Consider the following 57671-nt stretch of genomic DNA (forward strand, 5'->3'; position numbering starts at 1 on the left):
TCGGCCATCATCTCGACGGCGTCGACGAAGACAAGCTGCCGGTTCTTCGCGAGCTCGGCGAGGCCGGGCGTGTCGGGCGGGACGGCGAAGCCGGTCTCCAGCCAGGTCTGCGGCGAGGCATAAGCAGTGCAGTCGACGGACTCCAGGACGGACACCCGGTCCACCCGGCGGCACACCGCGGTGGCCATCAGGCCGAGGGCGTTGGCGTAGCCGGGGTTGATGCCGGTGCCGTACAGCGACACCCCGCCGCGTTTCGCGGCGTCGTCGAGGCGGCGCATGGCCTCGTCGCCGTAGGAACGGCCGGTGATGAAGTTCGCGGTCGAGACGACGTTGATACCGGCCTCCAGCAGCCGGACCATCTCGTCCACCTGCCAGTGCAGCGGCATGTAGAGGACGACGTCCGGCCGCAGGCCGAGGATCTCCTCGACGCTGTCGGTGGCCACCACCCCGACGGGGTCGATACCGCAGAGCTCACCGACGTCCGTTCCTGCCTTGTCGGCGCTCCAGGAGAAGCACCCGACGAGATCGAGGTCCGGGTGGGCCAGGACCGTGCGCACCGCGCTGCGACCGACGATGCCCGTGGTCCACTGAACGACTCGTATCGGCAACATCGCACCTTTCATCGGAGGGTTGTTCTCAGAGGTTCTGCCCTGCTGGTTGAGCCGCCTCACCGGGCGAGAGCGGGCATGACCTGCTCGTCGACGACCTTCAGGTACCGCCACGCGATCTCCGGCGGAAGTCCGCCGATGAGCGGGTGCAGCCCGAGCGGCGCGCCGGTCCGGACATGCTCGATGGCCTCGGGCACCGACAGGATCCGGTGGCTGCGGTTCTCCCTACGGAGCTCCTCGGCCGTTTCGACGAACGACAGGCTGGCGGTGTCGGTGTTGCCCTCGTTCCACGCGGCGTAGCTGCGCACGTCGTGCATGAGGTATGGGCCGAGCTCCTCCCAGGCGGCGTCGACGTCCTCGGCGACGAACATCGTCGTCGTGGCGTCGTCCGGCGTCAGCACGCACATGCCGGGCTCGTGACCGGCGGCGCGGGCGGCCTCCTCGTAGGCGACCCGAAGCTCGGGGTCGCCCTTCTGCGCGAAGAACCCGATGCCGTTGCGGCCGGCCCGCCGGGCCGCGGCGATGCTGCCGCCGCCCCAGGAAACCATCGGCCCGCCTGGCGTCACCGGCGCGGGAGTGACCTGGATCCGGCGGCCCTGGTATTCGAAGGCCTCGCCGGTCTTGGCCCGCAGAAGCACTTCGATCTTCTCATCGGCGATCTTGCCGCGGCGATGGTAGTCGACGCCGTACATCTCGTATTCGGCAGGGCGGTACCCGATGGCCATGACGTGCATGACACGGCCCTTGCTGATGATGTCGAGGACCGCCAGCTCCTCGGCGAGCTGAACCGGGTCGTGCAACGGGAGGATGACGATCGCGATCATGATCGTCAGTGTGCTGGTGCGGGCGGCCATCGCGCTGGCCAGTGTCAGGGGAGCGGGCAGATAGCCGTCACTGGCCATGTGGTGCTCACAGAGGAGCGCTGACAGGCAGCCACGGGACTCCGCCCAGGAAGCCATCTCCAGGGCAGCGGCGTATAACTCGGTGGCAGGGGCGCCGGTCTCCGGGGCCCGCATGTCGAAGCGCAGGGTGAACACGCCAGAAACCTCCAGAAGCAGTTGATACCGAGGTGTCGAACTCAGGCACTGGGATGCACAGCGATCCGGAGGGCGCCTGACCCCGGCGCACGAGTTCCAGGGCATGCAGGTCGCCAGGGGGGCCGAGCCGTCCGCGCCGGAATGTGCCAGACGGCCCCGGTGAGGCGGCGGACGAACACTGCGCTGGCCACGAACGCCGCCATCCATGGCTTCTCCCCCAGCGCGTCGGGTTTCGCCGCCGCATGGCGCGGAGTAAGCCGGTGGCGTACCTTCCAACGGTTAACCGGGACCGCGCCACTACGGCCTTCAGAAGCAGGCCATGGGCGATGCAGACTGCCTCAGAAATCCGTTCAGGTACTTGGGGACCACGATCTCAAGCTGTCCGCTGCCGAGCCTGCGGAAAGGAGTTTGCCGTGTCGACTCGACGCGGCTCGACGCTCAGGCGCCGGCGGTGGCAGCGAGCCAACGGTCCTGATTGGCGACCGCGGCCGCGATGATAGGCTTCCAGCGTTCAGCGGTCTGGTCAAGGATTCTGTTGTCGAAGCTCGTTGACGTACGGAATTCCAGTACCTCAACACCCTCGTCACCTGCGGTGTACGCGTACGGGGCGTCAGCCTTGATGAAGAACCCGTCTCCGGCCTTCAGCACCCTGCTGCCCATCAGGATCTCGCCGGAGAGGACGTAGTAGAGGCAGTCCGCGGAGTGGCTGTGCCGGGGTAGCCGGAAGCCGGCGCCGAACCACGAGTAGACGAGACTGAAGCCATCTGGCCCCTCTCCCTTGAAGAGAACCCTGACGCGCTGGCCGTGCACGATGGGGGTGAGATCGAGCTGCTCATACACGGCCTCGTCGATCGTGGGAGGCGACATAATGCCGTCATCGTCGATCGGCGTGGCGTCCTCGGATCGAAAGAACACCATCTTGGCGGACCTGGCGTCCTGAGTCATCGGATGTCTCCTTTGTGTCGGGGCGCAAATCCCACGCATGCCGGCCAGATATCGTGAAGGGGTCCTTGCACCGCCGGCAAGCGTAAGCGTCGCTCGGTGAATCAGCGGCGCCAGCGCGCGGAATTCGTAGGCCGCGGGACTCTGGGGCTGGTAGGCACATCGGCGCCGGCAAATGTGCGCGAGATCGGCTTTGCGGTCGACACAGGCTTCTCCTCGGGCGGCACCGGCAGCTCAGCAAGCTTCCTGCGGTCATGGGCCGAAGCTGGCGCGCCTAGTCTTACAGGGATGCAATCGCCAAATCAACGGTCGCATTATGCAGACGATGGGGACTGGGTCGGCTGAAGTCCGGGACATCGTGCGCCCACCCGCCGCCAGGGGCGCTCGGCGCAGCCAGGCTCCCGGGCGGGCGACCAGGAGCCTGACAAGGTCGAAGGTCCTCCGCCGCTCGCGCACGTCCGGTTCGGGTCAGGGTGTCGAGACCGACGGGTTGTCTGGCGGGAGGCGGCAGCCCCAGCGCTGGCCACCTCGCCACCGTGATCAGATAATGGATACATTATGCACTCAATGATCCTTGCGTGCAAGCCGCCACGGCCATGATCGCGCACGGCCGGACGCGACAGGCCTGGCTACTCCCTCACGCCGACATGTTCCGGCGGTCAGTCATGCCGCTTTGACCCGGCCTTGACCGGCTCCCTCGGCAGCTGCGTCCGCGGCTGCCGCCCCGGCCGCCCGTTACCGTGCCTGCGCGGTCAACGCCCCGGTGTTCGACGCCGAGGGCAAGGTTGTTCTCGTGCTCTGCCTACTCCCGACACCCGGCCACAGCGGAGTGCCGGCCCGTACCGGAGCCGAGCTGCTCACACTGGGAGACCGAATACAGGCCGCCTGCTCACCGACACGATCGCCACGGGCAGGACGACGCTCTGAGGCCGGACCCCCGGTCAGGATGCCTTGGCGATGGCGCCGCACTGCAGTCCGGGCGCGCTCCAGGTTCCATTGGTGAGATGTGCCAGTGTCCCGCAGGGCGAGGGTGCGACGTGGTTGAGGGGCCAGCGGGTCTCCGGGACCGCGCCAGGGACGTAGTTGGTGTAGTTGGTGTTGAGGGTCTTCAGGAAGCTGTCGACAGTGAGGTTCTCGCCGGTCTTCTGGAGGGCCTTGACCAGCATGTCCGCAGCCCAGTAGCCGGCTGTCGCCGTGAGGCTCAGGGCGGTGCCGGGAGAGTACTTCCTGAAGTCCGCGACCATCTGCGCGACGGCCGGAACGTCGGTGGCGAAGCCGCCCTGCCACCCCAGCAGGGCATATGTGCCTTCGAGTTCGGGCACGGTCGAGACCCGGGGGTCGTAGAGCGGTGAGACGATCATGCCCTTGTAGCCGGCTGCTTTCAGAGAACCGGAGAGCTTCACCGCGTCACCGAACTGGGCGACGAAGAAGACGACGGCCGGGGGCTTGCCCGAGTCGGCCCGCATGATGTCGTTGACGATCGAGGTGGCGTCCTTCAGCCCGGAGATCGGGATGGGCGACTCCTCGTAGACGATCTTGAAGCCGCCCGCCTGCATGCCCTGGCCGACGGTGATGATGCCCTGTCGGGCCGAGTCGTTGTCGAGACCGATCAGCGCCGCCGTCCTGGCGGTGCCCGCGGGCAGCGCGTTGGCCATGGTCAGCGCGCCGCCCGTGTCGTAGGCGCGTGGGTCGCCGGTCTTCGGGGTCGCGCATCCGGTGATCCCGAAGCCGATGGCGTTGCCGCAGAACCCCGAGTTGCCGCCCCAGCCGAAGAACGGCATCTCCGCAGAGCAGAACGCGTCGATGTAGTTGGCGTCGATTGTCTGGACGAATGCGGCGAAGGGCTGGTCCTTCTCGACGAGGGCCTCGGCCTGGCCGCCGTTCCGGCCGGCGTCGCCTGTGTCATCGCGGGTACCGAGCAGGTCGATCGTCCGGCCGTTGACACCGCCCGCGGTGTTCGCCGCGTCGATGCGGACCTTCGCACCGGTGGGGAAGTCGCCGAAGGCGACGCCTCCCGGGCTGGTCGCCGTCGCGAGCAACCCGATCCTGACCGAGGTCGCGGTGACACCACGGTTCGGGTTCGACGCTGGCGCGCTGCACGCCAGGCTGTTCGCACCAACGGTGACGTTCGTCTGGCTCCACCCGTGGTCCGGGCCGAGCTTGCTGAGCGCCGGGTTCACGGTGACCGTCCCGGCACTACTCCCCTTCGAGCCGGCCGAGCAGCCGGCGACGCCGACGGCGCAGGCCACGGATAAGACCAGGGCGACCCGACCATAATGTCGCATTGCGAGTGCTCCTTCTCTGAAAGATCGCGAGGGCAGACGGATCCGACCTACCAGAAGGCGAATAACTGGAAAGGGATCCGCCGGGTGAACGTCGTGGAGATTCTCGCCGCCGCGGGTTGCGGCCTCTCCTACGGGCCTGCATCAACAACGCACACCCCTGCATATAAAACGAGCAATATTATTCATGGCCGACCGACGAGGTGACCACAATGGCCGAGATCACCGACGTCGGCGGGGGCGCGTCGCATGTGACGACACGGGTGCCGGGAAGGCACCGCATGGTCATGTCCTATTTGCGAGGGCCGATCGAGGCGGTGAAACTCCGCCAGAAATCGACCGGCTCCGCAACCGCCGCGACGGACGCGGAACCGGGGTCACACAGTCTACGGGGCCCTGTCGACCGGATTCTGGTGAGCCGGACCGGTGTCAGCCCATCCGGCGGTGGCGGTCGAGAAACCTACGCATCTCGGCGTACATCTCGAGATCCTCCGGGCTGGTGCCGCCGAATCCGCCATGGGGCATCGCCTCGAAGACGTGTAGTTCCGCCTCGACGCCGGCGGACCGTAGTCGGCGATGCATGCGGACCGTGTTGGACAGGAACAGATCCCGGGTGCCGGACTGCAGGAAGGTCGGCGGGAATCCGACGAGGTCGGCGAACAGCGGGGACAGGTGCGGATCGGACAGGTCATGGCCGTCGGCGTAGAGCAGGTTCACGTCGTGGAGGCTTCCGAGGACGTTGTCGAACAGCCTGTTGGTGAAGAAGGTGTCGCCTGACTCGGTGAGATCGGCCTCGGGGCTGAGCAGCACCAGAGCGGCGGGCATCGGCAGACCTTCCTCCTTCGCCCGCACGAGCAGTGCCGCCGCGAGGTTCCCACCCGCGGAGCCTCCGCCGACGAAGATGTCCGAAGGTTCGCGTTTCTCAAGAAGTGCCCGGTAGACGGCGACACAGTCATCGAGCGCGGCCGGATAGGGATGGGACGGCGGCATCCGGTAGTCCACACCCCACGTGATCATTCCGTTGATCATCGCGGTGGCCGAACTGATCAGACGGCACACCTCTCCACCGCCCGTGATCAGTGCCCCTCCGTGGACGTCGAGGTAGATCGGAGTCTCCTCGGTTGACATACCTTGCAAATTCAGGACAAAGGTGCGCACCCCCCCGATCTTCGTGTCCTGCACGTCCACCGGGAAATCGAAGCCGGAAAATCGCTCCCGGAGGGCTGAATCGGCGATGTCGATGAGTCGCGACCACGCCGGGGCGTCGGCCAGAGCCGGATAGGTGGCCCGGTCAGGCGCGGGAGCTGCCAGGAACTGGCGTGCGACCTCACTGACACTCGTCGGAACGTGCACGCCGGTCTGGTCGCTCATGCTGCTCCGTCTCTTCCTCAGGCAGCCGAGGTGGCGGAGTGCCTCGGCATGACGAGTCCCCGCGATTCTGGCCGCTCGCCGGGGCCGCCGATAGCCGCCAACCGACGGGCGCGGCCCGCCGAATGGCGTGTGGATCACCGTCACCGGCTCGGCCAGGTGCGTGAGTCCCGCGGCAGGTCGCACGTCCGAGATCTACGGCCACTGGCCGGCGTGCGCGGCAGGGGGCGATTATGAGCCGATGAGGGAGCTCGCGGTGCGGCTGGCGGACCTGGACGAGGAGGCGGCCGTCGCGATTCGTGTGATCGCCCATTTCGATCTGCTGGTGGCGAGCCGGGCCAATCTGCCGGCGATCGTGGCAAGTGCCGCGGAGCTTGCCGCCTGCCCGGTGCGGCTGGCTGACCCGATCGGGCGGCACGCCGTGCGCGTGCTGCCCGACGGCACCCCGCAGTCGCCGTCATCCGCCCCTGATCCGACCTGGCCTACGGCCGCGGTCAACGCGGTCGGCGCGGCGCTGTGGTTGGAAGCGCGCCGGCCGGTTCCAACCCTCCAGGCCGTCGTGCTCGAACGTGCGGCGGCCGCGGTCCGGGCGGCCTTGGAGAGGACCGCCGGCCAGGCTCACCTCGACGAGTCCGCCTCGCTCGAACTGGTCCTCGATGCCCGGGTCTCCAAGAGCGACCGGCTCGCGGCGGTACGTCGGCTGCGGCTGCCCGCACGCGTCCGGGCCATCGCGTTGGAGGACGGAACCGCGCTCGTGCTGGCCCATGACGCCAGGCGGATCCAGAAGCAGCGCGCCGGGATCGGCCCGGCGGTCGAGCCCGCCGACCTTCCGGCCTCGTGGGACGCGGCCCGACTGGCACTGCGGCTCACCGCTGACGGCACCGAGGCCGACCCGGGCCCTCGGGTCGTGCACGCCGATGAGCTCGGCGTCCTCGCCCTTCTGATCCCGGCGGTCGACTCGTGCCCGCGGGCGGTGCCTGACATCCAGGCGCTCCACCGGACCGCGGCGACAGCTCCCTGGATGCTCGCCACGCTCGACGCGGTCGCGAGTACTGGCAGCCTTCGTGACGCGGCGAGAACGCTGAACGTGCACCACTCCACGCTTCAGGGCCGGCTCGCGCACGCCGAGGTTGTCCTTGGATGGCCGCTGAAGGAACCGGCGGGCCGGTTAAGGCTGCAGCTCGCCCTCGCGTCACGGCGGATCCTGCGCTCAGCGACGGCCTGATGAGGCGGGGTGGCCATTCCATCCAGACGGCCATCTCAAGATTATGTTCCGCGCGGGTCACCTCGCGGGTCGTCGACCGGCCGCAGTAGAGGTCGACGTAGGACTCACGGCCAACCTCCGCCAGTCCGTCGGCGCCTCGACGGGCGGCGTCCCGGGCCCCGGGCCGCCTGCTTACCGCGCCAGAGCAGCCGGCGCTTCCGCGAAGGCAACGGCGTCCTCCAGGCCGTTCGCCAACCTGACGCACCCCGTGATCTTCCGCTGCCGCTCCCACGCCTCGACCGGCGCCCACTGCGTCGATCCGGCTAAGACCGACCTTTCGACTTTACGCCCAATGTTACAGGTGTTACAGTGCCCTGGTCGGCAGCAGCCATTATTGCTCTGGAGGGTACATGGAGGCCGAATCCGCGACGGCCGAAGAGCCGGTGGTCATAGTGTCGGCAGACTGCCACGCCGGTGCGCCTTTACTCGGCTATCGCGACTATCTTCCGCGGACATGGCACGACGATTTCGACAGCTGGTCGCGCGATTTTGTGAATCCCTGGAGCGATCTCGACGAGGTGCGTGCGGACCGCAACTGGAACAGCACGAAACGCCTGGGTCACCTCGACGAGGACGGCATCGTCGCCGAGGTGATCTTCCCGAACACGAATCCGCCGTTCTGCCCGCAGACCGCGCTCGTCGCCGGTCCCCCGACTGCGGCTGACTACCCGCGCCGCTGGGCCGGGTTGAAAGCACACAACCGCTGGCTCGCCGACTTCTGCCGCGAAGTGCCCGGCCGGCGGGCCGGGATCGCGCAGGTGCTGTTCAACGAGCCGGACGAGGCGGTCAGAGAGCTCACCTGGGCCCGCGACAACGGGCTGACCGGAGGCATCCTGCTGCCGCCGATCCCGCCGGGCGCGCCGATCCCGCCGATCTGGGACGAGAGCTACGAACCGATCTGGGCGGCGTGCGCCGACCTCGACATCCCGATCAACCACCACGGCGGCAGCGGGTCGCCGGACTACGGCGGCAAGCCGGGCATGGCCCGGCTCGTGTACCTCCAGGAGTTCACCTTCTACTCGCACCGCAACCTGTGGCTGCTGATCTGGTCCGGCCTTTTCGAGCGGCATCCGACTCTGCGCTACGTGGTCACCGAGCAGAGCTTCGACGGCGTACTCAACGACGCACTGACGCACGACGGCCTGCACTCCGTCCTCGCCGGCAAGGTGGAGTACGACACCGGCGACGCCATGCGCGAGCTGGTGGGTCCGAAGTTCATCGAAGGCCTGGGGCAGGCGCCGAGCGAGTTCCTGCGGGAGAACATCTGGTTCGGAGTGAGCTTCATGCGGGCCGCTGATGCCGGCCGCCGGCACGAGGCCGGCGTCGAACGCATGATGTGGGGCAGCGACTACCCGCACACCGAGGGCACCTGGCCCGACAGCCGAGGTTCCATCGCAGCCGCCGTCGCCGGAGTGCCGCCGGCGGAGGCGCGGCGCATCCTCGGCCTCAACGCGATCGACTTCTACCGTTTCGACGCCGAGCTGCTGACCTCGGCAGCCGCCGAGCTCGGACCGACGCCTGCCCAGCTCGGTCTCGCTCCCGATGGGGCCGCCTGACGGACGCCCAGGTATCCGCCGAATCGACGGGCGGAGCCTGGCGCCACCGCCAGAATCGCGCCCGGCCTCGTTGGACAGAGGCGGCAGAGGCCATACCGCTGTGCGCATTTTGATCGGGAGACGAGGAGCGGAAGCCGGCGATGGCGCTGAAGCTGGATGTGATGTTGTCGAATTCGGTCGTGGACGCGGCCGAGCGGGCCCGGGCGCTGGAGCGTGCCGGGGTGGACGGGGTGTTCAGCTTCGAGAACTCGCATGATTTGTTCTTTCCACTGGTCGCGGCAGCGCCGGTGTGTTCGCTGGATCTGATGACGAACGTCGCGATCGCGTTTCCGCGCAGCCCGCTGCATCTGGCGCACGCGGCTTATGATCTGCAGTTGCTGTCGCAGGGCCGGTTCCGGCTCGGGCTCGGCTCGCAGGTGCGGGCGCACGTGGAGAAGCGGTACGGCGCCCGGTGGGGTCGGCCGGTGGCGCAGATGCGCGAGTGGGTTCAGGCGACGAAGGCGATCCTGGGCAGCTGGCAGGACGGCGCCCGGCTGGACTTCCGCGGCGAATACACCACCCACACCTTGATGACCCCGGCGTTCAATCCGGGGCCGAACCCGTACGGTGTGCCGAAGGTGCTGGTGGGCGCGCTTGGGCCGAAGATGAACCAGATGGCGGCCGAGGTCGCCGACGGGATCCTGGTGATGCCGTTCAACAGCGACCGGCATATGCGGGAACGCACGATGCCGGCGATCGAGGCCGGCCTCGCCGCCGCCGGCCGTAGCCGCGCCGACCTGGAGATCACCGCCGAGGTGATCGTCGCGGTCGGGCGTTCGGAGCAGGAGCTGGCCGCGGCGCGGGCGGCGCGCAGCCTGATCGGGTTCTACGGCTCGACTCCGTCCTACCGGCCGGTGCTGGAGGTGGAGGGCTGGGGCGACCTGCAGCCCGAGCTCAACGCGCGCTCCAAGCGCGGGGACTGGGCCGGGATGACCGAGCTGGTCACGGACGAGATGTTCGAGACCATCGCCGTCTGCGGCACCCCTGACCAGGTGGCCGAGGAGATCGTCCGCCGCTACGGCGACTGTGACCGGGTCTGTGCCTATTTCCCCGGCTACCCGGTCGGTGACGACCTTTTCGGTGACGTGGCACGGTCGTTGCACGCCGCGTCCGCGAAGGCCGACGGCCAGGCCTCCGCCGCCGCCCCCGCCGCCGCCTCCGCCTCCGCCTCCGGGACGGTGCAACGGTGACGGTCCTGTTCGACCTCACCGACGGCGTCGCAACGCTCACCCTGCACCGGCCCGAGGTGCGTAACGCGTTCGGCGGCTCGATGGCCCGCGACCTCGTGGCGGCGTACGAGCGGTGCGACACCGACGACGCGGTCCGGGCGGTCGTGCTGACGGGAACGCCGCCGGCGTTCTGCGCCGGCGCGGACATGACGTCCGGCGGGGACACGTTCGCCCGTCCCGGCAGCGCGGCGTTCAGCGCGGCGGGGCTGAGCATGCCGGCGTGGCGGGTGCGTAAGCCCGTCATCGCGGCGGTCAACGGCCACGCGATCGGCATCGGCTTCACCCTGACCCTGCAGTGCGACATCCGGATCTTCGCGGCCGACGCGAAGTACGGCATCGTCCAGGCCCGTCGTGGCGTGCTCGGGGATGCCTACTCGCACTGGACGCTGCCCCGGATCGCGGGCATGTCCGGCGCGGCGGAGATCCTGCTGACCGGGCGCACGTTCGACGGCCAGGAGGCCCGAGAGCTGGGCGTCTGCAGCCGGGTGCTGCCGAACGAGGAGGTCCTGCCCGCAGCCCTGGAGATCGCCCGGGACATCGCGGTCAACACCGCCCCGCTGTCCGTCGCGTACAGCAAGCGGCTGCTCTGGGACACCTGGGGACTGGACCCCGCCGGCGTGGAGGCCCGGGAGACGGCTGCCCACCACCACACCATGGGCGCACCGGACGCCAAGGAAGGCGTCCTGGCCTTCCTGGAACGGCGGTCGCCGCGCTGGCGGGGCAGCGTCGCCGCCGAGTGGTCCGACGACTGACCGTGCCTACGCGCCACGCCACAACAGAAGGAACTCGACTATGAACAACGGCGTCACCCAGCCGGTCGCGATCGTCACGGGTGCGAACACCGGCATCGGCCTCGAAACGGCCCTCGGCCTGGCGGAGCGGGGCCTGCGGGTCGTCGCCACCGCGAGAGACCCGCGCCGCGGCTCCGCGGCGGTGGCCGAGATCGAGCGCCGGACCGGCAAGGCCGTCGACCTCGTGCCGCTCGATCTGGCGTCGTTCGCCTCGATCCGCGAGTTCGCCGCGACCGTACTGGACCGCTACCCGCGCATCGACGTCCTCGTCCACAACGCGGGGCTCGCGCCGGGCGGGCACCGCTGGGAGACGGCGGAGGGGTTCGAGGCGGCGTTCGGCGTCAACCACCTAGGCCCGTTCCTGCTGACCAGCCTGCTGCGGGAACGGATCATCGCGAGCGCACCGGCCCGGATCGTGATCGTCTCGTCCGGTGCCTACCGCGCGGCACCGGACGGCCTCTGCTTCGACGACCTACAGCACCGCGAGCGCTTCCACTCGCTCCAGGTCTACGCGGAGTCCAAGCTCGCCAACCTCTACTTCATGCAGATCCTGGCCCGCCAGCTCGCCGGCTCCGGCGTGACCGTCAACGCCCTCAACCCGGGCTACGTCGCCACCCAGCTGGGCCAGCCCCGCGAAGCCGACCTCGCGCACGCGGTCACCGTGCCACGCGACAACGTGGCGTCAAACGCCGCGCTGGCGAATCTCCCGGAGCCGCTGACCGCCGTGCGAGGCGCCGTCCCCTCGATCACCCTGGCCACGTCCCCGGAGCTCGCCACGACCACCGGCGTCTACTTCGACCGGCGCAAGCCGGCGACGCTGAGCACCGTCGCCGCCGACCTGGGCCTCGCCCAGCGGCTCTGGGACGAGAGCGAACAACTCGTCGCCCTGCACCCCGCCCACTGACCCGCACGGCTCTGGCCTGGCTGCCCACGATCGCGGGCACGGGCACGGGCACGGGCAGCCGGGCACGGGCAGCCGGGCCCACCGCGCCGGACCTGGGCGGGCCGTCACGCTCGCGCAGTTTTTGCTCAATGCCCTGAGAGTCCCAGATGGGCCGACGGCTTGCTCGTCGGCCGCGAGGAGTGATGCACCGTGTCCATTGGTCTTGACGAGGACCACGCCGCCCTCGCGGACGCCGTGCGCGGCTTCGTCGCTCGGCACGCCGGGTCCGAGCGGGTCCGAGCGGGGTCGGAAGAGTGGGTCGCGGGCACCGCTCCCGACTACTGGCAGGCGCTCGTCGATCAGGGACTGACCTCGCTGCACCTGCCGGAGGATCTCGGCGGCGCCGAGGCGGGGGCGCTGGCACTGGCGGTCGTCGTCGAGGAGAGCGCACGCGGGCTGCTGCCCGGCCCGCTGCTGCCCAGCGTGCTGACCAGCAGCGTGCTGGCCCGGTATGGCGACGACAGCCTGCGCAAGCGGCTGCTGCCAGCGCTCGCGGCCGGCACGACCGGGGCCACGGCGCTCGCGGCCGACGGCGTCACAGCCACGCCCGGCCCCGACGGCAACTACCGGGTCACCGGCACCACCCTGCCGGTGCTCGGCGCCCCCGGGGCGGCGATCCTGATTCTCGGCGCGACCACTCCGGACGGCGACGAGGTCTGGTTCACCGCCGAACCCGGCGGCGGCATCGAGGCGACCGCAGGCGCACCGGTCGACCACACCCGCGCCGTCGGGACGGTGACCCTGACCGACGTCACCGTCGGCCCGGAACAGGTCCTCGACGTGTACTCCGCACAGGTCCGAGCGGTCGCGGCGGTGCTGTTCGCCGCCGAGGCGGTCGGGCTCGCACGGTGGTGCGTCACGACCGGCATCGACTACGCGAAGATCCGCGAGCAGTTCGGCCGGCCCATCGGCTCGTTCCAGGCGATCAAGCACAAGTGCGCCCGGCTGTTCATCGACGTCGAGACGATGTCGGCGTCGGCCTGGGACGCAGCCCGCGCGATGGAGCAGGGCGACGAGCAACTCGCCCTCGCCGCCGCCGGCGCCGCGGTCGCCTGCCTGCCGCGAGCCACCGAGATCGGCCTGCAGACGATCACACTGCTGGGTGGGATCGGCTACACCTGGGAGCACGACGCCCACTTCTACTGGCGCCGAGCGATGGTCCTGGAGAACCTGCTGGGCCCGATCGCCGACTGGGAACATCTGACGGGCGAACTCGTCCAGCACACCGCCCGCGATTTCAGCATCGACCTGTCACACGCGGACGAGGCGTTCCGGGCCCGCGTCGCGGGAGTGCTCGCCGAGGTCGCGGCGCTGCCCGCCGAGGGGCCGGCCCGCCGGCAGCGGCTCGCGGACGAGGGGCTCGTCCTGCCGCACTACCCGAAGCCCTACGGCCTCGCCGCGAGCCCGGTCGAGCAGCTGGTGATCCAGCAGGAGTACGAACGGTCCGGGGTCACCCAGCCACGACTGATCATCGGTGACTGGGCGCTGCCGACGATCCTCGCGCACGGCACCCAGGAGCAGAAGGACTTCTTCGTGCCACCGACACTGCGCGGCGGCCTGCGCTGGTGCCAGCTGTTCAGCGAGCCGGGCGCCGGCTCCGACCTCGCGTCCCTGTCGACCCGGGCCGAGAAGACCGAAGGCGGCTGGCTGCTGACCGGTCAGAAGGTCTGGAACACCGGCACCCGGGAAGCGGACTACGGCATCTGCCTGGCCAGAACCGACCCTGCGGCCCCCAAGCACAAGGGCATCTCCTACTTCGTCGTCGACATGTTGGCCGCCGGCCTGGACATCCGGCCGCTGCGCGAGGCGAACGGCGGCTACCTGTTCAACGAGGTCTTCCTCGACGACGTCTTCGTACCCGATAACCGCCTGGTCGGGGAGGTCAACCAGGGCTGGCCGCTGGCCCGCACTACGCTCGGCAACGAGCGGGTCAGTATCAGCGGGATGCAGCACATCCCGACCCAACTACTCGACCTCGTCGCCTCGGGTGAGCTCGCCAGCGCGCCGCGGGACACGACACGCGAGGTCGGCGCCATGTTCGCCACCGCCCACGCGCTGGCTGCGATGGCCCTGCGCACCACCCAGCGCACCCTGTCCGGGCTGCGCCCCGGCGCGGAATCCAGCGTCTCCAAGGTCGCCTCCGGCTTCCTCGTCGCCGAGATCGGCCAGCGGTCGATGCGCTGGTTCGGTGCCAAGGCCGCGCTGGCCGACGGCCCCGCGGGTGCGCGCGTGGACCGCTACCTCAGCGTGCCGACACAGCTGATCGGCGGCGGCACCATGGAGATCCAGCTCAACGTCATCGCCGAGCGGATCCTGGGCCTGCCCCGCGGCTGACCGGGGCTGTCGTCTGTCGCACCCCGCCGCACACAGAGACAAGACACATGATCCCCGTGATCGGGCCGACGGCCGGTTGTGTGTCTCGGACCATGCCACCGACAGCGTCCGCACGGTGACCGAGAACGGGCCAACCGATTATGTCGCCGTCGTTCCCTATGACGCGTCCGATCTGGGCTGGCTGCCCGGAGGAGACTCACGGCCAAGTGAATCCGCCGCGCCGCCGACGAGCCATTACGAATGTCAAACCCGAGATCAGGACGTGATCGGTACGACGAATACCGCGCGGCGCTGGCGAATTTTCGCGGTACGTGTGGCAAATTGATGAGGGTGGCAGGTAGGTAACATCCGGACTGTGCGAGATGCCCTCACCCCGGACCAGGTGATCGCCGCTGCCCGATCGCTGCTGGAGCGGGACGGCTACCAGCAGTTCTCGATGCGCAGGCTCGCGGCCGAGCTGGGCGTGGCGCCGACCGCGATCTACTGGCACGTCGGCAACCGGGACGAGCTTCTCGACACCGTCCTCGGCCAGATGGGCGACACGATCGGCGCGGTAGGCGTCGTCGGCGCGTCGCCCGCGGAACGCATCGTGTCGGCCGCCACCTCCTTGCTGGGGAACATCAACGAACACCGCGGGCTGGTGGAGCTGGCCCATCAGCGGGGAATCCTGCTGGCGCTGCTGGGGCCGGCCCGGCTGGCACTGGCAGGCGAATTCGCCCGGGCGGGCCTGCACGGGGCTCAGGTCGCCGACGCGACCAATGCCGTCGTCCAGCTCGTCGGCGATCATGTGACGGTCGGCCATGTCGCCCGCGACTGGCCGGAACAGGCCGTCGGCGACGTTGTCGCCGACGCCATCGTTCCATCGCTCGACCCGACCGTGACCGCCACACTCAGCCGTCCGCCGAACCGCAGCCGCACCTTCGCCGTCATGCTGAACGCGCTGGTCGACGGACTGCTGAGGCAGCCGGCAGCGGAGTCGACCCAGTCCGCTCACGCGTCCGGGCGGACCTCGGCGCCAGAAGGCCCGGCCCGTGCGGCCGGCGGGGCCAGCGGCGCCCCGTCGAACCCGTAGAACTCAGGCCCGGTCAAGTCCGAGAACTCACCACGCCCTGGCCGCGGAACATCCACGACCGCCGCAGCGATGGATTTCCGGCTCGCACGACCATCACGGCGTACAGCCAAGTTGATCATGTACCCAGGTCAGCAGGTTACGGGGCGGTGGCGGACAGAACCGGCCGCTCGCTGTGCCGCCGTACGTCAGCGTCAGCTGCTGCTGCCGGGAGCACGATCATCGTGAGTGCGCCAGCCGTCCGGCGGGTGGGCCCTGGCCAGCCGTGCCCTCAGCCGGGTGCGACGATCAGGCCATTCCGACGCGATGATCGAATACATCGCGGAATCTCGCAGGAGGCCGTCCTCGCCAGGCGCCCAGGATTTCGACCAGTTCCGGAGCACACCTTCGAAGGTGCAACCAACGCCCTCGATCGCTGCGCGGGAGCGGCGGTTACGGGCGTCGGTCTTGAGATCGACACGGGCGGCGCCGCAACGCTCGAACGCGTTGCCGAACAGCAACAGCTTGGCTTCGGTGTTGATGCCGGTGCCCTGTGCGGATGAGGCCAGCCAGGTGAACCCGACCTCGACCGCGCACACTCCGATCCCCTGGGGCCAGGGCCGGAACTCCAGATAGGCAGTCGCCCCTACGGCGCGGCCGGTCGCCACCGCCACCTGTGCGTAGGGCACCACCGATCCGGCCGCGGCACGGGCGAGCTGGGCATCGATGTAGCCGCTCACCTCCGCAGCGGTGGGTACCCAGGTGAAGGCGTAGGAGCTGCGGTCCTCCTCGGCCGAGACCATCAGGTCGCGGGCATGGCCATGGCTGAGCAGTTCGAGCCGAACCAGGTCTCCCACCAGCGCCGAGGTGGCGAGTGCTCCGATCCCCCGACCCTGCGGGGGATCAACCCGCTCCTCTGGTGGACTGTCCGAGCACGGTGTGGTCGACACATAGGCCTCCATGTCGCGGCTCGCCCGACGCGCCTGGTATCCAGGCAGACCACCGACCCGATCGGACAACGATTCGGCCGGGCGCACCAGTCGACGACGAGATAGCCCGAGCGCGCGGCATGGTCGATCACCCCGACGGGGTCCGCGATCGAGGCCATCATGAGCATGAGGACGTCAAACGGCCCGGACAGCATCCGACACGTCACCTCCGCGCCGCTTTCACCGCCCCACAGCTCAGGGGCGGACGTTTTACCCGTAGGGGCGGCCAGGTAGGGCGGGTTGGCGATCGCGACCCGCTCCGGGCCGTCGAGGCCCCGGTCGAAGAAGTCACCTGGCTCGACGGAGTAGCCGGGCGGCGCCTTCAGCGCCGCCAGCCGGCTGGCGATCCGGAACGATTCCGGATCGCGCTCGAAGCCGCGGGCCTGAACCGGCATCTCGCAGCGCCGCAGCGCCTCGACGATCGGCAGGCCCGACCCGGCCCCGAGTTCGACAACACCATCACGCAGGTACGGGGCTACCGATGCTGAGCTGAGCAGCCGTTCGACGCACCAGGCATAGAAGGTGTACTCGACCGGGTCGTAGAACATGCCTGCCCCCTTATCGGCCGCACCGCACCGGCGCACACCCCGCGCCCTCGCTCCGGGGGCCTGCCCGAGAACCGGGCGGTGACACCCGGCGTGGCATGCCTCTGCCAGACGTGTCAGGCATGGACGGGCTTCTCGGCACCGGCCGGCTTGTCGGTTCCCGAGTTCTGGTCTCTGGATTCCGCGGCCTGCGCAGTTTCGGCGCTCAGTTTCTGCTCGCCGTTCTCGCCGGAGTCGTCCTCGTCCGGGGGGCGCACGACTTCACCGTCACGGATCTCGCCTCGCCAGGAACMGGTGGCCTCGCCGCGGAGCGTGATGAAGCGGCGGAAGTGCTTCAGATCCAGCCGGGCTCGCCGCCCGCCGGCCCGCCACAGGTTTCCGGTCTTCTCCATGAACCCGCTGGGGTGGTACTCCATGGCCAGCAGCACACGGGTCAGGTCGTCGGCGAGCGGGTGGAAGGTGACTGCGCCCTTGACGGAGCCTTTCGCTCCTTCGGAGGTCCAGGCGATCCGGCGGTCCGGGACCTGCTCGGTGACCTTTGCCTGCCAGCTGCGCCGGGACTTGAAAACCTTGACCCGCCAGTTCTGCTCGGTCTCGCTCTTGGTTTCGACCGCCTCGACCCCCTTCATGAACTTGGCGAACTCGGGATACTGGGTCCACTGGTCGAAGGCCACGGATACCGGGACGCCGATGTCCACCGCCTCCTCGATGTTCGTCGCCTTGGGTGGGCCCCCTTTCCCGCCAGCCCGGCCCTTGGCAGCGCCGAGAGCCCCCGTCACCTTGTCCTTGACGTTGGACAGGACCGACCCGGCAGCCGCCCTGAGCGGAGACTGGCCCTCGGCCAGGCGTTTCGCGCCGTCGACGAGCGACGAGGTCTGCCCGTTGGAGTCGCCCAGGTGATTGAGTCTGTCCGTGCTGGACGCGAGGCGTTCGCCGATACTGCCGGCCAGCCGGCTGCCGCCCGCCTTCGCAAGGCCCTGCACCTGGTCGGCGAGCCTTCTGGTGGCCGGATTGCTCAGGAGAGCTCCGGTCAGCCCGTTCGGATGCTCCGTCGGCCGCGTCATCGCGAACCTCCACCGGTCGATGCCTGCGCCATCCGCTCGCGCGGGCCACGGAGGGCATCCCTGCGCCGCCCGCCAGATCTGTCGGGAACGCTACGGTCGGCGGCGTCGTGGCCGTCCACGGCGCTGCGGTCCTGGCCTGCTCCGTTCTGGCCTGTGTCGTGCTGGCCGGTCGTGCTCGTGTCGTCGCCGCGGCCCGGCGAACCGCTGTCACCCGAACCGCTGTCACCGTTGTGGCTGGTGCCAGGCACCACCGAGGTGGCGACATCCTCCACGGCGCCGCGCACTGCCTCGCCCTCGTCGCGGGCGAGCTGCTCCGAGCCGCCCAGTGCGGCTGTCAGCCGCTCGGTTCGCTGCGCCAGCGTGTCGGAAAGCCGGTTGATCTGGGCCTCGTACATCGCGACCGCGGCGCGGCGACCAGCTTCGGTCGCCGGCCCCCTGAGCTGATTGATCAACTGCTCGCCGTCGGTGGAGCGCGCGAGTCGGCCTGCCTGGTCGCGCAGGATGTCCTTCGGGTGGTACTTGCGGCCAGAGAGCCACAAGCCCAGACTGATGGCCGCCTTGGCCTTCTTCGTCCGGCCAAGGACATACCCTCCCATCAGGGCCAAGGCGCATTTGACGTTGCTCATCAGGGCTCCTTTCGCTTCCGGTCGTCGCGCGTGCCGCCGTTGCCCGCGCGCCTGTCGCCCGCAGGGCTGCCGCTCACAGGGCTGGCGCCCGCGCGGATAGCGGCCTCGCTGGTGTTCCGCTGTTCGCCGTCTCCGCCCCAGCCCCATCGGCCCGAACCGCCGAAGGTGTCGCCGGTGGTGTTCGCGGCGGGCTCTGCGGTGAGGACGCGGGCCGGGAAGTCGACGAAGTCGACCGCCGGCAGCGGTCCGACGTAGTCGACCTTCAGGGACGGGCGGGCCGCCCGGACGCGCTCCACGGCCGCGTCGAAGTCGGGCAGCCTGTCAGCGGGTACGAGAAACGCCCAGCTGAGGGCCGGGTCCTCCGGGCCGCCGTGATGCCTGCGCGGCCGGTCCGCGCGTGCCAGCGGGCGCAGGTCGTCAAGGATCTCCTCCGCCTGTGCGGTCCGGCGCGCGACGACGAGGTCCGCGATCCGCTGGCCGAGCTGGATCCGGGCGTCGAGATCATCCGGAGGCGGAGCGTATGCCAGCGGGGTCGCGGCGACCGCTTCCGCGAGTTCGGTCTGCTCTTCCTCTTCTATGTCGAGATACAGCTCGACCAGCCCGTCGATCGCGTCCAGCTGCTCGGGGAGGCTGTCCTGGACGGGTTCGAGGACCTCGGTGCGGACCGCGTCGTCGTCCGGGGCGACCGTTCCCAGTCGCACCGGGAGCACCGGGCCGTCGGCGAGCAGCCGCTGGAGGATCTCCAGGTGCCTGACGGCTTCTTTTTCGCCCAGCTCGCCGACGTCCGTCGTCGGGCTGACGGCCGCGGCGAGCGGCCCCGAGCGCACCAGGCGCAGCGGTGCCGCCGGGTGTCCGATGCCAATCTCCGAGCCGGAGCCAGCGCCCGGCTCCTGGCTTGGGAGAGGGTGGTCTGCCCGGACTATTCCGTAGAGCACGACAGGCATGGCTCAGCCTCCCCGGCCGCCTCGGCGCTCCGCCGGAGCGGATCGCCCGACAGGCAGGCCCCGCGCGTCGTCGGCGGAGTGGGACGGCGAGCCGCGCAGTACCTCGGCGACATCCTCGGCGGTGTCCTTGAGCCCGCCCAGGGCCCCCTTGACCTTGTTGCGGGACGTGCCGTCGGTCACCTCGCGCATGAGCCCCGGCAGCCCCGCCACCTGCTCCTTCGGTTGGATGTCCAGCCGGTTCACGGCTTCGGCGAACCGGAGGTAGGTGTCGACGCTGGCGATCACGATGCGCGCGTCGATCGTGAGGATCTCGATGCCGACCAGCGCGACGCGTACGTAGGCGTCGATGACGATGCCCTTGTCGAGCACCACGTCGAGGACGTCTGCCAAGCCGCTGGGCCTGGGGGCCCGTCCCATGGGATAGCTGGCGACGGTCATGACACAGTCCTCGCCTTCTCCCGGGGACCGGATCCTCGGGGGTTTGCGCTGGGATCGGCCGCGGCCCGCGGGCCGGGCCAGGCGTCGTCCGCGGCGAGCAGTCGGCCGGCTCTCGCGACGGCGGTCTCAGCCTCCTCGGCCGACAGCCCCAGTGACTCGCGTACCTGCACCAGACTGGCGCGGATCTCCAACAGCGCACGGCCGAGATCGTCGATCTGTGTGGCGGTCAGCCCACCGCCCTCCACCCGGCGGATGGCCTGCCGCTCCAGGACCTCCCGGAGCAGCTCGAGGACGACCACGACGAGCTGACCGAGCCCGCGCCCGACGTCCTGTGGGTCCGCGTCGAGTCGCAGGCGCCGGCCGTCACTCTGCCCCCTGGTCGTCATGGCCGGACCTCGCCGGCTCCTTCGAGCGCGGTCTGGACGCCGACCAGGAGCAGGCGGAGATCGACCCGAAGGAGGTCCACCCCGGCTAGTGCGACGACCACGTCGCCGCTGACGACCGCGCCGGTGTCGACAAGCCTGTCCAACAGGTCCGCGAGCGGCTGTGCCGAGGTCCGCGCGGTGCGCCCCGGGCGGCCCGAGGGCGCCGCGGCGGTTCCGGGCGCCGAGCGGCGTGCCGGTCCCAGGGAGCGCTGCGGCAGCCCTTCCAGCCCTGGCACTCCCCTTCCCGGCAGCCGTTCCGTCCGGCCCCGTGGCCGTCGCGGGGTACCGGCGTCACCACCGCGGTACCGCGGTGTCGGGACGAATCGCTGATCAGTCACGCTCCTCACCTGGTTCGTACAGCGCACCGTCATCCGGCCGACCGCCGTGCGGGAGGGCGAACCGGTCGGATCGTCTGACTCCCGCCGCCGCACCGGCAGCCGCCTCCGAGGAGCCCGGCGCGGCTCCCGGCCCGCGACCGGCTCCGGGGCCGGTCGCACCGTTCCCGCCGAGAGTCAGATGGACGAAGGAGTAGGGCGGCCACGGCCCGGTCACCACGGCGGCGTAACCGACCTCCGCCAGCGGCGGGGCCAGCCGCTCGGCCGCGTCGAGGAACTCCTCCTCCTCGTCGCGGTCGACAAGGTACGCGCAGTCGAGGATCCGGTCCGGCCGGCTCGGGCGGCGGGCGACGTCCCGCGCGTGCGCGAGCAGCTCCCGACGCGTCCGGTCCACGAGGCGGGAGATCTCCTCGCGCTGTCGTTCCTCCTCGCGCAGCTCGTCTCGGCGGGCCGTCAGATACGCGGTACCCGCGCCCGGGCTGGTGGTGGTGTCGCTGCCCTCGGTCGATCCCGCACCGGCCGGTTCCGCGGCGTCGACATAGCCGGCCGGGGGCGGCTCGTCCGCGGCGACGCCAGCCGCGTCGGGTGCGGTCGGGTGCTCGGCGTCGATCCGAAAACCCCACTCGCGGGCGCCGCGCAGCGCGTCGAGCGCGCCGGTCAGCTCGGACTCGGGATCGTCGAGAACGCCCACGGCCTCACGTTCGCCGGCGAGGACGGTGCCGAACCGCAGGGGCAGCACCGCGGCACGGTCCTGCAGCTCCCGCAGCACCTGGTCATGGCCGCGTGCCAGGGCGGCGAGACGTCCCGTCTCGGAAAGGTCCTCGTCGATGTCGCGCAGCAGCGCCGGGTCGATGGCCGAGACCACCAGTGAGACCCCGCCCCGCGTGACGGCACGGGCAGCGGTGTCCGCGGCGAGGCCCGGCAGGTCATCGACATCGGTACCGGCAGGGACGATTCCATAGGCGTAGAGCGCCTGATTCCGCTCGCTTTCCACTGGCCGCCCATCGCGACCGCTGGCCCAGGGTTCGTCGCGACCGCCAGGCTGAGGGATGTCCCGGTCACCGGGCTCAGGGCCCTTACGGAAAGCCGGCACCGGGCCATCGTGAGGTGTGGCGGGGCGCTCGGCTGCGACCCGGCGGTCGCCGCGGGACTCCGGCCGGGCCGGGCCGGATACCGATGCGCGGGCTGCCCCGGACGAGGGCAGGCCCGCTGCGGACGAGGGCGCGCCTGCTGCCGTTCGCTCACAGGCGGCTCTGGTGATCTCCTGGGCCAGGAGCTGCGCCAGCCGCGCACGCGCGACCTCGCGGGCCTCGGCCACGGCGTCGGCCAGCACGCCGGGCGCGAGCCGGGCCGCCAGCTCTTCGACAACGCCGAGATCAGCGTCGGCCGCGTCCACGGTCCGACCTCCTTCCGGCATCCTCCTCCCAGAACGGCCGCGACTCGTCCCGGCGGGCCGCCGCCCGGCGCCCGGCGGGCGACCGCATAGAGGACTCGACCGCATCCGGTTCCCGGTAGGGAAGAGCCTGGCCGGACGAGCTCTCCAACAGGGCGAGCCTGGAGCGCAGTTCATCGTTCTCAGCGTGCAGCGCCCGCACCGTCTCCTCGCGCAGTTCCCGTTCCTGCTCCTGTTGCAACGACCGTGCCTCGCTGCTGTAGAAGGGGTCGGTGGTCCACCAGTCCAGGCCCATCTCGCGGGCGGTATCGGCCGATGCGATGAAAAGGCGCAGCTTGAGCGTGAGGAGCTCCACGTCGAGAACACTGATGACCACGTCACCGACGATGACGACTCCCTTGTCGAGCACCCGCTCCAGCACGTCAGCGAGAGAGTCCGAATGCGGCCCGCTCAGCGTTCGCAGCCGCGGGGCGGCGAGGGGAGCACGGTCTATCGCCATGACCCACGATCTTCCGAAAATCGATCTTCCGAAAATCACAGTGCCCCCAGGTCCACGGAGCATGGCCCCCGGCCTGGACCGCATACCGGCGGCTAGTCGGCGGTTAGTCGGTGGCGCCGCGCACGAACCTGCGCAGCCGCTCGTACCCCAGCAGGCAGCCTGTGTCGTCAACATCGAGTCGGTAGGTGGCGATCACGCTGGTAGTCGACGGAATGCGTTCCAGCTCGGTCAGATCGACCAGGAACGACCACCCGGACTCTGTCCTGCGTGCCCCGGTGACCCGCTCGGGAGCCTGGCCCACCAGCGTTCCGAACTCCTCAAGGCAACGACTCGCGACAGTGGCGAGCCCGCTGCCCGCGGCCATCTGGGATGCCCGTCGCCCGTCCGCCGGATCGTCGGCTGGCATGTCTCCTACATCAGGTCTGTCGGCCACTCCCGGGTCCGTGGAGGGCGAGCCGACCCGAAACACTCCTGTGTGCGTCCCCGTGCCCACTCGATGTCGGCGCAAACGTGTGGTTCGCGGCGCGGTGTCCCTGCGACCGCGAGACGGAGGGGGACCTCCTCACGGCACGTACGCCTCCCTCATGGCACGTACAGGGCGCTCAGCGCAACCAGCGGCGGTGGCGCCGGCGAGCGAGTTCGGGCCAGCGCGCGGTGAAGGTGTCCCTGGTCAGGTGGGCCTGTTCCCGTTCGGCGCCGAGAAGGAGGCCGTAGGTGAACGAGGATTCGCCGGCCTGGTTGGCGGCGATCGCGAACTCGCGCAGGACGCCCTGGGCGATCACGCAGTCCTGGTGCTCGCCCAGGCTGTTCTGGATCTTCTTGGCTCGCCGGGCATGCTTCCCGGCGTCCTCCCCGTAGACCGGTGTGGCGGTCTCGGCGGCGTAGCGCAGCTGTTTCGCGGCCTTCCGCGCGGCGTGCAGGGCGGCGTCCTGGCCGGCGCCGGCGGGGGTGTGCAGGGCCCGGTCGACCCGGCGGCGCAGCTTGCGGTCGGCTTTGCGGATCGGTATGCGCAGTGCCGCGCCGGCCGGGCGGTAACCCCGCGCCGAGTACGGTGGCTCCGCGACGAAGGCGATCAGGTCATCGAGAAACGTCAGGTACCGGGCGTCACGCATCCAGGCAAGGGCCTGTTCACGGCCGCGCAGGTGTTGCGAGCGCAGGTGGCCCTGAACCCGGGCGGCGACCGGGCCGAGCAGGTCGCGGTCGTCGAGCGCGTCGATCGCGGCGGTGAACCGCTCGAGCTGGACCTCGCCGTCCCGGGCCGGGTTGAGCAGCAGGTTGAGCTTTCGCAGCCGGTCCTGCAGCGCGCCGGCGGGGATCGGGTCGAACAGCTGCCGGAACGTGCGCAAGGAGCTCCGCAGCCGACGGGCGGCGACTCGCAGGTCGTGTACGGACTCGGGGTCGCCGAGGCGCACGCGGGCGTCGGCGGCCAGCAGGGCCCGGGTGTGGGTCGCCAGGTAGCCGCGGACGATCTCACCCGCGGTCTCCTCAGCCCCGGCGACCCGGCTGGGTGGTTCACGGAGCTCGGGGAGTTCCGTGGGCACCTGCGATCCGAGTGCCCGGACGAGTTTGGATGGCCAGGCGGCTGGCCGTGCCCCGGCACCGCACAGGACCGCGCCGGCCGCCGGCAGGACGCGGGGATCGTCGCCGAGGGCCTCGACCTCGATCTCACGCCAGCAGGACACTGTTGTCGCCGAGCCGAGCGCCTGGGCGTGGACCTCGTCGTCGGCGAGTTCAGCCAGGTCATGTCCGTCGGGGGCGCGCAGCGTCGTCGCGCGACGGACGGTTCGTACCCGCGCGACGGGGGCCAGCGGCCGGCCCCGCGTGGTGGCGGCGACGACGTCGGCGAACTCGCCCGGGACGGTGCCCTCGCGGGACGGATCTCGTTCGATGACGTTCAGGGGGCGGCGGATCTCGTCCCGGGTGGCGCCGGAAAGCGGCAGCTTGAGATGCCATCCCGCGTCACCTCCGCCCTGCCTGCGGCGCAGCGTGATGCGGTGGCGAGCCAGCCGAAGATCGTCGGTGTCGTAGTAGACGGCGTCGAGACGCTTCTCGGTCGGCCCTGCGGCAGAAGCGATCCCCGCCAGGCCCGTCAGCGGTGGAACGACGAACGTCAGGTCGACGTCGAACTTGGCCTCTACCTCCTGACGAGCAGATGTCGGTGTACGCATAACACCCTCCGTATCGGCCGGCCCCGTTCTTTTCGGGCGTACCCGCTCCGATCGCAGTAACCGCCGAGTACCCCCTCCGAAGTACACGGAGCGTGTGCCGGGCCTGGGCACGGGTAAGCGTCCCGTACGTCGTCTACCGGCGGCGCCCAGCGGCCCGCCGGCAAGCTGCTCGATCGGCTCGAGCGAGAGCACCGACGATCGACGGTGCCGGCCGGACGCTACCGTGCCGGCCTGGCTTCAGCTCTCCGCCCGGATCGACGAGTCGGGCGAGAGGAGATCGGTACGCCATGATCAGCAAGAAGCAGCAGGCACAGCGGGCCCGCTCCGAGGTCCCGTCGACAGTGGCCCGTTCGGACGACAAGGCCGTGCGCACCTGGAAGAAGACACACGATTCGGCCGTGGAGACCTACGGGGAAGGAGAGCGGGCGCACCGAGCGGCCTTCGCCTCCCTCAAGCACACCCATGAGAAGACCGGCGACCACTGGCAGCCGAAAGCAGCTCCCGGTCCCTCGGACGAGCAGGCGGCGAAGCCGACCCGGCAGGCGCTCCGCCATCCGTCTCCGACGGCGGAAGGCGTCGACGCCAACGCCTCCGTCGCACACCTGCGCGGCATCGCGAGAGACCTCGGAATACCAGGTCGTTCGACAATGCGGAAGGCGGACCTCATAGCGGCCATCAGGAAGGAGAACCGGCGAGCCACCGCGGCGGCCCGCAACCGCAGCGACTCGTGAACACCCCCACGGCGACTCCCCCCGACCCCACACCCGGTCCGGAGCGGTGACAACACCATCCACAGTGCTGGAACCGGCGTGGCTACTTGATGACGGCGTCAACAGCCTTCTTGAGGGCGCTCGGATGGGCCGGGTTGTGCGGAGCCTTCTCCTTCGCCTCCAGCAGCCGTTCCCCGATCTCGGAAAGCTGCTTGCGGCCGAGTCCATCACGAACCCGGGGAAAAAACTCCCGTTCTTCCTCGTCGATGTGGTGCGTCACACTCTCGATCAGAACCGCCGCCTTGGCGCTGAAACGCTCCGCCTCCGGCGAGAGCGCGGCCAGCTCCACGGCAAGGAGATCGGCGACATGGTGCTCCTCGTACGATTCGAGGATGTCGTCCTCCAGCACCGGCAGCAGCCCACGCACCTCCGGATACATGACCTCGTTCTCGATGTAGGTATGCACCGTGAGTAGTTCGATGAACTTGTCGGCAAGCCTGCCCTTGGCAGCGTAGGCTTTCTCCCCCGCTTCCTGGAAACGCTTGAACGCAGCCTTGATCGCCTTGTGGTCTTCCTTCAGGAGCACGATGGCGTCCGTCGACATTTCATGTCCTCCGAATCTTGACGAGGTGAACTCCACGCAGCCGGGCTCCCGTCCCCGGGGCGGCGCAGAATCCTTTCGTCAGCACCCTCAGGCGGTGCCCGACCGATTCTGGAATCTCCACCGGCAATCAGGGCGACTCGCTCGCGAAGCAGGTTCCTTCTCACATAGGCAGAAATTTCGCCTTTGGGTGGCGGGACCATCGCCAATGACTCGCCAGGCCAGGTCTGCTCCTGTTTCGGGCGCTGCTGCTCGTTACCCAAAGCTGCCACTGCACCTCCAACATCGGGGCCTGCCGGAACCAGATCTGACCGAAGTCTGTTCAGAAGCCGGAGCGGTAAACGTGGCGTGTGCCCGGGCTTCATCCTCCGGGATGAAGACCGTTGCGCCAGGGACAGATCCAGACGTCCCGCCAGGCCGCGGGACCGAAGGTCGTGGTGATGTAGCCGCTCCCCTGCTCGCCGATTCGAGCCTGCACCGCGCCGAACGTGGCCAGGCTCGCGGACCGCAGGCCAAGCAGTCGCTCGGGCGGCAGGCCGGGCACATTGAAACGACAAATGCCGTCACGATCTCAGCGTGCCCGTCCACAGCGAGCCGACACACCGCCCCGTCAACGAGCGTGCCAGCCACCGGGTGGTCGACGCCGGCCGGGGTACCGGTCGTCATGCCGCGCTCGGCTCGCATGCGTAGGACCGGACGCTGCCCTGGAGGAGCGCCGCGCGTGAGACATCACGAGCCACGAGCACAGGTGATCATCGGACGTGGACGGCGATGAGGCAGGTGTCGTCGTCGGTGTCGGACGCAGCGCCTGCCAGGAGATGGTCGGCGTACGCCTCGACGTCGTCTACTGGACGTTCCGCGAGACGGAACAACGCTTCCAGGGATTCGTCCAGCGAGGTCCCCCGTCGTTCGACCAGTCCGTCGGTGAACATCAGGAGGATGTCGTCCCGTTCGAGGACGGTGGTGCGCTCCTCGTACTCGGCGTCGTCGACCACGCCGAGCAGGATGCCTTCGGGGACCGGGAGGTGGCGGGCGCGGCCGTCACGCAGGAGCACCGGCGGGAGGTGCCCGGCCTGGGACCACCGCAGCGTCCGGGTGAGGGGGTCGTAGCGCCCGCAGATCGCGGTCCCGGTGACCTGGTCGGTGAGGTGATGGGTGATCGTGTTGAGCCAGCCGAGGAGCTGAGCCGGCCCTGCTCCGGTGACGGCGAGGCCCCGGAGGCTGTAGCGCAGGTTGACCATGGCGGTGACGGCGTCGATGCCGTGGCCGGCGATGTCGCCGACGACAAGCAGGACGTCGCCGGTGGGCATGGTCACCGCGCTGTACCAGTCACCACCGACGAGATCGTCCTGTTCCGCCGGCCGGTAGCGGACCGCGATGTCCAGCCGCGCTGATCGCGGCAGCGGCGATGAGGTGGCGATGATCGCCTGTTGCAGGCGGAGCGCAAGCCGTTGTCTGTCCTCAGAAAGCCGTTCCGCTTCGGCGAGCCGGTCACGGGTGGCAGCGAGGGCCACGTGGGCGCCGTAGGCGGCGGTGATGTCCTGGTAGGCCCCGCGCACGGCGGTCCGGGTGCCGTCGGGCGCGGTGACCGGTTCGCCGAAGGCACGGATGCTGCGGGCCGAGCCGTCGGAGTGCATCAGGCGGAACGCACTCACCGCCGGTCGTCCCAGCCGGACGAGACTGTCCCGGAACAGGCGCACCCGCTCGGCGTCCTCGGGGTGGGCGTGACCGTCCAGCTCTTCGAGCCGGATCGGGAGCTGTGGCCGAGGGCGGCGGAACACGGCGTGCGCGTTGTCGGTCCACAGCACCTCACCTGTGGCGAGGTCCTGTTCCCAGCCGCCGAGCTGACCCAGCTTCTCCGCGTTCTCCAACAAGGCCCGAAGCTGAGCGCTGTGGTCGGCAGCCCGCCACCCGATCACGATCCCGTCGAACAGTCCGACCGCGCGGACCTCGAGGTCGACCACCTTCACAGCGCCCTCGACGAGCACCTGGACGGGGAACTGACGGGCGTAAAAGGGCTTCTCGACAGCCATGGCCTGACGCAGGTGTTCGAACAGTCCGCCGGGCATCGCGGTAAGCGGGTAGAGGGTGCGGAACCGGCGGTCGAGCAGTTCGGCGCGGCTGCGGCCGGCTGGGTCGACGAAGCCCTCGGTGACGTGGTCGACGTGGAGGTCGACGACGCCTCCAGCCGAGTCCCGGACCGCGCGCGCGAGCATCCCGGATTCGAACAGCCCGTCCAGGAGAGCCGGCAGCCATTGAGCTCGCTGGTCACGCGACGGGTCCCCGTGCAGAAAGAGTGCCTGCACCGCCACCTGAGCAGCCGCGAGCAACTGACGCCGAAGCACGACGTCGAACTCCGCGACGGATTCGGGCCAGCAGACCTCCATCACCCCGACCAGGGTGCCTGTGTCGGTCATGGGGAGCAGCGCCCGTGCTGCCGCTCGGCTCCCGGTCGTGGGGACGGGTTCGCCGGGTGGGACGCCGCGGGGCCACCACTGGGCGGCCGCGTCGTGGAGGACGCGCAGGGGGAGGCTGTCGAACTGCGGCGGCACACGTGACCAGCGGCTGGCGTCGAGTGAGCTGAGACCGGTGTGTCCTACCAGTCCGAGACTGCCGTCGGGCTCCAACGCCCACAGCGCCACCGACTGTGCTCCTGACCCCGCGAGCATCTGGTCGAACACCACGGTGGCGACGTCGTCGCCGGCCGCGGTGTGCGCCTCGACCTGCGCGAGCCGTGCCTCACGCCGCCGGCTGACAGGCAGATCCGAGTGGGCGATATCGTCGAGGGCAGTCTGGTCGACGAGGTCGAGCGCGAGTTCCCACACTGGCACGCCGGTCTGGCCGGCGAGCCGTGCCAGTTGGGCAGCGGCTTCCGCGGGGGAACAGCGCAGGCGTTCAATGAGGACGCCTTTGGCGAGCTCCACCACGGCCTGTGCGGTCCGCTGCTTCCGTTCGAGGTCGAGCTCGGACTGCAGGCGGGCGACCAGCGTGGCCCACGACGGCCAGCGCGGATCGTGGACAGCTTCGCCGCCGTCCACTCGACCTCCAGGATCCGCCTGCCCCCGCCGAGAGGCATGCACGTCCTACACCAAGAGCGAGCTTCTGATCACAGACGGGTGAGCGGCCGCTCACCCGCTCGCGCGTTCGGCTGTGTTTACCCTAGTCCACCGCTCTGAACCTAAAATTGACCGATGCCCGGTTGCATGGGCCGACATCTGGAGCTCGTGTGACTGAGGCTGAGGCGTTTGACCGAGCACTCGACGACGCCGCTCTTCGACGTCTGCTCGCCGGCCTGTCGGCGGTGCGTGGCGGTGACTTCGGCACCAGACTGCCACAGAGCGGCGACGCGCTGCTGGACGAGATYGCCACCGTGTTCAACGGTATGGCGGACCAGCTGGCGCTGGTCACCTCCGAGGTCACCCGGGTCGCCCGGGAGGTCGGTACCGAGGGCAAGCTCGGTGGCCAGGCCGTGGTTCCCGGCGTGTCGGGCACCTGGAAGGACCTCACCGACTCGGTCAACGCGATGGCGGGCAATCTCACCGGCCAGGTCCGCGACATCGCGCAGGTAGCCACGGCGGTGGCCCGCGGTGACCTGACCCAGAAGATCACCGTGCCGGCCCAGGGCGAGATTCTCGAGCTCAAGAGCACGATCAACACGATGGTCGGGCAGCTGTCGTCGTTCGCCGACGAGGTCACCCGGGTAGCACGCGAGGTCGGCACCGAGGGCCGGCTCGGTGGTCAGGCCGACATCAAGGGTGTCGCGGGTACGTGGAAGGGCCTCACCGAGTCGGTGAACGTGATGGCGGCGAACCTGACCGACCAGGTCCGTTCGATCGCGCAGGTGACGACGGCGGTGGCCAAGGGCGACCTGTCGCAGAAGATCAGGGTCGACGCCCGCGGCGAGATCCTGGAACTCAAGGAGACCATCAACACGATGGTCGACCAGCTGTCCGCGTTCGCCGACGAGGTGACCCGGGTAGCACGCGAGGTCGGCACCCAGGGCAACCTCGGCGGCCAGGCCAACGTCCGCGGCGTGTCGGGCACCTGGAAGGACCTGACGGACAACGTCAACGTGATGGCGTCCAACCTGACGGCCCAGGTCCGCTCGATCGCGCAGGTGGCCACGGCGGTCGCCCGCGGTGACCTGTCACAGAAGATCACGGTCGAGGCGAAGGGCGAGGTCGCGGCGCTCGCGCAGACCATCAACACGATGGTTGACCAGTTGTCGTCGTTCGCGGCCGAGGTCACCAGGGTGGCGCGTGAGGTCGGCACCGAGGGGATGCTCGGCGGCCAGGCCGACGTAATGGGCGTGTCGGGCACCTGGAAGGACCTCACCGACAACGTCAACTCGATGGCGAACAACCTGACCAGCCAGGTCCGCAACATCGCCCAGGTGACCACGGCCGTCGCTCAGGGCGACCTGTCGAAGAAGATCGACGTGGACGCCCGGGGCGAGATCCTCGAGCTCAAGACGACGATCAACACCATGGTCGACCAGCTCTCGTCGTTCGCCGCCGAGGTCACCCGGGTCGCCCGGGAGGTCGGCACCGACGGCGCCCTGGGCGGCCAGGCCGAGGTCGAGGGCGTGTCCGGAACATGGAAACGGCTCACCGAGAACGTCAACGAGCTCGCCGGCAACCTGACCCGCCAGGTGCGCGCGATCGCCGAGGTCACCAGCGCGGTGGCCACCGGCGACCTGACCCGATCCATCACGGTCGAGGCGAAGGGTGAGGTCGCCGAGCTCAAGGACAACATCAACGCGATGGTGAAGTCGCTGCGGGAGACCACCCGGGCCAACCAGGAACAGGACTGGCTCAAGACCAACCTGGCCCGGGTCTCCGGCCTGATGCAGGGACACCGCGACCTCGCCACGGTCGCCGAGCTGGTCATGGACGAACTCACGCCGTTGGTCGACGCCCAGCACGGCACGTTCTTCCTCACCGACGTCACCGACGGCGACGCGATGCTGCGGCTCATCGCCAGCTACGGCTACGCCGGGAGCGCGGCCGTGCCGGTGACCTTCAAGGTCGGCGAGTCGCTGGTAGGTCAGGCGGCGAGGACGAAGAAGCAGATCCTGGTCGCCGAGACGCCGGCCGACTACGTCCGGATCTCCTCCAGCCTGGGCCAGGCCAGACCGGTCAACCTGATCGTGTTCCCGATCCTGTTCGAGGACCGGGTGCTCGGCGTCATCGAACTCGCCTCGTTCGCACCGTTCACCGAGGTGCACCGCGACTTTCTGAACCAGCTGATGGAAACCATCGGCGTCATCGTCAACACGATCATCGCCAACTCGCGGACCGACGCGCTGCTCGTCGAGTCGCAGCGACTGGCCGGCGAGTTGCAGGCCCGGTCCAGCGAACTACAGGTCCGGCAGGAGGAGCTGCAGCGGTCCAACGCCGACCTCGAGGAGAAGGCGGCGCTGCTGGAACGTCAGAACCGGGACATCGAGCTCAAGAACATCGAGATCGAGCAGGCCCGGCAGGAGATCGAGGAGCGGGCCCAGCAGCTGGCGCTGGCCTCCAAGTACAAGTCCGAGTTCCTGGCCAACATGTCCCACGAACTGCGGACTCCGCTGAACAGCCTGCTGGTGCTCGCGCGGTTGCTGGCGCAGAACCCGACACGCAACCTGACACCCAAGCAGGTCGAGTTCGCCAACGTCATTCATTCGGCCGGCTCGGACCTGCTGCAGCTCATCAACGACATCCTGGATCTGTCCAAGGTCGAGGCCGGCAAGATGGACGTCCACCGGGAGTGGTCCGACCTCGGCAAGCTGGTCGACGACCTGCAGGCGACGTTCCGACCGCTGACCGCCGAGAAGGGCCTGGACTTCGCCGTCGAGGTCGCGCCGGACGTGCCAACCCGGCTGTTCACCGACGAGCAACGGCTCGAGCAGGTGCTGCGCAACCTCCTCTCGAACGCCGTCAAGTTCACCGAGGACGGCCAGGTGGCGCTACGCATCCACACCCGTCACCCGCTCGAACCTGACGGCGGCGGCACCTCGAAGATCGCGTTCGCCGTCGTCGACACCGGCGTGGGCATCTCCGACGAGAACCTCAAGCGGATCTTCGGCGCTTTCCAGCAGGGCGACGGAACCACCAGCCGCAAGTACGGCGGCACCGGGCTCGGCCTGTCCATCTCCCGTGAGGTCGCGGCGCTGCTCGGCGGCGACATCCGCGTGGAAAGCGAGTTCGGGCGCGGCAGCACCTTCACCCTCTACCTGCCATTGGACGACCTGCCGCTGCCTGGAACTGCATCCGAGCCGGTACCGTCCCTGCCGGCGCGGTCCGGGGCGCTGCAGTACGAGGTCGTCGCCCAGCCTGCTCACCCCGCTCGGATCAGCCAGCCGGCGCTGTCGTCGTCCGGCGAGGCGCCGCCGGACCGTCGCCTGCTGATCCTCGAACCCGAGTCCAACGGACTGCTAGGCCTGATCGCGCAGCGGGCATCGGCGGACCTCGCCGACACCCACGGCCCCATCCAGGTCGCCACGGTCACCACGCCGGACGACGCCATCCGAGTCCTGGAAGCAACGCCGTACCGCTGCGTGGTGCTCGACCTGACGCTGCCTGACGCCTCGGCATTCGCATTCCTGCAGCGAGTTCAGGAGAACGCGGACCTGCGGGACGTCCCCGTCCTCGCCCACCCCACCCAGAAGATGCACGACGCGCACGAGCGGCTGGCGCAGGCTCGGTACCGGACCCTGCGCCTGGAGCTGCTTCCATCGCTGGACGAGGTGCGGGAGCGCATCACTCTTCACCTGTCCGCCGACCGGCCTGATGACCTGCCGCCGCTGCTCGCCAACGACGCGGCGGCCGTCGAGCGCGACGGCGTGACCGAACCGCCCGCCCGCCCCCAGCTGCGCGAGCGGAAGATCCTCGTGGTCGACGACGACGTCCGGAACGTGTTCGCGATCTCGAGCGTGCTCGAGGTTTACGGACTCACCGTGCTGCACGCCTCGAACGGCCGGGAAGGCATCGAGATGTTGCTCGGCAACACCGACGTCGACCTGATCCTGATGGACGTGATGATGCCCGAGATGGATGGCTACGCGACCATGAGCGCCATCCGGGAGATGCCGCGCTTCGCGGATCTGCCGATCATCGCCGTCACCGCGAAAGCGATGCAAAGCGACCGGGAGAAATGTCTCGCCGCGGGTGCGACCGACTTCGTCGCCAAACCGGTGGACACCGAGATGCTGCTGGCTCGGATCGAGCTGCGGATGCCCGGTCGGTAACCGTCGAGACTGGAGCGTCGAAGCACGCCGTTCCTTCGCCATCCCACGAGCCTCTCCTCGAAGGGCATGTTTGTGGACGCTCGACTCCGGGGTATCCGGAGCGATGCGCACGGTGGCGGCCACCCGACGATCGCACATGTCTGGCCGACAACGAATGGGGGTGAGCCCATGTCGACATCCATCACCACTCACCATCCATCCGACTTCCGACCAGCGAGCTGACGCCGACTTCGTCCGATCCGACCGGCCTTGTCGCCAGCGGCCTTCTCGCGGCGATCAGGATCAGCCGGGCGGCCCGGAATCCAATCAGCACGTCCGCACGCCGGACTCCCTGCTCCGGGAAAAAGGAATGGGTGGTGCATCATGAGGAAGGCGCACGGGATTTCTGGTGCGATAGTCCCACTGGTCCTGGGCCTGCTGTTCATGGCGGTTCCGGCACGAGCCGGAGGGCCAACGGTAACTCCGGTCACACCGGCGTCTCCGGCCGCACCCGTCACGCCGGTCACGCCGGTCCTGACGGGCATCAGCGCGGCACAGGCGGCCAGTGCCCGCGCGGACCTCGTCCGGTTCCACTTCCAGCCGGCAGCCCCCTCCGAGGTCACCGCCCGGTACGTGCCGATCTCGGACCTGATACAGGACGGCTCCGGCCTTCCCGTCGCCGTGCGGGGCCGGTCCTTCGTCAAGGTGGTCTTCCATAATGCGGCGGCCCATGACGAGCAGGGCAGGGCTACGGCTCCGCGCAACCTGTTCCCGATCCGCGTGACCACCAATGTTGTCCAGGTGCGGTCGGGTGGCGACTTCGAGGGCGTTGTCACCTACTTCGTCGGCTTGCGCCAGTCCGCGCCCGGACCGCAGGTACAGCCGACGGTGCAGCACACCGGCACGAGCGTGATCGTGGCGATCCCGACCCGATAACCCGGAAGGACGAGGGGCGCAACGGGCAGGCCGCCGCGCGTGGCAGTTGCCCGGACACGAACGGGAGTGTCCGATGAACGTCGGACACTCCCGTTCGGACATCAACGCCCCCTGAAATCCCGCTATTTAATCACCAGGTCGCCGGAACCACCGTAAACATCGTCCAATGAGACAGCAGTGTTGCCGTCGTTCTGACCAGCGGCAGACTGGATAGATGAGCTGAACGTGGGTCGAGACAGAGCGTGAGGTGCGGGGGTGTGGATGGATCGGAGGGGACGGAACCGAGTCGACATCTGCCAACCGCGGTGCGGGTGGACGTGCTGCATGAGACAGAACGGACTCGGGTTACCCGCATTATGTCCGCGACCGGGAGCCTGATCCGGAAGGAACCGCTGGGACCTGGCGCGGAATGGCGGCTACGTCATGAGACCGAGATTCTGAAGCGGTTGTCCGGTGTTGATGGTGTGGCACAGCTGGCGGATGGCAGTCCGTCCTGCCCGGGATCGATCCTGCTGGCCGATGTCGGAGGTATCGCTCTGTGCGAGCTCGCCACGCCGTTGGCTCCGGTGGCACTGGTCGAGCTGGCTGAATCGCTTTCGCGGGCGGTAGCGGGGATGCACCGCCGGGGCGTGGCGCACCAGAACATCAATCCCGCGAACATCGTGGTGGGCGGGAACCGAAACATCCCGTATCTGGTCGATTTCGCGCTGGCCACCAGCATCGCCGATCTACGGCCGGGATTCCCCCATCACAGGGAGATCGTGGGAACGGTGCCGTATCTGGCACCGGAGCAGACTGGCCGGACCGCGCGCCTGGTCGACCAGCGGGCCGACCTGTACGCGCTCGGGGCCACCTTGTACGAGCTGGCAACCGGCGCACCGCCGTTCGGTTCGAGCGACCCGGCACGGATCATCCAGGACCACCTGATGAGGATTCCGGTGCCACCCGCCGCGGTGAACCCGCTACTGCCGGCAGAGCTCTCGTCGATCATCATGCATTTGTTGAAGAAGGAGCCGGACGATCGCTACCAGACCGCTGATGGACTGGTGCGTGATCTCGTCCTGCTCCGCCGCGGCGCGCGGGTGAGTGATCCCGGCGCACACGACTCGCCGCTGCGACCCCTTGCACCGTCCCGGCTGGCCGGGCGGGACGAGGAGATCCGGGACCTGGGCGCGGCGTTCGCGGAGGCGATGGCGGGCCGCTGCCGCGGCCTCCTCGTCAGCGGCGCGGCGGGAGTGGGCAAGACATCCCTGGTCAACGAGCTCCGGCCGATGGTGGCCGGTCGCAACGGCTGGTTCGTCGCCGGCAAGTTCGACCAGTTTCGCCGAGACGAGGAGTATGACGGGGTCCGGCAGGCGTTCCGTGCGCTGGGTCGGTTGTTGCTGGCCGAGCCAGAAGGCCGGCTGGCCAAGGTCAGGGACCAGCTTCTGGATGCGTTGGGGCCCAACGCCGAACTCGTCGCCGCCGCCCTTCCGGAGCTCGCCGCGCTGTTGAAGGTCGCTCCCGAGCCGGGCGACCCGATGACGGCCCGGGTACGACTACAGCACGCTTCAGTCGCACTACTTCGCACCATTACGTCCTGGCGAAGGCCGCTGGTATTCGTCGTCGACGACCTGCAGTGGGCTGGACGGACACCGCTGGGTTTCATCGATCTGATCCTCGGCAGTGAGGAGCAGACCGAGGGATTGCTCCTGGTCGGCGCCTACCGGGACAGCGATGTGGATATCGCTCACCCACTGACGCCGATGCTCGACCGCTGGAGTCGCCAGCCGACCGGACCTCACCACCAGCGGTTGGGTAACCTCGTGCCCGCGGGGCAGACCAGCCTGGTCGCTGACATCCTGCACATCGCCCCTCAGTCGGCCGGCGAGTTGGCACGGATGATCGAGTCCATCACCGAGGGCAGTCCGTACGACACCGTGGAACTGTTCAACGCGCTACGTCACGAGGGTCTGATCGCTCCCGGTGAGAGCCGTTGGCACGTGGATCGGGCCGCACTGCGTTGCCGGCTGGCCGGCCTGGACATCAAGAAGCTGCTGGCCGCGCGGGTGGCATCGTTGCCTTCGGACACGCGAGAAGTGCTGATGGCGATGGCCTGCCTGGCGGGGCGAGCGGAGCTGGATCTCCTGGCCACGGCGACCGGGCTCGCGGCACCGGAGGTCGAGCGACGGCTGGCGCCCGCCTACGCGGCCGCCTTGCTTGTGCGGGAGCACGACGACCGGTCGACGATCCGATTCCACCACGACCGGACGCAGAAGTCTCTCCTGGACAAAATCACAGCGACCGAACGGCGCGCTGTTCGGCTGCGCCTGGCCCGGTGTCTGTCCGAACGGGACGAGTACTTCGCTGTCGCCGCGGAGCAGTATCTACTGGTTGCCGACGCGGTTCACGCCACGCAGGAACGGCAGCTCATGGCGGCGCTCTTCCGGCGGGCCGCCGGCCAGGCCCGGATACTCAGCAACTACCCGCTGGAAGAGCGGTTCCTGACCGCGGCGATGCCGCTCATCGATCCGGCTGACACCGACCAGCTGATCGCGGTCGGCACCGAGCGGCACGCCGCCCTTCACCGGCTTGGCCTGCTGGAAGAGGCCGATGAGGCCTACGAAAGCGTCTGTCGGCTTTGTACGCACCCGACTCAACGGACCGCGGCTGTCGAGGCGCAGGTTGTCAGCCTGACCAACCGGGGCCTGGCTCGGGAGGCGATGCGGCTTGGCCTCGACCAGCTGAGGCACCTGGGTTTCGCCTTCCCGGACCGGGATCATCTGGACTCGGACATCGACCGTGGGCTGAAGGAGGTCCGCCAGTGGATCGATCGGACCGACGAGTCGGATGATCTTCGGTTGGCGGGCGGCATCGACCAATCCCGACTCGACGCCTGCAGGATCATCGACCGGCTCCTGCCCGCGGCCTACTTCTGCGATCAGCCGATGCTGGGCTGGCTGACCGTGAAGGTACTGGAGATGTGGGTGCAGAACGGCCCGCATGCCACCTTTCTCGGCCCGGCCGCCGGCGCCTCGTGGACTATCGGCAGCCGCGGCGACTATCGCACCGGGTACCGTGTGGTGCAGCGGCTCCTCTCGGTGAGCAGGTCACTCGGTTATGATCTTGAGATCGGTCGTGCTCAATACCTTTACGCGGCTGGTGTCGGGCACTGGTTCGATTCCCTCGAGGAGAATATTTCGGGGGCCCGTCGGGCGCTGGAGGTGCTTGTCCGCAGTGGTGACCTGCAGAATGCGTCGTATACACGCTACATGTTGGTGCACAATCTGCTGGACTGTGCACCAACTCTTGACGCCCTTGCCCCCGAGGTCGACGCAGCGCTCGCGGCCGGGGCAGGCACCGGTAATGCGCATCTTGTGGAGAACGTCCAGCCGTGCCGCCAGCTGATCAGGATTCTGCGTGGCGAGACCGTCGAATCGGAAGCCGACGAGGTGTCCGCCCTGAGCAGACTCGCGGCCAATCCGATCGCCCGCGCCCATCTGCACATCGCCTTGGCCCTCGCCGCGGCGATCTTCGATCATCCGGCCAGGCTGGCCCGGCACACCGCGGCGTCGATGCGGCTACTGCCGGTGATCGAGCCGATGTATGTGACGACGACGGCACGACTGCTGCGGGCCATGTCGCTCGCGGCGCAGGCACGAGCCACCGAAACGAGTCAGCGTGAAGCCTCACTGGCTGAGCTGGACGAGTTGGTCGCATGGTTGTCCGCGCGTGCGGCCGACGCGCCGGTCAACTTCCTCCATCTGCTGCGTCTGGTGGAGGCGGAACAGGCCTGGGCTGTCGGTGATTTCCACAAGGCGGCGTACATGTTCGACGTCGCGCAGCGCGAGGCGTCCACGCGGGATCGTCCATGGCACCGAGCGCTGATCCTCGAACGCACCGCCCGGTTCTACCTCTCCCACGGCATGCTGGAGGCTGGAAACGCTCCGCTCGCGGCTGCCCGCCGTCAGTATCTGGCCTGGGGCGCGACGGCGAAGGTCAGCCAGCTCGACTGGGTTCACCCGGTGCAGGGCATCGAGTTCACGGCCATGGAGCCAGATGCGCGCCGACTGGCGGAGCCCGCCGGGTGCAAGCCCGCCGCCACGACCCGGACCATTGACCTGTTCGGTATCGCGGCCGCGTCCCAGGCGCTCGGCTCCGAGACCACCATCGACGGTCTACGAGCAAGGGTCGCGGGAATCCTGTCGGAAATGACCGGCGCCACCAGCGTACACCTGTTGCTACATGAGCAAAATGAAGCTGGCTGGTCCGTGCCGGTAGGCGACGGCGACACCATCTCTCTCGACGAAGCCGGTCGGCGGCGCATGCTGCCGGCTTCGGTCATCTGGTATGTCGATCGCACCCACCAACCCCTTGCTATCGACGACGCGACCCACGACGAGCGGTTTCGCCGCGATCTGTACTTCGCCGACCTCGACCGTTGCTCCCTGCTTGCCCTGCCCATCACAATACGCGGCACGCAGGGCGCGATGCTTCTCCTCGAGAACCGAATGATCCGTAGCGCGTTTACTATTGAACGCCTGGAAGGAATCATGCTGGTCGCCGGACAGCTGGCTGTCTCACTCGACAACGCCCAGGTCTATGCGTCGCTGGAACGCAAGGTCGCCGAACGAACCCAGCAGCTCTCCGTCGTGAACCGCCGGCTGCTACAGCTGTCGACGACTGATCCGCTGACCGGGCTGGCCAACCGCCGGCGTCTCAGCGAGGTCCTCGATGTGGAATGGAACCGCGCGGGACGCCATTCTACGCCTATCGCGCTCACGATAGTCGACATCGACTATTTCAAGCTTTACAACGACCATTTTGGCCACAGCGCGGGCGACCAGTGTCTCAAAAAGGTCGCCGCATGCCTCGCCAAGAACATCCGTGACACTCATCTGGTCGCTCGCTACGGCGGCGAGGAGTTCGCCATAGTCATGCCAAGGACAGGCCTGGGAGCGGCCGCCCGGCTCGCTCATCGGAGCCGTTCGGCGGTCGAGGAGCTGGCCGAACCGCACCCGCTGGTCGACAGGGGAATCGTCACCGTGAGCATCGGCGTCGCGGCGGCCGTTCCCCCCGTGGACGGCGATCTCAATGCGTTCTTCGAGGTCGCCGACGCCGCGCTCTACAAGGCCAAGCACCGCGGCCGCAACCGGGTGGCGGTGGCACGTCGATAAGCACGCGGGATTCGACGATGGCGGGCCGGTCGTGGATCGAGCGAAGGTTGGTCAGCTGCCTGAGGGCTCCGCCGCGGGTCCGGCCGCGGCCTCGACGGTGACGATAGGCGCGGCGGGTGCGCAGGTTGTCCGGGTCGAGTGGGACGACCAGGCCGCGGTGGATGGCCTCGTAGACGTCGGGATTCGCGACGACCGTTGGAAACCTGGCCGGCCACCGTCCCGGGTACCGACCCGCGACACCGCCGCGACCACACCTGAGGTGCCGAGCGAGAGCAGGCATTCACCGAGCCGCAGGCCCAGGCCCAGGGCGGCGCCCGCATTGTCGCCGCAGCCGGGGCCCAGCAGCAGCTGCCCGAGCCCGGCGCCGGGGTCGCCGCGGCCCACCGCCTCGCCGGGCGCCGCGACCTCGGGAAGGCGAATCCGTGCGGTCTCGCCGGGGGTGCGCCGCAGCGCGAGCGCCAGCAGATCGCGACGGCAGCCGCCCGTGGCAGCGCCGGAGGCGTCGTAGTAGCCGGTGCCGACACGCTCAGCCTCGACAGAACGACATAATCCTTGTCTCGACCATCTACGCACAGATAATCTGTGCGTAGTCAATCGACGAGGGGACAGCCATGTGGACCACCGAGTACAGCGCCGTTGCGGATGCCGCCCCCGAGGCGGTCTGGGCCGCGCTGCGTGACCTGCATTCGGGCGTGAAACTGAGCGAGCGCAGTGACACCTTCGAGCTCCACGGCCCGTTCGTCGTCGGCACGGAGCTCTCGGTGACCCCTGCCGGCCAGGACACGTTCCGGTCGAAGATCGTCGAGCTTGACGAGCCGAAGGTCTATGCCGACCAGACCCAGTTCGGCGAGCTGACCCTGTTGTTCCGGCACGTGCTCATCCCGCTGGAGCCGGGCCGGACGAAGGTCACGCACCACCTGGAGATCAGCGGCCCGGGATCCGACGACGTCGGGCCGGAGCTGGGCCCGCAGATCAGCGAGGACTTCCCGGAGGCCATGGCCGACCTCTTCACCGCCGCGTCATCCGGGAGCGTCCCCCAGGGCACACCCACACCGTGACCCGGTTCGCTGGCGGCCCCGCCGACAGCCCGGGTTTTCTCCTCTGGCGGACCACTCTGCGCTGGCAGCGCTCCGTGGCCGACGCACTCGGGCCGCTGGGGCTCACCCACGTTCAGTTCGTGCTGCTGGCGTGCGCCTGGTGGCTCAACCGGCAGGGCCAGCAGCCCAACCAGGTCACGATCGCCGCGCAGGCCGCCACGGACGTGAAGATGACCTCCGAGGTGCTTCGCCGCCTCGAAAGCCGCGGGCTCGTCGAACGGCGTCCCGACACCCGGGACACCCGGGCGAAGGTCATCGTGGTGACCGATGCGGGAGCCGCCCTGGCGCTGCGTGCGTTCAAGGTCGTCGAGGACGCCGACGAGGCCTTCTTCGGCGACGCCCCCGGTCCGCTCATGGAGGAGCTGCGCCGGCTGGCCCAGTTCGGTGTCGAAGCCACGTCGGATGCCGCGGGCCGCGCCGGCGACATCCAGCCTGCCGGCACCGACCGCGAAGCCGGGTAGTCCGACCTGACGGAAGGTGTCGTGGGGCGTGGAGCTCACCGGGAACGTGGCCGTCGTCACCGGAGGCACACACGGTGTTGGCGCGGCCATCTGCCAGCGGCTCGCCGCCGATGGTCATCATGTGGTCGTCGCCCACCACGCCCCCGCCGCGGCGGCGGCCCGCGATCTCGTGGCGGAGCTGACGGCCGCCGGCTGCTCGGCGAGCACGCGCCAGGTCGACCTGACGAGGGCCGACCAGGTCGCTGACCTGTTCGACGAGGTGCTCGCCGACTACGGGCGGGTCGACCTTCTCGTCAGCAATCCCACCGGCGGCACGGCACGTCTGGTGGCCGAGCTGGAGACCGACGTCCTCGACCAGACCCTGGCCGCGAACGTACGGGGCGCGGTGCACCTGCTGAGAGAGGCAAGTAGCCGCCTCGCCGAGTGGGGAAGAATCGTCATCCTCACCTCCACCGTGGTGGCGGCTCCGACAGTGGGTTCGGCGGCCTTCGCGGCGAGTATGGCCGCAAGGGAGACATTGGGGAAGGTCGCCGCGAAGGAGTTCGGCACCCGCGGCATCACCGTCAACTCGCTGCGCATCGGTCCGGCGGACCCGGCTGGCCCGACGTCGGCTGGCCTGCCGACGTCGGGCCCCGTGCCGGCCGGCGGCGGGGCAGCCGGCGGCGGGGCAGCGCCGGCCCATCCGTCGCCGCTCGGGCGCCCGGGCCAGCCTCAGGACGTCGCCGATGTCGTGTCGTTCCTGGTGAGTGACGCCGCCAGATGGATCACCGGCCAGGTGATCAGCGTCGACGGCGGGGCAACCGCCTGATTCTTCGCGGTTGCCCGTAACGCCCGTCACGCCTGCCTCGACGGGAACATTTCGGGCTCATCGTGTTCGCCCCAGGACTTCGACCGCCCGGCTCGCGGCTGGCGGCTGGTGCGCGCGAGGACGCCGCCGGCTCCGCCCCCTCGGGTGACCCGGTGCCGAGGACAACGAAGCCGGCGGCGGTCCGCCGGATCACCTCCGTCTGATCAACGTCCGATCACCGCCGGCCCGGTCGCCCCGCGGATGCCACCAGCCAGCTCGCCGAGGCGACGAACAGCCCCGACAGCGCGCACAGGCACCAGAACGGCGCGTGGAAGGTCGCGCTCCCCGTGCTGCCTGCCGCCGTGACGTCGGCGCCCGCGGCCCAGCTGAGCACCGTGACCAGCAGGGCCGCACCAACCGCGCCACCAAGCCGGAGAAAGACGTTGATCATCGTGACGGCATCCGGGAGCTGCGCCGGTTCCACCGCGACGTACGCCGCGGTGGAGGACGGAACGACGGACAGTGCGTTGCCGACACCCAGTACGAACAGACAGCCCTCGATGACGATCAGGTCGATGCCGTCCGGGAGCAGCGCCACCGGAACGAACGCCACGGTGGTCAGCAACCCGCCGGCGAGGGACACCGGGCCACCGCCGAACCGGTCGGTCAGCCGGCCGGCCACCGGCAACACCGCGGCGCCTGCCGCGAAACCGATCATCGCGAGGCCCGTCTCGACGACGTCATACCCGCGCGCGAGCTGGAAGTAGAGCGCCCAGATCACCAGCGCGCCGAACTGGATCACTCCGGCGAGGAAGCTGGACGCCGCGGCCGCGGCGAACACCCGCCCGGTGAGCAGGCGGGTGTTCAGCAGCGGCGTCTGGACGCGCCGGCCACGCCGGACGAACGCTCCGAGCGCCACAACTCCGACCAGCAGGGGGATGGCGATCAGCGGCAGCGACCGTCCGTGGTGGTCGCTGGACCAGCTGACCGCGAAGGTGAGGGCGGGCAGGGCGATACCGATCAGGGCGAAGCCGGTGAGGTCGAAGTTCGAGCCCGGCGCCCGGTCACCGCGCGGGATGAGCCTGCGGCCGAGCCACAGGCCCACGACGCCGACCGGAATGTTCACCAGGAACAGCCACCGCCAGGACGCATGCGCGATGAGCAGGCCGCCGACTGTCGGTCCGAGCGCGGGACCGAGCACGAGCGCCATTCCGACGGTACTCATCACTCGGCCCATCAGCTTCTTGCCGCTGACCTGGGCGATGATTGTCTGACCGGCGGGAAGGAGCAGACCACCGGCGAACCCCTGTGCCGCACGCGCGGCGACGAGGGAGCCGATGTCCGGTGCTGCCGCGCAAAGCGCCGAGGTCACGGTGAAACCGGTGAGCACCCACAGCCACAGTGACCCCGCCCCGATTCTCCGGCTGGCCCATCCGCACAGCGGAAGGCCGATCACCAGGGCCAGGAGATACCCGCTGACAATCCACTGGGCGGTCGAAAGGCTCGCGCCGAGGTCCTGGGCCACCGTCGCCAGTCCGACGTTCACCAGGGCGCCGTCGAGCTGTGTCATGAACGCGCCGACGACGACGACGCCGGAGACGAGCCATACGTGTCGCCCCACCACCTGGTCGTCGGCACCTGCCTCCTGGCGATCGGGAGGTGTGGCGTCCGCGTCCGCTTCCGATATCGGGGGTGGTCCGACGGCGCTCCCCGGCGCCGCCTCGTCGCCCGTGAGGTCGACCGGTGTCGACGACATGCTGCCTCCATCCGACGCGAGATACCTGGACGTACGGGGAAAAGGTGTTCAGGACGTCCTATCAGGGCTGCCTGGGGCCGTACTCAATCTCCACTCAAAGATCCGGCGGAGATCGTCTGATTCGTGCGCGACCGGGCGCTCAGTGATGTTCGAGAACCAGTCGTCAACCTACCGTGTGGCACCGGACGGAGAAGTTTCGGGGAGGCAGCTCGCACCCTGGACGGCCGGGCCTGAAGGAAAGGTTGACGATGGTTCCCTGGTCTGGTTTCTGCGACCGTGGAGCGGGCACGTGAACCGCCGGGTCGTTATCTCGGGAATTGGCGTGCGGACGCCGGGCGGCGGTGACCGCGAGGCATTCTGGGAAATGCTGGCCTCCGGGCGCACGGCCACCCGGACGATCTCCATGTTCGACGCGTCGCCCTTCCGCTCCCAGGTCGCCGCCGAGGCGTCGTTCGATCCGGCGGTGGACGGGCTGACGGCGCAGGAGACGGAGCGCATGGACCGGGCCGCGCAGTTCGCCGTGGTGTGCGCGCGTGAGGCGGTGAGCGACAGCGGTCTGGACGTCGACCGCGTGGATCCGGCCGCCATCGCCGTCAGCATCGGCAGCGCCGTCGCCGCCGCCACCAGCCTGGAACGGCAGTACCTCGCCGTCTCTCACGGCGGCCGCGACTGGGTGGTGGACAACGACGCGGTGTCGCCCCACATGTTCGACTACCTGATACCGAGCCGGATGCCGGCGGAGGTCGCCTGGACCGTCGGCGCGCAGGGGCCGGTGGCGATGGTCTCCAACGGCTGCACATCGGGCATCGACGCCGTGGGACATGCCTGTCAGCTGATTCGCGAGGGCCGGGCCGACGTGGCGCTGGCCGGTGCGGCGGACACCCCGATCACCCCGATCGTCGTCGCCTGCTTCGACGCGATCAAGGCGACCACTCCACGGAACGACGATCCCGAGCATGCGTCGCGGCCTTTCGACCGGTCGAGGGACGGCTTCGTGCTCGCCGAGGGCGCCGCGGTGCTGGTGCTGGAATCCTACGAGCACGCCCGGGCGCGTGGAGCCCGCGTCTACGCGGAGGTGGCCGGATACGCCTCGCGCTGCAACGCCTATCACATGACCGGTCTGAAGGCCGACGGCCGTGAGATGGCGGAGGCGATCCGGGTGGCGATGGACGACGCTCGGGTGGGCCCCGGGCACATCGACTACATCAACGCGCACGGCTCCGGAACGAGGCAGAACGACCGGCATGAGACCGCGGCCTACAAGCGTGCCCTGGGAGACGACGCGTACCGGGTCCCGGTCAGTTCGATCAAGTCCATGGTCGGTCACTCGCTCGGCGCGATCGGCTCGATCGAGATCGCCGCCTGCGCGCTGGCGATCGACCGGTGCGTGATCCCACCGACCGCGAACCTGTACGAACGTGATCCCGAATGTGACCTCGACTATGTTCCGATCACCGCGCGCGACGCGCGCCTGGACGCCGTACTCACGGTGGGCAGCGGGTTCGGTGGTTTCCAGAGCGCCATGGTGCTGCGTCGTACGACGGGCGCCCCGGCATGAGCGCCGTCGTCGTCACCGGGATCGGGGTACTGGCGCCCGGCGGGCTCGGCCTCGAACCGTTCTGGGAGGGCGTCTGTGATCGCCGTTCTGGCATATCCGAGCTGACCCGGTTCGACACATCCGGGTTTCCGGCTCGGCTCGCGGGCCAGATCACCGGGTTGGACCCGGCGGAGCTGCTGCCGAGCCGCCTGCTGGTCCAGACCGATATATCCACCCGGTTCGTGCTGATCGCGGCGGACTGGGCGCTGCGGGACGCCAAGGTCGAACCGGGCACCTACACCGACTACGAGACCGGTGTGATCACGTCCAACGCCTGCGGCGGGTTCGAGTTCACGCACCGTGAGTTCCGCAAGCTGTGGACGACCGGCCCGGCCGCGGTCAGCGTCTACGAGTCCTTCGCCTGGTTCTACGCGGTGAGCACCGGTCAGATCTCCATCCGCAACACGCTGCGTGGCCCGAGCGGCGCGCTGGTGGCCGAGCAGGCCGGTGGGCTGGACGCGATCGGCCATACCTGCCGGGCCGTCAGGCGCGGGACGCCGATGATGCTCACCGGCGGGGCCGACTCGGCCCTCGATCCGTGGGGATGGGCCGCCCAGCTTTCAGGTGGTCAGGTGAGTACCGCCACCGATCCGGATCGGGCCTATCTGCCTTTCGACACGGACGCACGCGGATATGTCCCAGGCGAGGGCGGGGCGATTCTGGTCCTGGAGGACGCCGGCACGGCTGCGTCCCGTGGTGCCCAGAATCTCTACGGCGAGATCGCCGGCTACGGGTCGACCTTCGACCCGCCGCCCTGGTCGGGTGGGCGGCCCGCGCTCGGCCGCGCGGCCCTGCTGGCGCTCGAGGACGCGGGTATCGGCCCGGCCGATGTCGACGTGGTCTTCGCCGACGGCGCCGGCGTCGCCGAGCTGGACCGCAGCGAGGCCGAGACGATCACCGAGCTGTTCGGGGCGTGCGGCGTCCCGGTCACCGTGCCGAAGGCGGTCACGGGCCGGCTGTACTCGGGCGGCGGACCGGTCGACGTGGCCGTCGCGCTGATGGCCATGCGTGACGGGTTGATCCCTCCGACCGCTGCCACCGACAGGGTGCCCGACAGCTACCGGATCGATCTCGTGCGCGACGCTCCGAGACCGGCCGACCTGGCCCATGCACTGGTGCTGGGGCGCGGGCGGTGGGGGTTCAACTCGGCCGTCGTCGTCCGTCGAAGCCCGCGACCGGGCAGCGAAACACCCTGACAACGAGAGGACGAACGTTCATGGCTGCCATGACCCTTGACGAGCTGTGCCACCTGCTGGTGGCGGTCGCCGGAGAACCGATCGCCGAGGTGGCCTCGACCGACCTGGCGGACACCGAGTTCACCGAACTCGGGTATGACTCCCTGGCCCTGATGGAAGCGGCCGCACGCATCTCCCAGGAGTACGGTGTGCGCATTCCCGACGCCGACATCTTCGAGATGCAGACCCCACGTGACCTGCTCGACCTCGTGAACGGGGCACCCGGGGCCGGCGACCTCCCCGCCCCCGTGGCGGCGCGGCCGTGACAACAGCGGCGACCTCGACCAGATCAGAGCTGGTCGAGGTCGCCGAGGACGTCTACGCCTACACCCAGCTGCCCGGTGGGTGGTGTGTGAGCAACGCCGGCCTGGTCGTCGGCCCCGACGGGGTCGTCGTCATCGACACGCTCGCCACCCTGAACCGTGCCCGGCAGCTGCGGGAGACCGTCGACGGGTTCGGCGCGGGGCCGCGCCGAACGGTGGTCAACACCCATCACCACGGCGATCACACGTTCGGCAACCAGGTGTTCGGACCAGCGGCCGAGATCATCGCGCACGAGCGGGCCGCCGAGGAACTGGCCAGCACAGGTCTCGCCCTGACCGGCCTGTGGCCGGACGTCGACTGGGGCGACCTTCAGGTGCCGGCCCCCACGCTCACCTTCGCCGACCGGGTCGCGCTGACGGTCGGTCGGCACCGCGTCGAACTGATCCACGTCGGGCCTGCGCACACCAGCAACGACATCGTGGCCTGGCTGCCCGAACAGCGGGTCCTGTTCACCGGCGACGTCGTCCTGTCGGGCTGCACGCCGTTCACGCTGATGGGTTCGGTAGCGGGATCGCTCACGGCGATCGAACGCCTGCGTGCCCTCGAACCGGCCACTGTCGTCTGCGGGCACGGAGCGGTCGCCGGGCCGGAGGTTTTCGCGGAGAACGTGGCATACCTGCGCTGGATTCAACAGATCGCCGCCGACGGGGTCGCGGCCGGCTGGTCGATCAGCCGTGCCGCCCGCGCGGCAGGGCCGGGCGAGTTCGGTCACCTGCTCGACCCGGAGCGGGTGGTCGGGAACCTGCACCGCGGGTACGCCGAGGTGGTCGGAGGACCGGACGCCCCGCCGCTGGACGTCGGGCCGGTCTTCGCCGAGATGGTGGCGTACAACCGGGGACGTCTGCCGACCTGCCTGGCCTGAGCACCGCCGAGGGCGGATCGGGCGCGCCGCTGACAGCGTGATCGCTGCGGCCGGCGTGCCCGGCCTGCCCGAACGATCCGAAAAGAACACTGCGCGTTCGCCGAACGTCGCCCGCCAGGGCCGCACCGCACCAGGGCCGCACCGCACCAGGGCCGCACCGCACCAGGGCCGCACCGCACCAGGGCCGCACCGCACCAGGGCCGCACCGCACCAGGGCCGGGGCCCGGCCCCGGCGGGCCGGGCCGGCCTGCCCCGACCTACCCGAGGACCTCGTGGTGCAGCCGTTGGACCTCGGGCGTCGGCTGGAGTCCGAGCTCGGCGTCCAGGATCTGCCAGAGGCGCTGGTAGGCCTGCAGCGCCTCCGCCCGCCGACCGCAGCGCAGCAGCGACTTGATCAGCTGGGCGTGGAATCCCTCGTTGAGCGGGTGCTCGGCCACCAGGGAACGTAGCTCGGGAATGATGTCCCGGTGCCGCCCGAGCTGTTCTCGGGCATCGATGCGAAGACCGAGAGCGGTCAGGCGGAGTTCCTGAAGATAGGTGACGTGCGCCTTGAGGGCCGTCCCGGTCGGCATGCCCGCGAACGGGCACCCGCGGGACATCTTCAGCGCGTCGGTGAGCGTGACGACGGTCGATTCCGGGTCACCCCGCTCCAGGCTCTCGCTGCCTTCCCGGACCAGGCGCTCGAAGACGACCGAGTCGATAGCGTCCTGGTCGGCGGCGAGCATGTAACCGGGTGGCTGGGTAACCAGCAGGCGTTGGGCGTTCGGGACCCGCAGACTCTCGGTGAACATCTTCCGTGCCATATAGACGTAGGTCTGCAGCGTGGCCTGCGCGCTGCGGGGAACCTGCTCCCCCCACAGCTCGTCGATCAGCATGTCCACGCTGACGGTCTCGTTGTTCATGGCCAGGAGCAACGAGAGCATATGGCCGATCTTCGATCTGGCGAGCGCCGTCGAGGCAGTGCCGTTCGCGATCTCGACACGGCCGAGTACCTTGAATTTCATATCGCCCCCGTCCGAATCGGACACGACGCGTGCGGGCGGAGCCGCGGGCTTCGTGTCGCTAGATATGGGACTGACTGAAACTGACATGGGGAATCAGCGGAATACCCCCGACCGACGGAGAAGGTAATGGCCCGGGCGTGGAGCGCGTCGCACCCGGCGAGGTCGTCTGGCGCTGGCGCCGAACGAGAACGGGAAACCGCTCCGCACCGATCCTCTGCGACGCGTGAATACTGACAGGCGACCATCTACAGCGATGTAGAAGGTCCTCCCCCGAGATCTCCAACCGACCATAATACCCAGCCCCGTGGTTCAGGATCCCACCCCCTCTCGAAGTTGATCCTAACCCCTCCGCATTGCCAGAGTAAGCCTTGCGCCAGCGCTGAATTTTCGACAAACATGACCTGGATCACAGCATTCTGGATCTTGAAGGTTGTTGTGGCCGCAAACGGCGGGCGACGGCCTTTGGCTGCGGTAGATGTATCGTCCCGCGGACCGCGGAGTGTTGGCCGTTGCTCCGGGCACCGTTCCGAAGAATGCTCTGGTCAACGGGGTGGCCCGGGCTTGAACCGCGACCATCGGACCGAATAGCCGGATGGCGGAAAATCTCCGTCTGTCGGACTCCTGCCACTGGTTTGGCGGTGCCTGCGGCCGGCCGGCTCGCCACCGGAACAACACAACGCAGCCCATTCCTGTCGGATATCCGTCACCGGCGGGAATGCCGGCGATCCCGACCAGTCAGGCCGGGTGTGGGCGGAAACGATCGAGGAAGTCGACGGTGGCCTCGGCGAGAACGGCGGCCCCGCGCGGCACCGCGACGCTCCAGTCGTCCGACGCCGACTCGTCCGCGGCATCGGAGACCCATTTGACGGCACGGACCGGCGTCCCGAAGGCATGGCAGGCCGCGGCGACCGCGTAGCACTCCATGTCCACCAGCGCGGCCCGCGCCTGCAGGGCGGTGCGCAGGGATCCACCGGCGACGAAACGGTCGCCGGTGGCGATCACCGATCCGTCGCCACCGGACAGCGCGAGCTGGCCACGCACCGGAATGCCGAGCGCGTTCAGGCTCGCGGCATCCAGATCCCAGGCCCAGGCCGTGCTCGGCCAACGCAGCCGGGCACCGGTTTCGTCCAGCCCGCCCGCGGTACCGACGTTGATCACGCCGATCGACGTCGGGTCGTCGAGCCGGGCCAGCGCCGCGCTGACAGCGACGGCGGCGGCGGTCTTGCCCGCTCCCGTGATCAGCACCGCGAGCAGCGCCGGATGGTCGCGCGGAAGTGCCGCGACCTCGGCTTCGGTCGCCGCGGCCACGAGCCACTTCCGGACCCCGCCCTCCGGCGGTGCCTGCAGGTCGATCTCGCCCGCGCCGGCCTGGGGAGGCATGTCGGCCTCAGCCCACTCCGACTCAGCCCACTCCGAGCCCGGTGCCCCGTCCAGCCCTCTCATCCGCCCGCCCTCAGGTAGTGCGCCCAGTAGCCGGCCTGGGCGCCGTACGGCGCCGCCAGGGAAACCAGATCCGACGCGGACACCTCCGCGCCGTACACCCGCCGGCCGGCCTTGAGCAGCTCGGTGTCCGTGGGCAGGCGCTCCATCCGCCCCAGCCCTCTGATCATGACGAACGTCGCTGACCAAGGCCCGATTCCGGGCAGCGACAGCAGGAACCGCTCCACCTCGTCGACGTCGCCGGTGCGCAGGAACGTCTCCTCGATCTCCAGGAGACGCCGGACCGAGCCGGACACGTACCCCGCCTTGCGGCTGTTTCCCAGGATCCCGGTGAGAACCTCGAGCGGGAGTTCGGCGAGCTGGTCAGGACTCGGGAACGGTGTCACCTCGGCCCCGAAGCCCGCCAACGGCGGGTTGAGGTGCTGCATCAGCCTTAGCTTCACGGCACGGGCAGCGGTGATGGGGGTCCGCTGGGCAAGGATCGCCCACACGATGTTCTCGTACGGCGAGGGGAACTTGACCTGGTGATAACCGTGCAGACGGTGTTCCACCCGGGCGAACGGAGGATCGGCCGACGCGGCCGACGCGAAGGCGGTCAGGTCGTCATCCAGGGAGAGGTAGAAACGCAGCCGGTCGGTAAGCGCGTCGAGAACGTGCTCGGATGGCGAATGCGGCGCGGCGACGGTCACCTCGACACCGGGACCGTCACTGCCCACACCCGGGCCCCCGCCAGAGTCGGGGTCTGGGCCCTCGTCGTCGGCCGGCGACGGGCCGATCCTGGTAAGGAGCAAACAGCCGTCGATACGCCAGGCCTTCACCAGGTGCGCTCCGGCGGCGACCTGCTCGCCTCGGGTGGCTGGAAAGCCGCAGACGAAATCGAGGGAATGGTCCCACCGGAACGGCGGCCGCGCCGGTATCCGGAAGCGGTGCCACACCCTGGTACCGACCGCGGCGGCAGGTGCCGACGGCGACGCGGGCAGGGGCTGGCTCGGTGGGCTCACGTTCACCGGATCCTCCCGGGCAGCGGTACAGGACGGGCACCACACCGACAGAGCAGGGCACCGGTACGGAACATGTCACGGGGTATCCGACTCAGCGCGGATCGGGCCGCAGGTGGTGTGCCACCCAGTCCGCTATCTCGATTCCACACAGGTTGATCATATTCAGGCACACGTGTGCTTCGCTTTCGTGTGTCACCAACTCGTGTCTGGTACCCCATGCCCGGTCGAGCTCCACCAGGTCGGCGAGTGGGAAGATGTCGTCAAGCGCGCCGTGGACGCTGAGCACCCGGGTATGTGGTGCGGGATCTGACGGAAACGCAAGTGCATCGAAGCGGTGCTGCATGTCGTCGTCGTGGAGCGGCTCGCCGCCGCCGAAGGTGTAACGGAAGTCGTCGCGCAGCCGGCGCGGCAGGGTCGCAAACGGGGCGATACGCGGGCCGCCGGAGAAGTTGACCACGCATCGCAGTGACGGCCCGAGCGTCCGAGCCACCCGCAACGCGAGATAACCACCGAAGCTGACGCCGAGAAAGGCCATCCGATCGGCCGCGAGGCGGCTGTCCGCACGCAGCGCGTCCAGCAGCGCCGCGACGACGCTCTCCATATCGACGCGCAGGGGCGTCTGGCCGGCGTCCAGGCCCTGGCCCGGGCCCTCGAACAGCACAGCCGCGATCCCCCGGTCGAGGTACGCCTCCGCCAGCGAGAGGATCTCGACCTCCGTCATCGAGTCGAGCCCGTTGGACAGGACGACACAGGCCAACGGCCGATCGGCATCGCGCGCCCGTCGCGGTGGAAGGTAGAGCCAGTACGGCACCGGTTGCGCGCAGACGCTCCCCGCCGGGAGGGCCCTGGCCTCTCGGCGCACGCCGCCACCCAGGTCGCCGCCCAGGTCGCCGAGGCCGCCGAGGCCGCCGAGGCCGTCCTGCGCCGGATCGGGACTGGTCAGGCTGCGTTCGAAGCAGGTCCGTACCAGGCGGCGCAGGCCCAGTTTGCGGGCCCGGTCACCGAAGTCCATGAACTCCGCCCAGTGGTAACAGGCGGCTGCACCCCGGTAGGCGCGGGCCTGCCCGGCGGCAGTGGTCGAGGCCACGGCCGCCGCCACGTAGACCTCGGCCCGCGCGGTCCAGCGGGCCCTCCACTCGTCCCAGAACCCGGCCGAGCCCAGATCGATCTCGGTGAGCCCGAAGCCGTCGAGTGCCAGCGCGACATCACCCCAGTGGATCTGCGGTGCGTACCGGGCCTGCAGAAACATGAGGCGGGGAAGGAAGTACCCGCACGCCTCCAGCACGGCGGCGGGAACCCGCGCCGGACGTGCGCGCCGGACGTCCGGCGAGCCGCCGAGACCAGGCGCCACGGCCGTGGCACCCGAGCCGTTCGCCGCCGTGGCTTCGGGCGCGCCCGTCCCGCCGGACGGGGCGGCCCTGCTCACGGCTGGCCGGCGGAGCGGTCCAGAGCCCGCCCGCAGGCGTCCACCGTCGCCCGGCTGTTGCGTTCCAACAGGTCGGCGACCAGGGTCTTCCGCCGCCGGAGCTCATCCGTTCCGGACACCTCCGCGGAGCCGTCGCGATCGAGGACCACGGTGTGGTGCGAGATCACCTCGCTGCCGCCCGCGATGCCGCGGACCTGCCAGTGGCCCGCATGGCGGAGCATGGCCGGCGGTGGCTGTGGCTGGAAGTAGGTGATCGACAGCGTCCGCTCGTCACAGTGCCGGACGCTGCGGATGCTCTCCAGCTCACCGGCCGACCCTGCCGTACCCGGCGCGGTTCGTACCTTCATCGTGAACTCCTGGTGGACGCCGTCGTCGTAGAGCACGTCCAGGGAGTCGAGATGATCCAGCATCGTCGGCCAGCCACCGATGTCGGCCAGCAGCGCGAAAACCCGGTCAGGGCTGTGCGGCAGGCGGTAGCGGCTGGTCAACGACACCAGCGCTTCGGTGTTCTCCTCGACGAAGGCCCGGATCGCGAGCAACTCGGCGGCGGCGTTCCCGTCGACGAAGTCACGGACGAACGCCGCGGCCTCGGACCGGGTGCTGATCCCGTCACGGATACCGCGAACGTCGGCCAGCAGCCGCCAGTGGCGGTCCACCGTCAGCAGGCAGCGGCCGTTCTCCAACGGCACGACCCGCCAGACCCCGTGCATCGACTCCAGGAAGGGCATCGGCACCGGAAGGTCGTACTCGACCCGCCGCACGGAGTCGACGTRGCGGCGGCGGGTGTTCCAGGCGACCGGCCTTCCGTCCTGCTCCGCCTCGACGCGGACCGTTTCCTGGTCATCGGAATGCTCCAGCACCGAGGTGCCGACGCAGGCGGCGAACAGGCGGGGCCAGGAGTCGGTCGAGCGGATCAGTCCGTACACCGTGTCCGGATCCGCCCGCAGGACCACCGAATGACGGAGGAAGCCGTCCAGCCCGATCGCGTCTCCCCCATCCGCCTGCGCCGCCCCGGCCGCCGCCCGATGCGCCGCGCCACGGAGGTTGCCCAGCTCGGTGTGGGAGTTCGCGTCGATCGCCGCCCCGATGAACCGCTCGGCCTGATCACGGGTCGTCACGCCCTCGACCTGACCGCCGATGTCGTCGCACAGGTCGTAGTCATGCTCCAGCAGCAGCACGCACTGGGTGGCGTTGACTCCTATCACCCGCCACGTGGTGGTCATCGCCTTCACCAGCGGCATGGGCACGACGACGGTGGCCGACACACCGAACAGGCCGGTGTGGAACCGGCGGTGTGACTGCCAGGTCATCGGTTCGCCGCCCACGAGCGCGGAGATCTCGATGTGCTCCCCGTCGGGCTCTTCCGACAGGACGGTGACGGACTGGCACGGCTCAAGCAGCGTCGGCCAGTCCCGGCTGCGGCGGATCACGTCGTAGACCTGTTCTGGAGGCGTGTCGCAGACGATGGAGTGGCTGGCGTGATATCGCACGGCTGGTCTCCCTCAGGACGGGCTTGGTCTGGTCGACGGTGAGCGGTCTGGTCGACGGTGAGCGGTCGGAGCGTGGGCCCCCGGCACGCAGGGCTCCCGGAGCACAGGGCCCCCGGAGGCGGCGAAGCAGAACGCGGCGCTTCAGAGCGGGAACAGCGCCTGCCGGTCGATGGCCCGCTCGGTCTCAGCACGGAGGATCTTGTCGTTGCCGCTCTTGGGAAACGGATCCGCGCTCGCGTAGAGCAGATCAGGCCATTTCTCCCTGCTCAGCCGGGGAATCAGGAACTCGGCCGTCGCCCGGCGCAGCGCCGCCGGGCCGTCGCGGGTGACAGGCCCCCACAGGCAGGCGACCGGCGTCCGGGTGTGATCGTTCTCGCCGCCGCCACGCAGTCCGACGACGACGACCTCACCGACACCCGGCATGCCGGCAAGGACGGTCTCGACCTCCTCCGGATAGATGCGGTGGCCGTCCTGGCTGAGCACGCTGGTTCCGATACGGCCCTTGAGCAGCAGATCACCGGCCGGGCCGAAGGCGCCCATGTCGCCGGTGCGCAGCCAGGGACCCGGCGGGTCGAGGCGACCGGTGGTGATGTCGAGGTAGCCGTCCATCATCAGGTCGCCGCGCACGACGATCTCTCCCACGCCATCGGGATGGCCCGGCAGTGGCTCGAGGCGGACCCCCACGGTGCCGTCCGGCCGTCCGACGCAGTAGGTGTCCTCGAATCGTCGCTGCCGGTGCGCGGTCTCGTCGAGCCAGCAGAACGGGCCGTAGGTCTCGCTGAGGCCGTAGCCCTGCACCCAGTCGCACGGCATCAGCCGGCGGCCGAGCTCCAGCAGCCGATGTGGCATCGGAGCCGCTCCGTAGGCGACGACCCGCAGGCAGGACAGGTCCGTGCCGCCGGCGACCGCGGCCGCCACGAACCGCTCCATCGCCACCGGCCGCAGCATGATGTGGCTGGCACGTGACCGGGCGACCTGCGCGGGCCAGGTGGAGACGTCCCGGCCGTCCGGGATGATCAGCGTCGCGCCGTGCGCCAGCGCGCCGAAGGAGAAGATGACGCCGGTCGTGTTGTTGAGCAGCCCGGACATGAACACCCGCGCGTCGGAGCCGAACGCGAGCCGCTCCGTCACGGCCATCACCCGGCGGGCGACGACGTCCTCACTCAGGCTGATGGCCTTCGGAGCGCCGGTGGTGCCGCTGGTGAACAGGACCAGGAATCCGTCGACGGGATCGGGACACGCGATGGGCAGCGTCTCGTCGTCCTCGTCGTGCCCGCTCGGGGCATCCAGATCGCTCAGGGCACCCAGGTTGTTCAGGGCACTTAGGTCGCTCAGGCCGACGAGGCGCGGACAGACCGCCCGCAGATCGGCGAGGCCGACACCGTCACGGCGCTGGTGCACGACGGCGTCCGGCCGGGCAGCGGTCGCGATGGACCGCCACTCGGGCACGGCGGCCGCCGCCAGGTTGTAGGGCATCAGCACCCGCAGCCCCAGCGCGCTCGCCGCGGCCAGGGTGACCACGGCATCCAGGTCGTGGTCACAGACCAGCAGCACCCGGTCGCCGGCGGCGACACCGTGGTCCAGCAGCCGGCGCGCGCGTCGGGTGACCGCCGCGCGCACCTGACGTGCCGTGTGGGTGGCCCCGGCGTGTTGGACGCAGGCGCCGAACACGCCGGGGCGGGTGCCCCGGTCCAGCAGGGACACGAGCTTGTCGGGAGACACCGCGGACGGCCTCAGTTCGCCACGATCTCGGCGAGCTCGTTGAGCGCGGTGGACAGGCCGCTCTGCAGGTGCGGCCAGATCTTCGCACCGAACATCTCCACCGCGTCCTCGACGATCTCCGCGCGGACCTCATGGGTGAGCCGTACCAGCCCGCCGAGTGGCTCCATGCGATGACTCGTCCGGATCGTGCCGAACGGCAGGACGGTCTCGTCGGAGAACTCCTCCCCCTGGGTGACGGAGGTGATGGTGACCTCCATCGGCTGGCCCCCGGCCGGGGTGAGGGTGAAGGTGTTGCCGGCCTTGAAGTTGCCGTGCAGCTTCGTGCTCTCGATGCCGGTGTCCCAGCTTTTCCAGGCGTTGACATCGACCCACACCGCCCAGATGTCATGCATGTTCGCGCCGACCGTCACCGTCGCGGACGCGAGGAAGTCCTGGGTTCCGGCCTTCACTGCGCCGGACGCCGGCGCTTCGGGTTCCCGTACGTCGGTCATCGTCGGCCTCCTACGCCGTCGCGAGGGTCGGGTCCGCGTCGGGCGCGGCCGGGAAGAAGGTCACGCCCCGGTCGCCCAGCCAGTACTCCCGGCTGTGCGCGCCGACCTCGACCATGACGCCGTTCAGGGACCAGTTCGGCTCGTTCAGGGAGTCCGAGTCGTTCCAGAACGACGGGTTGAAGAACTCGAGAATGACGTTGGTGTGCCAGATCAGCCCGAGCTGGGTCAGGCGCATCCGGTCGTCGGTCAGCTCGACGAGTCCCTTGCGTTCGAGCCGCGCGAGTTCGTCGGCGAAGTCCTCCAGGAAAGACGTCCCGAACTTGTCCCGGTAGAACGAGTACTCGATCTCGTAGTAGAGCAGCGCGAAGACGACGTACCGCTCCCGCTCGACCCGGGGCGAGAGTTCGTCGGTGATGGTGCTGATCAGGAAGTCACCGCCTTCCACGGCGTCGATGTACTTCTCGACATCGGTCTCGGTGCCCAGGCGGTAGCCGTCGAAGTAGCTGTAGGACCCGGGGCCGACAGCCAGGGTGTCGATGTACACCTTCCAGTTCCAGTGGTTGTACATGTTCTCGTAGCCGGGCTTGCAGAAATGGTCGACCATGTACATGGTGTAACCCATCTGCTCGGCTATCTCGACGGCCTCGCGATACATCGCCTTCACCATCGGGCCCTCCGGGTCCTTCGGCGCGCTGAGCCGGCCCCGGCTGATGAGCTTGTCCTGGATGGTGTCCCGGTGAATCCGGTAGAGGTAGATCGTGAAGTGCGGCACGTCGAGCGTCGCCAGCGTCTCCAGGTCACGCTTCCAGATGTCGAGCGTGTGCCCCGGCATGTTGTACATGAGGTCGAGCTGGATGTTGCGGAAGCCCCTGGCCTGGAACGCCCGGATGACCCGGGCACTGTCCTCGGCCGCGTGCGGCGACCCGATGACCCCGAGAATCTCGGGCTGGAAGGACTGGACACCGAGACTCAACCGGTTGATCTTCGACTGCGCGACGTACTCGATCTTCTCGTCGTCGAAGTCGCGCGCGTTTCCCTCCAGCGTGAACTCGGCGTCGTCGGCGACCTCGAACAGCTCGTGCACGGTGTCGACCAGGCGGCGCAGGCTGCTGGTCCGCAGGATGCTGCCGGTCCCTCCGCCGATGAAGATGGTGCGGATGCGACCGGTGCCGAACTTCCGGTACGACGCCCAGTGGCGGAGATCCCGCACCAGCGCGTCCACGTACCTCTCCTCGCGGCCACGGGAGTCGTTCTCGGGCAGCAGGCTCGCGAAGTAGGGACACGACTTGCAGCGCGTGCGGCAGAACGGGACGCCGATGTAAAGGACGAAGTCACCACCGTCCTGGTGCATGTCGATATGGCTTTCGAGCCACTCCTTCCCGCCGGTGGTGCGATRCATTCCCGGCGGGTAGAGGATAAACGGCAGGTAGCACTTGCGGGGATACGGATCAGTGCGTTCCTCGTGCTCTGTCAGCGTCATCTGCCGGCTCCTCGCGCA

General features: G+C 69.3%; 46 protein-coding genes and 2 pseudogenes. 18 read left to right on the forward strand and 30 right to left on the reverse strand.

The annotated features are described in order from the left end of the window. From CcI49_RS37285 to CcI49_RS37310, 5 genes and pseudogenes are all read right to left on the reverse strand, one after another. Nucleotides 1–611: pseudogene (locus CcI49_RS37285) on the reverse strand (dihydrodipicolinate reductase); the annotation flags it as partial. Nucleotides 612–667: 56 nt separating this feature from the next. Further along, nucleotides 668–1645, reverse strand: a complete 978-nt coding sequence (locus tag CcI49_RS37290; RefSeq protein ID WP_054566374.1) for an LLM class flavin-dependent oxidoreductase — start codon at nt 1643–1645, stop codon at nt 668–670. 438 nt (nt 1646–2083) lie between these two features. After that, a complete protein-coding gene (locus CcI49_RS37295) occupies nt 2084–2590 on the reverse strand; it encodes a cupin domain-containing protein (protein ID WP_076834348.1) in 507 nt (168 codons plus the stop codon). Nucleotides 2591–3528: 938 nt separating this feature from the next. Then, nucleotides 3529–4872 carry an ABC transporter substrate-binding protein gene (locus CcI49_RS37305; protein WP_076834350.1) on the reverse strand — a complete coding sequence of 448 codons (1344 nt, stop codon included), beginning with the start codon at nt 4870–4872 and terminating at the stop codon, nt 3529–3531. 426 nt (nt 4873–5298) lie between these two features. Continuing rightward, on the reverse strand, nt 5299–6240 hold the full coding sequence (locus CcI49_RS37310; protein ID WP_054566371.1) for an alpha/beta hydrolase: 942 nt from the start codon (nt 6238–6240) through the stop codon (nt 5299–5301). 238 nt (nt 6241–6478) lie between these two features. Between CcI49_RS37310 and CcI49_RS37315 the strand changes: the two genes are divergently transcribed. The 7 genes from CcI49_RS37315 (at nt 6479) to CcI49_RS37345 (ending at nt 15465) form a co-directional block, all read left to right on the forward strand. Continuing rightward, nucleotides 6479–7462: a helix-turn-helix domain-containing protein gene (locus tag CcI49_RS37315; RefSeq protein WP_054566615.1), complete on the forward strand. Its 984-nt coding sequence runs from the start codon at nt 6479–6481 to the stop codon at nt 7460–7462. Between the two features lie 389 nt (nt 7463–7851). Further along, the gene (locus CcI49_RS37320) at nt 7852–9057 is read left to right on the forward strand and encodes an amidohydrolase family protein (RefSeq protein ID WP_076834352.1); all 1206 of its coding nucleotides are present in this window, start codon (nt 7852–7854) and stop codon (nt 9055–9057) included. Between the two features lie 140 nt (nt 9058–9197). Then, complete coding sequence (locus tag CcI49_RS37325; RefSeq protein WP_076834354.1) at nt 9198–10286, forward strand: TIGR03617 family F420-dependent LLM class oxidoreductase; 1089 nt, start codon at nt 9198–9200, stop codon at nt 10284–10286. Continuing rightward, nucleotides 10283–11077 (forward strand): enoyl-CoA hydratase-related protein, encoded by a 795-nt coding sequence (locus CcI49_RS37330; protein ID WP_054566369.1) that lies wholly within the window; start codon nt 10283–10285, stop codon nt 11075–11077. Before CcI49_RS37325 ends, CcI49_RS37330 begins: the two co-directional genes overlap by 4 nt. A 40-nt stretch (nt 11078–11117) precedes the next feature. Beyond that, nucleotides 11118–12020, forward strand: a complete 903-nt coding sequence (locus tag CcI49_RS37335; RefSeq protein WP_054566368.1) for an SDR family oxidoreductase — start codon at nt 11118–11120, stop codon at nt 12018–12020. Nucleotides 12021–12209: 189 nt separating this feature from the next. Continuing rightward, on the forward strand, nt 12210–14393 hold the full coding sequence (locus CcI49_RS37340) for an acyl-CoA dehydrogenase (RefSeq protein WP_054566367.1): 2184 nt from the start codon (nt 12210–12212) through the stop codon (nt 14391–14393). Between the two features lie 355 nt (nt 14394–14748). Further along, the gene (locus CcI49_RS37345) at nt 14749–15465 is read left to right on the forward strand and encodes a TetR/AcrR family transcriptional regulator (protein ID WP_076834356.1); all 717 of its coding nucleotides are present in this window, start codon (nt 14749–14751) and stop codon (nt 15463–15465) included. A gap of 191 nt (nt 15466–15656) precedes the next feature. Here the strand turns inward: CcI49_RS37345 and CcI49_RS37350 are convergent, their stop codons facing one another. The 12 genes from CcI49_RS37350 to CcI49_RS37405 all read right to left on the reverse strand — a co-directional run bounded on the left by CcI49_RS37350 (nt 15657) and on the right by CcI49_RS37405 (nt 24867). Beyond that, nucleotides 15657–16244 carry a GNAT family protein gene (locus tag CcI49_RS37350; protein ID WP_347280174.1) on the reverse strand — a complete coding sequence of 196 codons (588 nt, stop codon included), beginning with the start codon at nt 16242–16244 and terminating at the stop codon, nt 15657–15659. Then, a complete protein-coding gene (locus tag CcI49_RS37355; protein WP_235497857.1) occupies nt 16244–16978 on the reverse strand; it encodes a methyltransferase in 735 nt (244 codons plus the stop codon). Before CcI49_RS37355 ends, CcI49_RS37350 begins: the two co-directional genes overlap by 1 nt. Nucleotides 16979–17091: 113 nt before the next feature. Continuing rightward, nucleotides 17092–18039, reverse strand: a complete 948-nt coding sequence (locus tag CcI49_RS37360; RefSeq protein WP_076834358.1) for an SRPBCC family protein — start codon at nt 18037–18039, stop codon at nt 17092–17094. Next, nucleotides 18036–18665 (reverse strand): hypothetical protein, encoded by a 630-nt coding sequence (locus CcI49_RS37365; protein WP_076834362.1) that lies wholly within the window; start codon nt 18663–18665, stop codon nt 18036–18038. The genes CcI49_RS37360 and CcI49_RS37365 overlap by 4 nt, the downstream gene beginning before the upstream one ends. Next, a complete protein-coding gene (locus tag CcI49_RS37370) occupies nt 18665–19609 on the reverse strand; it encodes a GvpL/GvpF family gas vesicle protein (RefSeq protein ID WP_083749953.1) in 945 nt (314 codons plus the stop codon). The genes CcI49_RS37365 and CcI49_RS37370 overlap by 1 nt, the downstream gene beginning before the upstream one ends. A gap of 3 nt (nt 19610–19612) precedes the next feature. Further along, nucleotides 19613–20047, reverse strand: coding sequence for a gas vesicle structural protein GvpA (locus CcI49_RS37375; protein WP_054566363.1), 435 nt, complete (start codon nt 20045–20047; stop codon nt 19613–19615). Continuing rightward, complete coding sequence (gvpK, locus tag CcI49_RS37380; RefSeq protein WP_076834364.1) at nt 20044–20433, reverse strand: gas vesicle protein GvpK; 390 nt, start codon at nt 20431–20433, stop codon at nt 20044–20046. Before gvpK ends, CcI49_RS37375 begins: the two co-directional genes overlap by 4 nt. Then, nucleotides 20430–20810, reverse strand: coding sequence for a gas vesicle protein (locus CcI49_RS41260; RefSeq protein WP_116437607.1), 381 nt, complete (start codon nt 20808–20810; stop codon nt 20430–20432). Before CcI49_RS41260 ends, gvpK begins: the two co-directional genes overlap by 4 nt. Next, nucleotides 20803–22203 (reverse strand): GvpL/GvpF family gas vesicle protein, encoded by a 1401-nt coding sequence (locus tag CcI49_RS37390; RefSeq protein ID WP_076834366.1) that lies wholly within the window; start codon nt 22201–22203, stop codon nt 20803–20805. The genes CcI49_RS41260 and CcI49_RS37390 overlap by 8 nt, the downstream gene beginning before the upstream one ends. Beyond that, the gene (gvpJ, locus tag CcI49_RS37395) at nt 22184–22699 is read right to left on the reverse strand and encodes a gas vesicle protein GvpJ (RefSeq protein WP_054566360.1); all 516 of its coding nucleotides are present in this window, start codon (nt 22697–22699) and stop codon (nt 22184–22186) included. The genes CcI49_RS37390 and gvpJ overlap by 20 nt, the downstream gene beginning before the upstream one ends. 103 nt (nt 22700–22802) lie before the next feature. Next, nucleotides 22803–23105, reverse strand: coding sequence for a gas vesicle protein GvpO (gene gvpO, locus CcI49_RS37400; RefSeq protein ID WP_076834368.1), 303 nt, complete (start codon nt 23103–23105; stop codon nt 22803–22805). 196 nt (nt 23106–23301) lie between these two features. Continuing rightward, nucleotides 23302–24867, reverse strand: coding sequence for a CYTH and CHAD domain-containing protein (locus tag CcI49_RS37405; RefSeq protein WP_076834370.1), 1566 nt, complete (start codon nt 24865–24867; stop codon nt 23302–23304). 287 nt (nt 24868–25154) lie between these two features. Between CcI49_RS37405 and CcI49_RS37410 the strand changes: the two genes are divergently transcribed. Continuing rightward, nucleotides 25155–25598, forward strand: a complete 444-nt coding sequence (locus CcI49_RS37410) for a ChaB family protein (protein ID WP_054566358.1) — start codon at nt 25155–25157, stop codon at nt 25596–25598. Nucleotides 25599–25680: 82 nt separating this feature from the next. On the opposite strand, the gene CcI49_RS37415 is transcribed toward CcI49_RS37410, so the two are convergent. From CcI49_RS37415 to CcI49_RS37430, 3 genes are all read right to left on the reverse strand, one after another. Next, the gene (locus CcI49_RS37415) at nt 25681–26181 is read right to left on the reverse strand and encodes a hemerythrin domain-containing protein (protein WP_054566357.1); all 501 of its coding nucleotides are present in this window, start codon (nt 26179–26181) and stop codon (nt 25681–25683) included. A gap of 358 nt (nt 26182–26539) precedes the next feature. Beyond that, complete coding sequence (locus CcI49_RS43945; RefSeq protein WP_054566356.1) at nt 26540–26722, reverse strand: hypothetical protein; 183 nt, start codon at nt 26720–26722, stop codon at nt 26540–26542. A gap of 208 nt (nt 26723–26930) precedes the next feature. Then, nucleotides 26931–29216 (reverse strand): SpoIIE family protein phosphatase, encoded by a 2286-nt coding sequence (locus CcI49_RS37430; RefSeq protein ID WP_054566355.1) that lies wholly within the window; start codon nt 29214–29216, stop codon nt 26931–26933. Nucleotides 29217–29404: 188 nt separating this feature from the next. Here CcI49_RS37430 and CcI49_RS37435 point away from each other — a divergent pair, with 188 nt between their 5' ends. The 3 genes from CcI49_RS37435 to CcI49_RS37445 all read left to right on the forward strand — a co-directional run bounded on the left by CcI49_RS37435 (nt 29405) and on the right by CcI49_RS37445 (nt 39480). Beyond that, complete coding sequence (locus CcI49_RS37435) at nt 29405–33409, forward strand: HAMP domain-containing protein (RefSeq protein ID WP_063793045.1); 4005 nt, start codon at nt 29405–29407, stop codon at nt 33407–33409. Nucleotides 33410–33772: 363 nt separating this feature from the next. Next, nucleotides 33773–34324, forward strand: a complete 552-nt coding sequence (locus CcI49_RS37440) for a hypothetical protein (RefSeq protein WP_076834373.1) — start codon at nt 33773–33775, stop codon at nt 34322–34324. A 356-nt stretch (nt 34325–34680) separates the two neighbouring features. Then, complete coding sequence (locus CcI49_RS37445) at nt 34681–39480, forward strand: diguanylate cyclase (RefSeq protein ID WP_083749954.1); 4800 nt, start codon at nt 34681–34683, stop codon at nt 39478–39480. Between the two features lie 216 nt (nt 39481–39696). On the opposite strand, the pseudogene CcI49_RS44640 reads toward CcI49_RS37445, so the two are convergent. Beyond that, nucleotides 39697–40011: pseudogene (locus CcI49_RS44640) on the reverse strand (xylulose kinase); the annotation flags it as partial. An 80-nt stretch (nt 40012–40091) separates the two neighbouring features. Between CcI49_RS44640 and CcI49_RS37455 the strand changes: the two are divergent. Genes CcI49_RS37455 through CcI49_RS37465 form a run of 3 tightly spaced genes read left to right on the forward strand, consistent with a single transcriptional unit; the run spans nt 40092 to nt 41846 of the window. Next, nucleotides 40092–40538 carry an SRPBCC family protein gene (locus tag CcI49_RS37455; protein ID WP_054566351.1) on the forward strand — a complete coding sequence of 149 codons (447 nt, stop codon included), beginning with the start codon at nt 40092–40094 and terminating at the stop codon, nt 40536–40538. Further along, the gene (locus CcI49_RS37460; protein ID WP_054566350.1) at nt 40535–41038 is read left to right on the forward strand and encodes a MarR family transcriptional regulator; all 504 of its coding nucleotides are present in this window, start codon (nt 40535–40537) and stop codon (nt 41036–41038) included. Before CcI49_RS37455 ends, CcI49_RS37460 begins: the two co-directional genes overlap by 4 nt. Before the next feature lie 28 nt (nt 41039–41066). Then, the gene (locus CcI49_RS37465) at nt 41067–41846 is read left to right on the forward strand and encodes an SDR family oxidoreductase (protein WP_054566349.1); all 780 of its coding nucleotides are present in this window, start codon (nt 41067–41069) and stop codon (nt 41844–41846) included. Nucleotides 41847–42060: 214 nt separating this feature from the next. On the opposite strand, the gene CcI49_RS37470 is transcribed toward CcI49_RS37465, so the two are convergent. After that, a complete protein-coding gene (locus CcI49_RS37470) occupies nt 42061–43581 on the reverse strand; it encodes a DHA2 family efflux MFS transporter permease subunit (protein WP_083473178.1) in 1521 nt (506 codons plus the stop codon). A gap of 289 nt (nt 43582–43870) precedes the next feature. On the opposite strand from CcI49_RS37470, the gene CcI49_RS37475 reads away from it, so the two are divergent. From CcI49_RS37475 to CcI49_RS37490, 4 genes are read left to right on the forward strand one after another with little or no spacing between them, the layout of a single operon-like run. Continuing rightward, nucleotides 43871–45139, forward strand: coding sequence for a beta-ketoacyl-[acyl-carrier-protein] synthase family protein (locus tag CcI49_RS37475; RefSeq protein ID WP_054566348.1), 1269 nt, complete (start codon nt 43871–43873; stop codon nt 45137–45139). Then, nucleotides 45136–46374, forward strand: coding sequence for a ketosynthase chain-length factor (locus CcI49_RS37480; RefSeq protein ID WP_076834376.1), 1239 nt, complete (start codon nt 45136–45138; stop codon nt 46372–46374). The genes CcI49_RS37475 and CcI49_RS37480 overlap by 4 nt, the downstream gene beginning before the upstream one ends. A gap of 20 nt (nt 46375–46394) precedes the next feature. Continuing rightward, complete coding sequence (locus CcI49_RS37485; protein WP_076834378.1) at nt 46395–46679, forward strand: acyl carrier protein; 285 nt, start codon at nt 46395–46397, stop codon at nt 46677–46679. Beyond that, nucleotides 46676–47599, forward strand: coding sequence for an MBL fold metallo-hydrolase (locus CcI49_RS37490; RefSeq protein ID WP_076834381.1), 924 nt, complete (start codon nt 46676–46678; stop codon nt 47597–47599). Before CcI49_RS37485 ends, CcI49_RS37490 begins: the two co-directional genes overlap by 4 nt. Nucleotides 47600–47856: 257 nt before the next feature. On the opposite strand, the gene CcI49_RS37495 is transcribed toward CcI49_RS37490, so the two are convergent. From CcI49_RS37495 to CcI49_RS37535, 8 genes are all read right to left on the reverse strand, one after another. Then, a complete protein-coding gene (locus tag CcI49_RS37495) occupies nt 47857–48603 on the reverse strand; it encodes an AfsR/SARP family transcriptional regulator (RefSeq protein ID WP_054566344.1) in 747 nt (248 codons plus the stop codon). Between the two features lie 735 nt (nt 48604–49338). Then, nucleotides 49339–49983 carry a nucleosidase gene (locus CcI49_RS37500; RefSeq protein WP_054566343.1) on the reverse strand — a complete coding sequence of 215 codons (645 nt, stop codon included), beginning with the start codon at nt 49981–49983 and terminating at the stop codon, nt 49339–49341. Nucleotides 49984–50042: 59 nt separating this feature from the next. After that, entirely contained in the window at nt 50043–51044 is a 1002-nt protein-coding gene (locus tag CcI49_RS37505) for a DNA-3-methyladenine glycosylase 2 family protein (RefSeq protein ID WP_158230880.1), read from the reverse strand. Between the two features lie 91 nt (nt 51045–51135). Continuing rightward, nucleotides 51136–52470 (reverse strand): alpha/beta hydrolase, encoded by a 1335-nt coding sequence (locus CcI49_RS37510; RefSeq protein WP_076834383.1) that lies wholly within the window; start codon nt 52468–52470, stop codon nt 51136–51138. Next, nucleotides 52467–53960 carry an SRPBCC family protein gene (locus CcI49_RS37515; RefSeq protein WP_083749956.1) on the reverse strand — a complete coding sequence of 498 codons (1494 nt, stop codon included), beginning with the start codon at nt 53958–53960 and terminating at the stop codon, nt 52467–52469. Before CcI49_RS37515 ends, CcI49_RS37510 begins: the two co-directional genes overlap by 4 nt. Nucleotides 53961–54101: 141 nt before the next feature. Beyond that, nucleotides 54102–55682, reverse strand: coding sequence for a long-chain fatty acid--CoA ligase (locus CcI49_RS37525; RefSeq protein WP_076834385.1), 1581 nt, complete (start codon nt 55680–55682; stop codon nt 54102–54104). An 11-nt stretch (nt 55683–55693) separates the two neighbouring features. Continuing rightward, entirely contained in the window at nt 55694–56173 is a 480-nt protein-coding gene (locus CcI49_RS37530) for an SRPBCC family protein (protein WP_076834387.1), read from the reverse strand. A gap of 10 nt (nt 56174–56183) precedes the next feature. Beyond that, nucleotides 56184–57653 carry a coproporphyrinogen-III oxidase family protein gene (locus CcI49_RS37535; protein WP_083749958.1) on the reverse strand — a complete coding sequence of 490 codons (1470 nt, stop codon included), beginning with the start codon at nt 57651–57653 and terminating at the stop codon, nt 56184–56186. Between the last annotated feature and the right edge of the window lie 18 nt (nt 57654–57671).

The organism is Frankia sp. CcI49, from assembly GCF_001983215.1.
GTDB classification, from domain to species: domain Bacteria; phylum Actinomycetota; class Actinomycetes; order Frankiales; family Frankiaceae; genus Parafrankia; species Parafrankia irregularis.

What these genes read in the sequence shown, in the direction of transcription:
- CcI49_RS37295 (WP_076834348.1), bottom strand. Translation starts at nt 2,590, where the DNA reads ATGACTCAGGACGCCAGGTCCGCCAAGATGGTGTTCTTTCGATCCGAG.
- CcI49_RS37305 (WP_076834350.1), bottom strand. Translation starts at nt 4,872, where the DNA reads ATGCGACATTATGGTCGGGTCGCCCTGGTCTTATCCGTGGCCTGCGCC.
- CcI49_RS37310 (WP_054566371.1), bottom strand. Translation starts at nt 6,240, where the DNA reads ATGAGCGACCAGACCGGCGTGCACGTTCCGACGAGTGTCAGTGAGGTC.
- CcI49_RS37315 (WP_054566615.1), top strand. Translation starts at nt 6,479, where the DNA reads ATGAGGGAGCTCGCGGTGCGGCTGGCGGACCTGGACGAGGAGGCGGCC.
- CcI49_RS37320 (WP_076834352.1), top strand. Translation starts at nt 7,852, where the DNA reads ATGGAGGCCGAATCCGCGACGGCCGAAGAGCCGGTGGTCATAGTGTCG.
- CcI49_RS37325 (WP_076834354.1), top strand. Translation starts at nt 9,198, where the DNA reads ATGGCGCTGAAGCTGGATGTGATGTTGTCGAATTCGGTCGTGGACGCG.
- CcI49_RS37335 (WP_054566368.1), top strand. Translation starts at nt 11,118, where the DNA reads ATGAACAACGGCGTCACCCAGCCGGTCGCGATCGTCACGGGTGCGAAC.
- CcI49_RS37350 (WP_347280174.1), bottom strand. Translation starts at nt 16,244, where the DNA reads ATGGTCTCGGCCGAGGAGGACCGCAGCTCCTACGCCTTCACCTGGGTA.
- CcI49_RS37355 (WP_235497857.1), bottom strand. Translation starts at nt 16,978, where the DNA reads ATGTTCTACGACCCGGTCGAGTACACCTTCTATGCCTGGTGCGTCGAA.
- CcI49_RS37365 (WP_076834362.1), bottom strand. Translation starts at nt 18,665, where the DNA reads ATGAGCAACGTCAAATGCGCCTTGGCCCTGATGGGAGGGTATGTCCTT.
- CcI49_RS37370 (WP_083749953.1), bottom strand. Translation starts at nt 19,609, where the DNA reads ATGCCTGTCGTGCTCTACGGAATAGTCCGGGCAGACCACCCTCTCCCA.
- CcI49_RS37375 (WP_054566363.1), bottom strand. Translation starts at nt 20,047, where the DNA reads ATGACCGTCGCCAGCTATCCCATGGGACGGGCCCCCAGGCCCAGCGGC.
- gvpK (WP_076834364.1), bottom strand. Translation starts at nt 20,433, where the DNA reads ATGACGACCAGGGGGCAGAGTGACGGCCGGCGCCTGCGACTCGACGCG.
- gvpJ (WP_054566360.1), bottom strand. Translation starts at nt 22,699, where the DNA reads ATGGCGATAGACCGTGCTCCCCTCGCCGCCCCGCGGCTGCGAACGCTG.
- gvpO (WP_076834368.1), bottom strand. Translation starts at nt 23,105, where the DNA reads ATGCCAGCCGACGATCCGGCGGACGGGCGACGGGCATCCCAGATGGCC.
- CcI49_RS37405 (WP_076834370.1), bottom strand. Translation starts at nt 24,867, where the DNA reads ATGCGTACACCGACATCTGCTCGTCAGGAGGTAGAGGCCAAGTTCGAC.
- CcI49_RS37410 (WP_054566358.1), top strand. Translation starts at nt 25,155, where the DNA reads ATGATCAGCAAGAAGCAGCAGGCACAGCGGGCCCGCTCCGAGGTCCCG.
- CcI49_RS37415 (WP_054566357.1), bottom strand. Translation starts at nt 26,181, where the DNA reads ATGTCGACGGACGCCATCGTGCTCCTGAAGGAAGACCACAAGGCGATC.
- CcI49_RS37440 (WP_076834373.1), top strand. Translation starts at nt 33,773, where the DNA reads ATGAGGAAGGCGCACGGGATTTCTGGTGCGATAGTCCCACTGGTCCTG.
- CcI49_RS37445 (WP_083749954.1), top strand. Translation starts at nt 34,681, where the DNA reads ATGTCCGCGACCGGGAGCCTGATCCGGAAGGAACCGCTGGGACCTGGC.
- CcI49_RS37455 (WP_054566351.1), top strand. Translation starts at nt 40,092, where the DNA reads ATGTGGACCACCGAGTACAGCGCCGTTGCGGATGCCGCCCCCGAGGCG.
- CcI49_RS37470 (WP_083473178.1), bottom strand. Translation starts at nt 43,581, where the DNA reads ATGTCGTCGACACCGGTCGACCTCACGGGCGACGAGGCGGCGCCGGGG.
- CcI49_RS37480 (WP_076834376.1), top strand. Translation starts at nt 45,136, where the DNA reads ATGAGCGCCGTCGTCGTCACCGGGATCGGGGTACTGGCGCCCGGCGGG.
- CcI49_RS37485 (WP_076834378.1), top strand. Translation starts at nt 46,395, where the DNA reads ATGGCTGCCATGACCCTTGACGAGCTGTGCCACCTGCTGGTGGCGGTC.
- CcI49_RS37495 (WP_054566344.1), bottom strand. Translation starts at nt 48,603, where the DNA reads ATGAAATTCAAGGTACTCGGCCGTGTCGAGATCGCGAACGGCACTGCC.
- CcI49_RS37500 (WP_054566343.1), bottom strand. Translation starts at nt 49,983, where the DNA reads ATGCCTCCCCAGGCCGGCGCGGGCGAGATCGACCTGCAGGCACCGCCG.
- CcI49_RS37530 (WP_076834387.1), bottom strand. Translation starts at nt 56,173, where the DNA reads ATGACCGACGTACGGGAACCCGAAGCGCCGGCGTCCGGCGCAGTGAAG.